This window comes from Arthrobacter sp. 18067 (assembly GCF_902706295.1).
Lineage (GTDB): Bacteria > Actinomycetota > Actinomycetes > Actinomycetales > Micrococcaceae > Arthrobacter.
Genome location: NZ_CACSJJ010000010.1, coordinates 111,195 through 166,407, shown reverse-complemented (window position 1 = coordinate 166,407; position 55,213 = coordinate 111,195). Strand labels below are relative to the sequence as shown.

The following is a 55,213-nucleotide window of genomic DNA, read 5'->3' as shown; positions in this document are numbered from 1 at the left end:
CTACGACGCCCCCAGCGCTCGCCTCCGCAAGTCGCTGGGACTGGGCAAGCAGAGCCGTGCAAGCGGTGAGCGCCGTCGTCGCAAGGCGCAGGCGACTATTCTTCACGGCATCAGTCCCTCTGTTCTGCCGAGGCCTGCTGATTGGCACGCGGGCCTGATAATGGCTGGATATTGGTGGCCGGTGATGAGGCCGGACTGGCGGCCGCCCGCGGACCTCCTGGACTTCCTGGCCGACGGCCCGCCGCCCGTTTTCGTTGGATTCGGAAGCAGCGCCCACATTGATCCCGGCTTCATTCTGGAGGCAACGCGCCGGGCAGGAACCAGGGCCGTTGTGCAGGGCGTCGAGGGTGTGCTGGGTGACGACGCAATCGGCGTCGGCAGCATTCCGCACGAGTGGCTGTTCCCGCGGATGGCTGCCGTGGTTCACCACGCTGGAGCGGGAACCGCTGCGGCCGGATTGCGCGCCGGTGTTCCCACGGTGGGCATCCCGGTCTACACGGACCAGCCGCTCTGGGCATCCCGTATCGCGTCGCTCGGGGCGGGCCCCTTGCCGATTCCTTACAAGAAGCTGACTCCGGAGCGCCTCGGCGACGCCATCGCGGAAGCTGCCAGCACGCCGTCGTACGCGCAGCGGGCAGCGGAAGTGGCGTCCTCCATCGCATTGGAGGACGGAACCGCACCCGTGGTTGAAGCCCTGCGAAATCTCCCATCCAAGTAGCAGCAGGGCGCGTTTTGGACACTCATAACGCGCTGAGCTGCGACTCAGTTGGGTGAATATCTGAAAGTACTGTTTCACTGTAAGTGAACCACCCTGTGATCGGCAGCACAATCCGTGTTGAATCGGATCATGGACTCTGCTGACACTCATACCCAGGGCGAGCAGCCCGAAACACCTTTTCACGATCTGGACCACTACCTCGCCATCCCGCGGGTTGGCGGACTGACCCTCAGCCCCGATGGCAAGCGGCTTGTCACCACCGTGACGACGCTGAACGGCAAGGGAACCGAGTTCGCCACTGCGCTGTGGGAACTCGATCCCGCCGGCCAAAAGCACGCACGCCGCATCACCCGCAGTTCCAAGGGCGAGGCCGGCGCGGTCTTCGCTGCCAATGGCGACCTCTACTTCACCTCGGCGCGCCCTGACCCGGACAGCCCCGACGCCGACCCCGTGAACGCGCTGTGGCTGCTGCCCGCCGACGGGGGAGAGGCCCGGGTGGTGCACTCCAGGGCCGGAGGCATCAGTTCCGTCATGGCTGCGAAGGATGCAGACGCGACGTTCATCAACGCCGAGGTCCTGGCGGGGTCCACGGACGAGGAAAATGACGAGGAACGCCGCAAGACCCGCAAGGACAACAAGGTCTCGGCCATCCTTCACGGCGGCTACCCGGTGCGCTACTGGGATGCCGACCTTGGGCCGGCCGAACCGCGGCTCTTTGCCGTAGAGCAAGGTGAGGAGAAGGAGCCCGGAAAGCCTTCCACGGTGGACGCCGCGGCACAGCTCAAGCTGCGCAACCTGACGCCCGGCGTCGGCGGTTCCCTGCGCGAAAACAAAACCGCGGTTAGCCCGGACGGCAAGACCATCTACACGAGCATGACGAAAGCGCTTGCGAAAGCCGACAGCCGGGAGGTGCTTGCCGCCGTCGACGTCGCCACCGGCGCAGTGAAGGTGCTTCTGGACCACGAAGGCATGAGCTACTTCCCGGGGCCTGTCAGCCCGGATAACCGCACGCTTGTGGTGGAGAGCGAAAGCGACACAACGCCTACGCAGGCTCCGCAGGTTAAGTTGCACCTGCTCAACGTGGCCGGCGGCGAGACCACGGACCTGGAGCCGCTCGCGCACCACTGGGACCGTTGGGCCAATGGGCTCGCATGGCTTCCGGACGGCAGCGCCATCCTGGCGAAAGCGGACGACGACGGCGCGTCGCCGGTTTTCCGGATCGACGTCAGTGACGGTGGCGTAACACGGGTAACGAAGGACGCCGCTGCCTATTCCGACGTCGTGGTTTCCCCTGACGGAATAACGGCGTATGCGCTGCGAAGCTCGTACGAGTACCCTGCCGAAGCCGTGCGGATCGACCTCGCCACGGGAGAGGTTGTTCGCTTGCAAGCGCCGGCGGAGAGACCCGAATACAAGGGCCGGCTGGAACGCGTGGAGACGGCGGCGGAGGACGGCTCGCGGGTGCCCGCATACCTCGCCCTCCCGGAAGGTGCCTCACCTGAAAGCCCGGCGCCGCTCCTTCTTTGGATCCATGGTGGTCCGTTGGGCTCGTGGAACGCGTGGACCTGGCGGTGGAACCCGTGGCTGCTGGTCGCCAAAGGCTACGCCGTGCTGCTGCCGGATCCTGCGCTCTCTACGGGCTATGGCCAGGAGTTTATCCAGCGCGGATGGGGCGAGTGGGGCAAGAAGCCGTACACGGACCTCATGGCTATCACGGATGCAGTGGTGGAACGGCCGGACATCGATGAGTCCCGGACCGCGGCCATGGGCGGGTCCTTCGGCGGCTACATGGCCAACTGGGTTGCCGGGCAAACCGACCGCTTCAAGGCAATCGTCACCCACGCCAGCTTGTGGGCGTTGGACCAGTTTGGTCCCACCACGGACGCGGCCCAGTACTGGCTGAAGGAAATGACTGTGGAGATGGCGATGGCGAACTCGCCGCACCTGAACGTGGGCAATATCAAGACGCCCATGCTGGTGATCCATGGGGACAAGGACTACCGGGTGCCGATCGGTGAAGGACTGCGCCTTTGGTACGAACTCCTCTCCTCATCGCAGCTGCCAGCTGATGAGAACGGCCAGAGCCCGCACCGCTTCCTGTATTTCCCGGACGAGAACCATTGGATCCTGCAACCGAAGCACGCGAAGGTTTGGTACGGCGTGGTTGAGCACTTCCTGGCCAAGCAAGTGCTGGGCGAGGATCTGCCGGTTCCTGAGGAGTTGGGGCTGTAACACCGTAGGGGCGGAGGCTGGGGAGAACTTGCTTCCTCGTTAGGATGGGGGAGTGAATTCGACCTTCAGCCTCCGCCCTGCCCGCACCAGCGATGTGGCGGCCATCAAGAGGCTCGTGGCGCCCTTGGCTGAGGAGCGGATCCTCATGGCCAAGGAGACTGTGGCGTATTACGAGAGTCTCCAGGAATTCCGGATCGCCGAGTCGGATGATGGCGAAGTCATTGGCTGCGGAGCCCTGCATGTGATGTGGGAGGACCTTGCGGAAGTCCGTACCCTGGCTGCCGCAGACTCTTGGCGTGGGCGGGGCGTAGGGCACGTCCTCGTGGAGAACCTGCTGGAGGAGGCGCGGGCGCTTGGAGTGAGCCGCGTCTTCTGCCTGACGTTCGAGGTGGATTTCTTCAAGCGTCACGGATTTGAGGTCATGGCGGACCAGTCGGCCGTGGACCCGCAGGTGTACTCCGAACTGCTGCGCTCGCATGACGAAGGTGTAGCGGAGTTCCTGGACCTTGCCCGAGTGAAGCCCAATACCTTAGGCAACACCCGTATGATCAAGCAGCTCTAACGCCCTCTCCGCATCTGATTTCCCACCCGGAAATGGCGTGTCGATTAACCCTGCCCGATTATGAGTGATTTAATACCTCTTCTCTTATATCCACTTGATGGATAAACTGGACAAGGCTTGCTGGGGAAGCTTCCACCACATCGGTCAATTGAGAGAAGATCATGCAGTCCCACGCGTCCTTTTCAGATGTTTCAGAACTCCAACTCAGCGTGCGCGGTCCAGTGTTCACGCCTGCCGATCCCGGCTTCGCCGCCGAAGTAGCGGCCTTCAATTTGTCCACACAGCACCAGCCGGATCTTGCCTTCGGCGCCCTCGACGCAGAGGACGTTTCGGCGGCCGTTCGCTGGGCAGCGGAACGCGGTTTGCCCGTGTCCGTCCAATCCACCGGTCACGGTGCCACCAATGCCATTGAAGGCGGCCTGCTGATCAGCACCCGCCGCATGCTCGAGCTCAGTATCGATCCCTTGGAGAAGACAGCCCGCGTGGGTGCGGGCGTCCGCTGGAAGGCCGTGGTGGAACTCGCCGGGACCTTTGGCTTGATGGGGCTTTGCGGTTCAACCACGGATGTTGGCGTGGTGGGGTACACGCTAGGCGGCGGATTGCCCATCCTGGGCCGTAAATACGGCTTCGCCTCGGATCACGTCATTGCCTTCGAGCTGGTCACGGCGGACGGCACCCAGCGTCGGGTGACCAAGGACGAGAGCCCGGAGCTCTTCCATCTCCTTCGTGGCGGTAAGGGCAATCTTGGCATCGTCACCGCTATGGAATTCCACCTCTTCCCTGCGGGCGATCTCTATGCCGGTGGAGTCTACTTCGACGGCGGCCATGCCCCTGAAGTCCTGCAGGCATTCAGGGAATGGGTACCATCCTTGCCCGTGGAGGCGTCGGCGTCCATGGCCTTCCTCCGCCTCCCCGACATGGAGATGATTCCGGAACCCTTGCGCGGAAAGTTTGTCATTCATCTCCGTTACGCCTTCCAAGGAGACCTGGCTGCCGCCGCGGAAGTCCTTGAGCCGATGCGCCACTGCGCTCCTTTCATGATGGACGCCACGGGGCCCTTGGACGCCACCCAATTCGACACGATCCACCAGGACCCGGATCAGCCGGTTCCGGTGCGGGAACACGGGTTCCTGCTGGATCGGCTGGACGACCAAGCCGCAGACACCTTGTTGCGGCACTTTGGCCCCGGCGTCGAAAGTCCCGTGTTGATGGCAGAACTCCGTCTCCTGGGTGGGGCGCTGGCCAAGAGCGCAGAGGGGGAGGACATCGTGGGTGGGCGCGACGCAGCGTTCAGCTTCTTCATGGGTGCGATCGCCGTTCCGCCGGTCCTCGACATACTGCCGTCAGTCTTCAGTGCTGTCCATGAAGACCTTCGTCCCGCTGCGAATGCGGGGACGTTTGTGAACCTGCACGGACACTTTGTGGATGCCGAGGATAGGGAGCGGCCTTGGCTGCCCAGCGCGCGGGAGCGGCTCCGCAAGGCAAAGGCTGAGCTGGATCCCAAGAACATGTTCAGCTTTGGGCACGTAGTGGGGCTTCCGGTGATCGACCAGACCGTGCTGCTTGAAGATGTAGTGACTGCCGGCGGCGACGCCGTCCTGAACAGCTAAGCGGTGCGGACAATGAACAGCCGCGTCACGTTCCCCGACTTCTCAGCTTTTCAGATCGACATTCCGCACGGATCGTGGCCGCACGAAGCCTCGTGGACGGGCGACCGCCATTCAGACCCCGACCTGTACTCGGCCTTCTGGCCCGAATTCCAGGCCAGGCAGGAATCCGAGGCGGTGACCGCGCCGCCGGCCGGGGAGTAGAACCGTGACCGGGAAATAGATCAGGACGGAAGGGGTAGCTCTTGGGAGCTGCCCCTTCCGCTATTTAAGCCCTGCGACCGCCTCGGGGCCTACCGTGGCCCGGGCCGCCGGTAGTAGGGTCAGAGCACCAGCCACAGCACGCCCAGGAGCATCCAATGAAAAAGCTCATCAATGATCCACGCGCCGTGGTGGACGAGTCCGTTGAAGGTTTCGGCATGGCACATGCCGACATCGTGGACGTCCATCCGGAGCCCAAGTTCGTCGTCCGGAAAGGTGCGCCGGTAGCGGGCAAGGTTGCCCTGGTATCCGGTGGAGGCAGCGGCCACGAGCCACTGCATGCAGGTTTCGTTGGGCTCGGAATGCTCGACGCCGCTGTCCCCGGCGCAGTCTTTACCTCGCCCACACCCGACCAGATCATCCCGGCGACCGTCGCGGTGGACTCAGGCGCCGGCGTCGTGCATATCGTCAAGAACTACACCGGCGACGTCCTGAACTTCGAAACCGCTGCCGAAATGGCGCAGGCCGAAGGCGTGCACGTGCGTTCGGTCCTGGTGAACGACGACGTCGCGGTGGAAGATTCGCTGTACACGGCTGGCAGGCGAGGGGTTGGCGGAACTGTCATGGTCGAGAAGATCGCCGGCGCCTCCGCCCAGCGCGGCGACGACCTTGATACGGTCACCGCGATTGCCGAGCGAGTGGTGGCAAACGTTCGGACCATGGGTGTTGCGCTCTCCGGTTGCACCGTCCCGCACGCCGGGACGCCAAGTTTTGAGCTCGCGGACGATGAGATCGAGATCGGCATTGGCATTCACGGTGAGCCAGGCCGGCACAGGATCGCCATGGAGAGTGCCGACGCCATTACGGACCGGCTGCTGGAACCCGTCCTGGAGGACCTCGCCCTGGCATCCGGGGAAAAGGTTCTGCTGTTCGTCAATGGCATGGGCGGTACGCCCCAAAGCGAGCTGTACATCGTCTACCGGCGCGCGGTGCAGGTCCTGGCCGAGCGTGGGGTCACCGTGGAGCGGTCCCTGGTAGGCAACTACGTCACGTCCCTGGAGATGCAGGGATGCTCCGTGTCGGTGCTGCGCCTTGACGACGAACTCACCAGGCTTTGGGACGCCCCCGTTCATACCGCCGCGCTGCGGTGGGGTGCCTGAGCATGGGGTTGGACGTTAACTGGGCCCTGGACTGGTTGAAGCTCTCCGCCAAAGCCATGTCGGAGCACCGCATGGAGCTGATTGAACTGGACCGGGCCATTGGCGATTCGGACCATGGCGAAAACATGGACCGCGGATTCCAAGCCGTCCTCCAAAAAGTCGAGGAGACCCCGCCGGAGACACCTGGAGCGGCCCTCAAGGCCGCGGCGATGACTCTCATGTCCAAAGTTGGCGGAGCAGCCGGACCGCTCTACGGCACGGCGTACTTGAGGGCAGCCACCTCGCTGGGGGAAGCCGCCGATATCGATGCCGAGGCGCTGGCGGAGGCCCTGGCGGCCGCCCGCGACGGCGTAGTGGCCCGGGGCAAGGCCGAGCTTGGCGATAAGACCATGATCGATGCGTGGACGCCCGCAGTTGAAGCGGCCCGGACGGCGGCGGCAGGAGGCTCTGACCCGCTGGGTGTGTTGGAAGCGGCCGCAGAAGCCGCGGAGACCGGCGCCATTGCTACGGATCCCCTGGTGGCACGCAAAGGCCGGGCCAGCTATCTGGGGGAGCGCAGTGCAGGTCATCGCGACCCGGGTGCTGCTTCGACGGCACTGCTTCTTCGCGCCGCCGCCGCTGCGGCTGGTTCCAGCGATACAGGAACCGACGCCGTATGACTGTTGGGATTGTGGTGGTCTCGCACAGCAGCAAGATCGCCGAGGGCGCAGTGGAACTCGCCGCCCAGATGGCGCCCGACGTCGACCTCGTCGCCGCCGGGGGCACGGACGACGACCGCATTGGGACCAGCCTGGAGAAGGTGCTGGCCGCCGTCGAGCAGTCCCTGGTTGATTCGGGCGGCGATGGCGTGGTGGTGCTGACGGACTTGGGCTCCGCAGTGATGACGGCCGAGTCAGCCATGGAGTTCGCCAGTGAACCCGACTCCGTGCTGCTGGCCGATGCGCCCCTTGTAGAGGGACTCGTGGCCGCGGCCGTCGCTGCCCAAGGAGGTGCCGGCGTCGAGGACGTGCGCAAGGCGGCAGAGGCCGTGGGCTTCCGGGCTGCTGAGCCGATTGGGGCCGCTGACGCGGGTAAGCCCGACGCGAGGGGCGAGTTCGAGCTCATCAACCCCCTCGGCATGCACGCCCGGCCGGCCGCAAAGATCGCCGGTGGACTGTCCGGGCTGGACGCCGAGGTGACGGTCAACGGCGTCGACGGCATGTCCATTATGGCGCTCATGGCGCTCGCCGCGGGCAAGGGCTCCGCTCTCCGGGTTGAAGCTCGTGGCAAGGACGCGGTGAAGGCTGTTGACTACGTGGGACGGCTGGTGGCGGAAGGGTTCGGCGAGCTCTAGGCGCGCCGATTTTCTGCCAAATATTGCTAAGTATGCTGATTAGTGGTGTTGTAGAGGTACAAGGTTCCTACGACGAAAGAGGTGCGACCATGGGTGCAGACGACAAGATGGAGAATGCCGGCGAGAAGCTTGGCGGCAAGGCCAAAGAAGCTGCAGGCAAGCTGACGGACGACAAGGGCCTCGAAGCTGAAGGCAAGGGCGACCAGGTCAAAGCAGATCTCAAGGGCGCCGGCGAGAAGCTGAAGGACGCCTTCAAGAAGGACTAGGAATGTGGACAGGGCCGCTGCAATTGCAGTGGCCCTGTCTTGTTTTGCGGCGATTGTTGTGTGGGGCCCGTTTCGAGGCCCGCTCTTTGATGGAGGATCTTTCGTGAACATACTGGTAAAACTTTTCGGCCTGGCTGTAAGCCTCGGCGCAGGTGCCCTCGCCAACAAGACGCTGGAGGGCCTCTGGGAGAAAAAGACCGGCAAGCCCGCGCCAAAGGATGGGACCGATCTCAGCGACTCGCTCCCCGGCGTTCTGGTGTTCGCGGTTGTTTCCGCAGGCGTTGGCGCGATAGTTCACGTTCTCACCCAGCGGGGCACCAAGAGCGCCCTGGCCCGCATGAAGAAGACAGCTGACGAGGTTTAAGAAAATGGCCATAGCCAAGTTCCCCAGTGTCGTCATCGATTGTCCCGATCCGGCCGTGCTCGCCGCCTTCTACGGAGAGCTCTTCGGCTGGGAAGTCGAAGACAAAGGCGACTGGTTCGATATCAGGCCCAGCGACGGCAGCAATTGCATCTCCTTCCAGCAAGTCGAGGTGTATCAGGCCCCGGTGTGGCCCGGCCAGACGATCCCACAGCAAATGCACCTGGACATGGTGGTGGAGGACTTGGACAAGGGCGAGGAGGTTGCCCTCTCGCTGGGCGCCACGAAGGCGGACCATCAGCCCGGCGAAACCTTCAGGGTATTCCTGGACCCCGCCGGGCACCCGTTCTGCCTCTGCCTGTCGTAAGGGTCCGCAGATCCTAGCCCTGCTGCGCGGCCCACTCTTCTACCCGACGGTTGCTCTCCTCCTCCGAGAGGTCTTCGACGCGGGTCATGATGGACCAGCGAACGCCAAATGGATCGCGGATGCTCGCGTAGCGGTCACCTGAGACGAACGTGGTCAGCGGCTCCCGGATGGTCGCGCCGGCCTGCTCTGCCTTGTGGACAAGTCCGTCGGCATCGGAACAGTACAGGCCCATGGAGTAGCAGTCGTTTTCACCCTCCGGTGCCGGGACCAGGTGATATTCGGGGTTGGGCTCGCCCAGCTGGAGGTGGCCGTTGCCGAAGTCGAGCTCGGCGTGCACCACAACCCCGCCCATCTCGGTCTCGCCCACCACCCTGGCGCCAAACACATCCCGGTAGAACGTGATCGCTTCCTTGGCGTTGGGCACGGCGAGGAACGGTGTGAGACTGGTCAGTCCGTTCGGGATACCGTGCGTGGTGTGCTGGCCGTTGGCGGCGGTGGTCGCTTCGGTGCTTGTAGTATCTGTCATGGTTATGACGCTACGTGCCTGTTAGGGGCCGGCGCTTGGAGATTCGCGACGGATTTTCGCGAGTGGCAAGGTTCCTGGGAAGGCTCCAATGACGGATTCATTCAGAGGCATCCTCTATCCCGCGCGGCTGCCCACCTTCCACCGCTTCCCTGCGCCCGCTGCCGTGGCGGATCTTGTGCAGTGGTTCTGGATTCCCGAGTGGGACATTGAGCCCGGCCGCTCGTCCCGCCAGCACGTGATCGCCTACCCGACGTCCAATCTGGTGGTGGAGCCCGCTGATGTGGTCTTCTCGGGACCCGCAACCCGTGCCTCTTACCGGGACCTGACGGGCAAGGGCTGGGCCGTAGGCGCTTTGCTGCGACCGGCAGCTGTCCCGCTGTTTACGAATGCCCCCGGCACTCTTCGGGACGCAGAGGTGGCGATGGAGTTGGGGGAACTGCACGCGTCCGTCTCCGCTGCCATGAATTCGCCCCGCGGCGAAGCAACGCACGACGGCGGTACCCACCGCGAGCGGGCAGTGGAAGCCTTCGCTGACTGGCTGGCTTCCTTGGATGTTGTGCTGTCCGAGGAGGCTTTGCTCGCCAACCGGATGATGGACATCATCGCGTCCGAGCCGGAGGTGGTCCTGCTCGAGGACGCGGCTTCCCGTCTTGCGGTGTCCCCGCGAACACTGCAACGGATCGCGAAGAAGTACGTCGGGTTGAGTCCCTCCGCCCTGATCCGGCGCCGAAGACTGCAGGATGCTGCCGAGCGCGCCCGGTCCGAGCCGACAGCGGACCTTGCCGCGATCGCCGTCGAACTTGGCTACGCGGACCATGCGCACCTGACGAACGACTTCCGGAAGTACCTGGGCTTCACGCCGAGTACGTATCGGAGGTCAGCTGCGGAGTCTTGAGTGCCGAAGGCTCGGCTGCCGGGTCGGTGTCCTCCGGCGTCGAGTCCTCCCCGCGGAAGGCTGCCAGCATCGCCTCGCGGTCGAATTGGCCCTCCCATTTGGACACCACGAACGTGGCGACGCAGTTGCCGAGCAGGTTGACCACAACCCGCATGGAGTCCATCAACCGGTCCGCTCCCAGCAGGAGTGCAACCCCGGCCACCGGGAAGATCCCAAGTGCTCCGGCCGTCGCGGAGAGGGCAAGGAAGGCTGAGCCGGGGACGCCGGCCATGCCCTTGGACGTCAACATCAGGATGCCCAGTGCGGCCAGTTGCTGCCCCAGATCCAGGTTGTGGCCAAAGGCCTGGGCGAGGAAAAGGAGTGAGATGGAAAGGTAGAGTGCGGCGCCGTCGAGATTGAAGGAGTATCCGGTGGGCACCACAAGGCCCGTAGTAGCCCGCGAGCAGCCCGCATTGGTCAGCTTGGTCATGATCCGGGGGAGCACGGATTCAGTGGAGGCCGTGCCCAGGGCAAGCATGAATTCTTCGCGGGAGTACTTGATGAACTGCCACAGGGGTACGCGCGGGTAGACCCAGGCCACCACAAAGAGCAGTCCGATGAAGACCAACGCTGAGCCGTAGCACGCAGCCACCAGCAGGGCGTAGGTGCTCAGGGAGCTGAGTCCGTACTGGCCGATGATGAAGGCCATGGCACCGAAGGCGCCAACCGGGGCAACGCGCATCACCCAGGACATGATCTTGAAAAAGAGTTCCAGCGTCGTCTCCATGAGGTCGATGACTGGCTTGCACTTCTCGCGGCCCACCACCACGATGGCCGCACCAAAGAAGACGGCGAAGCACAGGACCTGCAGCAGGGTGTTGGACGCGAATGCCCCCACGACGCTGGTGGGGATGATGCCCAACAGGAACTGTCCCGCGTCCTTGGGCGGGGCGGCGGTGGTCTTGGCGTTCACTGCATCCTCGGACAAGGATGCCGGGTCGATGTTCAGGCCGGCGCCCGGCTGCACAATGTTGGCAACTACCAGCCCGAAGGCCAGCGCGAAGAGTGTGGCAGCGGTGAAGTAGATCAGTGCCTTGACGCCCACCCGGCCGACCGACTTCACGTCCCCCACGGCGGAGATTCCTGTGACAATGACCAGGAAAATCAGCGGTGCGATGATCATTTTGATGAGCTGGATGAAGCCATCGCCGAGTGGACGAAGCGCGGAGCCGACGCTTGGCCATAAGTAGCCTATGGCGATGCCCAGCACCACGGCCACCAGGATTTGGAAGAACAAGGACTTGTACAGCGGCTTCTTAACTGCTGGGTTCACGGCGACTGTGGGTGCGGGGATTTTCAAGAGGGCGCCTATCTGTGCGAGGGCCACGGCAGGGTCGCGGCTGGAATCACACATGACGCTATGAGGGCCTTGTTTCCGAATTGCTAATTCTGTGGACTCCTTGTGTTTAATATCGGAATCAAGTTTTCAGGATGCGGAAACTCTAGGCCTGGCTCAGTCCGTCCGCATCAAGCACCAAACCCGCCGAAATCACCCGGCCGCATTGTTCGCCGTAGGGATAGTCGCCCTTCGGCGTAAACGTCAGCGTGCGCACGGGCAAGGCTATGCCGGCTGGGGAGGTGCCGCTTACGGTTGCCTCGATGGCTGATTCGGAGATCGAGGGCATTTCCAGGAAGCCCTGCAGGGTCCCATCAGGTGACGATGTAGCCGAGCACACGCCCTCCGGAGAGCACCCCTGATCCACGGCGACCGAACCCGGATGCAGCACCAGCTCTTTGTCCGTGCATTCGCCGTCCAGGCAGGACTTGAGTCGAAGGGAGCCAACGTCCTTGGCATAGCTCGCCGACACTGTCAGGGACACGCCGGCAACATGCCCAATGGCCGGGCAGGCCGCACCCGGATAGCACCCCGGAAGCAACGCCGCTGTGCCGGCAAGGGTCAACGCCAATCCGATTCTGCCCATGTTTCAGGGTAGGACTGCCCGGGTGTGGTGTCTCCGGCAAAGCGAAATCGGAACTTCCATCGTTATGGGCCGGAGAACTCCGTTGCCGAACCGATACCGCTCCAGCCGAGCGCTAGGCCGGAAGCCGCAACCCCCCGTCGTGCATTTCTGCCAAGCCGTCCACCAACAGGCCATCCAGTGCGCGCTCAAGCTGCTCCGGCGCCGAGTTGAGCCGGTGCAGAGCGGCGAGCGGGATCCCGATGCCCGACGGCGCGAATCCGAGGTCCGCCGGTGCTTGCTCGAACATCTCGCGTGGCACGGGGGTGGCGGCTTCGCGAAGGACTGCCATTACGGCGCCACGGACCTGGCGGTCGGTGCCATGCCAGGACTGGCCCTTGGGCGTGTACGACGGCGGCGGCTCACCGGCGGCGAGCCAGGCGCAGCTTGCGCGGACGGGACAGTCAGCGCACTTGGGATTCCGCGCCGTGCAAACCATGGCGCCGAGTTCCATGACGGACGCGTTCCAGCGCACGGACAGTTGCTGGTCTTCGGGGAGGAGCGCGTCGGCCAAGCGCATTTCGCCTGCGGTCAGCGCCGGCGCAGGAAGTGCGTTCCCGGAAATAAGGCGTGCGTGGACACGCCGGATGTTGGTGTCCACCACAGTCTCGCGGCGGCCGAAAGCAAAAGCGGCGACGGCGGCAGCTGTGTAACTGCCGACGCCCGGGAGCCCCAGAAGCTCGGCATAGTTGTCAGGAACGCTGCCGCCGTGCTGCTCGCGGATGGCGACGGCGGCGGCATGCAGCCGCAAAGCACGGCGTGGATAGCCGAGGCGGCCCCAATGACGGACGGCTTCGCCTGACGGCTCGTCGGCAAGGTGGGCAGGGGTGGGCCAGCGTTCCATCCAGTCGCGCCACACCGGGAGAACCCGCACCACGGGTGTCTGTTGGAGCATGACTTCGCTGACCAGGATGCCCCACGGTGTGCAGTCTGGCTCGCGCCACGGCAGGTCCCTGGCCGTTTCTGCGAACCAGTGGTCCAGGGCGTCGTGGAGCTTGGTCAATTGGCCGGACTCGGGAAGTGTCATACTGCCCTCAACTGTAGTGGATTACCGTTCGGCGCAGCCGCGCTCCAGCCTCATGGCCGACGTCACACAGCCCGGGATTGGGCCGCTGCGGCGTGTAGGTTAGGTACCCCGACGGCCGCGAGCCTAGCCTAGAACCATGGCCAACAAGGGTAAGCAGCAGTCGACCGCGCGCTCAACAGCGCCGGCGAAGGGTGCTGCCCGTGGCTCATCCCGCGCCGGAACCTCGGAAAAAAGTACCCCGGGTCCCAGGCGCCGACCGAGCCCTGCCGTGTACCGCCGTCGTCGGCAGGTTGTTTTTGGTGCCCTGCTGCTGGTGATCGTCTTGATCGTGGTCGCTGTGGTGGCCATTACTGGTGCGATGACCGGGAACTCCGAACCCCAGGCAGTCAGCACGCCGGACGCGTCCCAGGCACAAACGCAGGGCAGCGCTCCGTCAGGGACGCCGTCGCCCTCCGCCTCTCCTACACCGGTATGCGACTTCAACCTCATGACCGTCGCCGCCAAAACCGACAAGCCTGCCTACGGCGCCGAGGACAAGCCGCTGCTCACCATGACCATTACCAACGGCGGAACAGCCCCGTGTGAAGTCAACGTGGGTACGTCCCAAATGGAGTATCTGGTGATGAGCGGCTCAGACCGTATCTTCTCGTCCAAGGACTGCCAGACCGGCGGCGAGGACCTTATCAAGACCATCCAGCCCGGCAAGAGCGAGACCGCAAACTTCCCGTGGCAGCGCAACCGGACACTGGAAGGCTGTGGCGCGATCACTGCCAAGCCCGGTGGCGGCGGGGCTTATTACACGTTCGAGGCCCGACTTGGAAACAAGGCCAGCCCGAAGGCCGTGTTCCAACTGAACTAGTTCGCGCCGGTACGCCGGCCAGAACCCCGGACGGACGCCACCATACGGCGTCCTCCCAGAACCATGCGTTTGACCCGGTAGAAGAGTTCCGGTGACATGGCCACCAGTCCTTGCTTCGCGGATCGCCCGGCCGCGTCCCGGAGCCGGCCAAGCAGTGGCGGGCTGCCCAGGCTTTCGATGACCTGAACGTGGGTGGCGAACTCCCATTTGTAGGTTTCGGCGCCCTGGAGGAAGTCGAAAGCCCTATGGCCCGCCTCATAGCTGTGCCGCAGCATGCGCAACAGCATCTCCTTGCCAATTCCATGCTTAGCGAAGGCAGGGCTGTAGGCAGGAATGAGCGCCAGGTAGTCGTCCAGCCAAACGAAACCTGAGTGGAAAGCAACGTACTCGTCCCCCACTTTCAGCGTGGACAGGACCAGGTGCCCTTCTTCAAACAAGCCCCGGAGCATGGCTACGGCTTCGGCGCTCTCAAGTGCCTCGTGCCCGCCCCTGTACTGCTGGATTTTCCATTTGATGCAGGTGTTGAAGGCTTCAATGTCGCGATTGTCGAAGACGAACTCCGGCTCGCCAAACTGCTCAACCAGTTTACGGAGCCGCTGGCGCTGGGTTCTCAGAAGGCTCTTGCTGCGCTTCCGGATGAGGGCCAAATAGGCATCCCACGTTTCAAACGTCTCCCAAAGAACCAAGGGTGCCGGATCAAGGGGCATCTCCGGAACAACCGACGTAGGGTCTTCATCCGGCAGTGCGATCACGGACGTCACTACCTTGGGGACATACCCCACGGTTCCGTCCGGCACGGTTTCCCTGTCGGGGTTTGGCAGTGGTTTCACGTAGTCATAAAAGGGTCCGCTGTGGACAACCCTTTTCCCGTTGATTTCTGCGAGCCGGACTTGCGCCGTGCTTCCCGGGATTCCGTACGTTTTGAGTTCAGTGCTCTTTGCTCGGTAGAAGTCGCGGGCAAGAGCCGTCAGAAAGGCGTCGGAAGCGTAAAAGTCCATGCTGGTGTTTCCCCTGAAAATGCCCGGAAGGGCATGACGATATAGCCCAAATGGTGTGGGCAGACCTGTTTTCTGGGGGATAAAGCAACTGAGCCGGCTGAGTCCGACCACAGACAGTCTAGAGGAAGCGGTCCAACAGGCTGGCCTCCGCCATGCGGCTCAATCCTTCGCGGACCGTGCGGGCGCGCTGATCGCCGATGCCGTCCACTGTCATGAGGTCATCGATGGTGGCTGCCATCAGGTTCTGGAGACCGCCGAAGTAGTCCACCAATCGATCGGCAACTGCCTTGGGCACGGACTTCAAACCTGAAAGCAGCCGGTAACCGCGCGGCTGGACCACTGCGTCCAACTGCTCAACCCCACCGGCGAAACCGATGATGTGGGCGATGCGGCTGAGGTCGATAAGTTCCGTCGGGCCCAGGTTGAGAAGGGCCTGGACGGCTTCCTCGATCTCCTCAGGGGTGGCATCCGGGTCCGAGTAGTCACGGATAATGACGTCACTGCCCGGCCCGCGGCCCATGGTGAGCTCCTCCACCTGGAGGGACAGGAGCCGGCCGTCTTCGCCGAGTTCCAGGACGTACTGGGCAATTTCCTCGGAGATGCGCCGGACCATTTCCTGGCGCTGGAGAGTGACTGCCACGTCCCGGACGGTAACGAGGGCTTCGATTTCGAGGGCTGAGAGGGAACTGGTGACCTGGTCCAGCCTGGCGCTGTACCGTTCCAGCGTGGCCAAGGCCTGGTTGGCGCGGGCGAGGACCTTTTCCGAACCCTCCAGCACGTGGCGCAACCCGTTCACGTAGAGCGCGATGATTTGCATGGACTGGCTGACGGAGATCACGGGAACGCCGGTCTGGATGGCCACGCGCTCAGCCGTGCGGTGCCTGGTGCCGGATTCCTGGGTTTCGATGCTTGAATCCGGGACCAACTGGACTGCGGCGCGCACAATGTTGCTGGCGTCCTTGTCACAGATGATGGCGCCGTCCATCTTGGCCAGCTCACGCAGGCGTGTGGGCGAGAAGTCGATGCCGATATCGAATCCGCCCGAACAGATGGAGTCGATGGTGCGGTCGTAGCCCAACACGATCAGAGCGCCGGTCCGTCCACGGAGGATGCGTTCCAGGCCATCACGCAACGGAGTTCCGGGTGCGACTCTGGCCAGGGTCGCCTTAAGCGACTCTTCCGGGCTCCGGGCCATAGGGTTTCCCTTCGAAGGTGCAAGCCACGGCTCACAGACAAGCTGAATCCGGCGTCAGTAGGCACTCACAAAAAATGCCCCAATGACGACAAGCACCATGATAGGGCTTCCGGGCACCGTTAACCGCACCAGCAAGCCGCAAAGTGGGTCATTTCGTTATCTTCGGCGATGCCCGGAAAGTGGTTTGGCGGCCAATCGCCGGGACCCCCATTTCCGCTGATCAGCCGCCTGCCGCCTAGATCCGGCCTCGCCCCAGTCCGGTCAGCAAAGCTCCTCCCGCCTCGCGCCAAAATCCGTGGCCTCCCGATCCAGCCGCGTCATTCTCCAGGTATTTAATCCAATCGCGGTACTCGGTAATGTCCCGTCCTTCTGCCGCCGCCACAGCGTCACAGGCAAAGCCCACGGCTTTGCTGCCATCGTCCAGCGTGATGGAACCCAGCAGCATGGGTTCCGGCAGTTCCGCAAGAAATGAACCAAGCCCGGCCTCTGAAAGCAGCCACCTCTCGGCCACGAGCCCGGCGCCCCGGGCTGATCGCACCACACCGGGCTTGGGCGGTGTGGTCTTTAATGCCACCAACCGATACTGCGGGTCCGTGGTCACCCCGCCGTCCCAGAAAGCGCCGCGGCGTTCCAGCTCAGCCGCCAGTGGCTGCCCCTTCCGGTGCGCCCCTACCACGACGAGGGGAACGACGGCGGCTCCCGCAGCAACCGGCCACGGAACCTTGCGGCCGGGCGACGTCGCGGGTGCGGCTCCGACTGCGAACAACTCCGGATTCTCCGGGGTCAGTTCAATACGCCGCGCGATGTCCGCGGCCACCCCGTCTTCGAAGGTCCGGGCAACCACGGTCAGACCGAACTGGGCGGTGCTGTTTGTTTCGTCCGCGCCGCCTTTTTCGGTGACGGTACCCGCTGGCACCGCAACGGCACTGAGATCGAAGAGGTTGCAGAAATTGGTATAGGTACCCATCCGGGAATTGACCCCCACGGGATCGGCTGCGACCTCTGCCAGCGTCGGATGGAACGGTGCCGTGGGAACTATCAGCGCATCGAAGCCGTCCAACCGCCCCATGGCTTGGTGCTTGAGATGCTCCAACGCCGCCGTGTCCGCCACATACTGGTGCGCAGGGACCTCGCCCGCAGCCCTGATGATGCCGGCCACCGTTGCGTCGAGCGTTGCGGACGCCCCGCCGGACGTCACCGAGTCAATGAAGCTGCCGACGGCGGCGTAGCGTTCGGCCACCAATCCGCCGTCGTACAGCAGCCGTGCGGCCTCCAGGAAGACGTCCAGTTCGATGGCTTCGGCCACTACTCCCGTGGACCGCAACCGCTCGATCTGTGCATGGAACGCTGACGCCCACGCTTCCGGGAGTGCCGGCAGAGCGGCAGGATAGGCCACCCGCGGCGTGGACGGCGCCGCAACCTTGGCGTCCGCGGGCCAGGCGCGGCCCTGCCCGGCCATGATCCCCATGGCGAGCTCCGCAGTGGCGAGGTCGCGGGCGAAGATCGTTGCTGTATCCCAGGAACGGCAGGCAGGAACCACGCCTTCGGTGGACACCACACCCCGGGTGGGTTTGATCCCCACGATCCCCTGCAGCGCGGCCGGAACCCGGCCCGAACCCGCGGTATCCGTCCCAATGGCCACGTCCACCAATCCGAGGGCAACGGCCACCGCAGAACCTGAACTAGAGCCGCCGGAGATCCTCTCGGGACGCCTCGAATCACGGACGGCACCATAGGGGCTGCGCGTTCCGACCAAGCCAGTGGCGAACTGGTCCAGATTGGTGGCCCCCAGCACCAGAGCGCCCGCAGCGCGGAGCCTCGCAACCGGTACCGCATCCCGGGCGGGTACATCCCCAAAGCCGGGGCACGCCGCCGTCGTGGTTAAACCGGCAACATCCACGTTGTTCTTCACGGCGAGCAGGAGGCCAGCAAGCGGCAGGTTCTCACCGGCCGCCACGGCGGCGTCAATCCGGTCCGCTTCTGCGAGCAGTTCGTCCCGCCCCCGCAGGTGGATCCAGATTTCAGGACGGTCGACGGCGTCAATCGCCTGGAGCGCTGCCTGGACGCGTTTCGCTGTGACTCCGGTGGGGCTGTTCATGACGCGCTTCCTTCAAAGACGAGGGCGGGTTCCCGGACGTCCACAGGCTCCAGGACCACCAGTGCTTCGCCTGCCACCACTTGGGTGCCGGCCATGGGCAGGACCCGTTGGACCACGCCATCTACCGGAGCCTGGATGACCGTCTCCATCTTCATCGCTTCAAGGGAGACCAGCGGCTGGCCGGCCACCACGAGGTCCCCCGGTTCCACGTCCACTTTCCAGACGCTGGCCGCGAACGGTGACGTCACCAAAGTGCCGCCGTCGGGCACTACGACGTCGTCGGCCGGTGGGGCCAGTGAAACGGCTTGTTCGGCACGGTCGAACTCGCCGGCCTCCTCCCAAGCCAGGCGCTCCACGGCGAAAGCGGCCGATTGGGTCTCGCGGAACTCTGCAATGGACACGCTGTTGCGGTCCAGGAATTCCTCATGCTCCGCCAGCGAGAACGTGCCGTCCTGGATCTCTACGCCGCGGCCACGGCCCGCAGCCATGTCTGCGCGTAGGTCCAGGAGCTCCTCGGGGCTGACGGGGTACCAGGAAATGCGGTCGAAGAACCGGAGCAGCCACGGGGAGCCCGGTTCAAACGGCGCCGAATCCGCGTACCGCGACCAAACCTGGGTGGTGCGGCCCACGAACTGGTAGCCGCCGGGACCTTCCATGCCGTAAATGCACATGTAGGCCCCACCGATGCCTACGGCGTTCTCAGGTGTCCACGTGCGGGCAGGGTTGTACTTGGTGGTGACCAGCCGGTGCCGCGGATCCAATGGAGTTGCCACCGGTGCTCCCAGGTACACGTCGCCCAGGCCCAGGACGAGGTACTCGGCGTTGAAGACGGTATCGAAGACGTCGTTGACGGAGTCCAGGCCGTTGATGCGGCGGATGAACTCGATGTTCCACGGGCACCACGGGGCGTCGTCGCGGACACCGGCCATGTAGCGCTCGATTGCCTCACGGGTGGCAGGGTCGTCCCAGGACAAGGGGAGACGGACGCTGCGGCTGGGCACCACCAGCTCCGAGCTCGCTGGGAGTGATGCGTCCACCTCGCGCACCAGGCCCAAGAGCTTTGAGGTGGGAAGGACGGAAGGATCGGCCTTGATCTGCAGGGAGCGGATGCCCGGCGTCAGATCCACGATGCCCGGGATGGTGAGTAGTTCGAGTTCCTGGTGCAGGGCGTGGACACGGGCCCGGAGGCCAAGGTCCAACACCATGTCGCCGTACTCCACCAACAGGTTGTCATCACCGGAGCGTCGGTAGGTGACCGCAGGCCGTCCGTCGCCTTCGGGCAGCCGGCCCAGCACACCGTCGTCGCCATCTCCGCGAAGTAGGCCGGCGGTGCCTGAAGCCGAACCGGAAGCCGCGCCGGCGCCCGTGTTGAAACCGGCGCTACCTGGCAGAATCAGCTGCCTCGCAGCGCCAAGTTCGTTAGCGGAAGGCGCCTCAACCGAGCGGATGGGCACAAAGCGGACCTTATCGCCCGGACGGAGTTGGCCCAGCTTCCAGCGCTCGCCGGTCACCACCGTGACGGGGCAGACGAAACCGCCAAGGCTGGGACCATCAGGGCCCAGGAGGATGGGAGTGTCGCCGGTGAAGTCCAGGGCACCCACCGAATAGGCGGTGTCGTGGATGTTGGAGGGGTGTAGTCCGGCCTCGCCGCCGTCCTTGCGTGCCCAGCGCGGCTTGGGGCCGATCAGGCGGACACCGGTTCGGGCGGAGTTGAAGTGGACCTCGTATTCGGCGGCATAGAGCTCTTCAATGTCTTCGCGTTGGAAGAATTCCGGTGCGCCATGCGGCCCTTCCACTACCTTCAGCTCCCATTCCGTGGTGAGTGCCGGGCGGCTCTCTGCCGGAACCGCGCCGGGGACGGTCTCAGGCAGGTGACCGGTGACGGTGCGGAGCACATCGCTGGCCCGCAGCACGCGGCCGCCGTGGCCGCCGAACTGGCCCAACGTGAAGGTGGACGCACTGCCGAGGTACTGGGGAACGTCAAGCCCGCCTTCGAACAGGATGTAACCCCTGAGCCCTGATCCGTCAGCCGATCCGACATCCAGAAGGCCGTTGTCAGGGACAGTGATGGGCTCCCACATGCTGGCCGGGTTGCCGTTGACGGTCACAGTGACGTCCGCGCCGGTGACGCACACCGTGGTGGCGTGGGTGAAACGGAGCGCCGGTCCGGCCATGGTGAATTCCAGGCCGGGTGCGCCCTCAGGATTGCCCAGCGCGGTGTTGCCCAGCCGGAACGACAAATCATCCATGGGTCCACTCGGCGGCACTCCGATCTGCCACAGCCCCGTCCTGCCCGGCCAATCCTGCACACTGGTCTGGAGGCCCGGCCGTTCAATGGTGATCCGCGGTTCAGGATCACCCACGGTGTTCAGGGTTCCGGTGGAATGCTGTGCGGTACGGACCACGTCCATCCCGGCCACGGCGCGCAGCATGCCCAGGTTGGTCTTGATGCCATCAATGCGGGTTTCCGCCAACGCGGCAGCCAGGGCGTCGAAGGCGGCGTCGCGGGTTGTGCCGGACGTGATGACCTTGCCCAGCAGGGGATCGTAACTGGTGGAGACTTCGCTGCCGGTCTCCACCCAGGCGTCAATGCGTACGACGTCGGAGGCCGGGTACTGCGCGTTGGTGACCGTTCCGGCGCTGGGCTGGAAGTTGCGGGCCGGGTCTTCTGCATAGATGCGGGCTTCCACAGCGTGTCCTGAGACGGGCACATTGTCCGGCACGCCATTAAGCACGGGCTCTTGCTGGGCGAGGTTCAGCATCCACTCCACCAGGTCCACGCCGGTGATGGCCTCGGTGACTGGGTGCTCTACTTGCAGCCGTGCATTGACTTCCAGGAAGGATGCTTCCTGGCGGATGGGGTCGTAGACGAACTCCACCGTTCCGGCCGAGCGGTAGCCCACGGAGGCGCACAGCGCGCGGGAGCTTCGGTGCAGTTCCTCCCTTAACGCATCAGGCAGATCCGGTGCGGGGGCTTCTTCAAGCACTTTCTGGTGGCGGCGTTGCAGCGAGCAGTCACGGTCGCCGAGGCTCACCACGCGGCCCTCACCGTCGCCGAACACCTGGACTTCCACGTGGCGGGCGTGTTCGATGTAGCGTTCGGCAAAGACGCCTGCCGTTCCAAAGCTGGAGCTGGCCAGGCGGGCCACCCGGGAGTAGTTGTCGCGGAGTTCGGCTTCGTCGCGGCAGACGGCCATGCCGATGCCGCCGCCACCGCCGGTTGCCTTGAGCATGAGCGGGAAACCGATGGTGTGCGATGCTGCCACGGCTTCGTCCAGGTCCTCCAGGAGGCCAGATCCCGCGATCATGGGAACGCCGGCGCGTTGCGCGGCATCGCGGGCGGTGTGCTTGGTCCCGAAAATCCGGAGCTGGTCCGGGGTGGGGCCTACAAAAACCAGGCCGGCCGCCTCAACAGCTTCCGCGAAGGCCGCGTCCTCGGACAGGAATCCGTAGCCGGGATGAATGGCGCCGGCCCCGGTGGCAGCCGCGGCCTTGAGGATGGCGTCAACCTTGAGATAGGACTCTTTGGCGGGTGCAGGTCCCAGCAGGACAGCCTCGTCAGCGAGCTTCACGTGCTTGGCGCCGCGGTCAGCTTCGGAGAAGACGGCCACCGTGCGTAGCCCGGCCTTGCGGGCGGACTCGATGATCCGGCAGGCGATCTCGCCGCGGTTGGCAATGAGAAGGGTGTCGAAGCGGTTCATGCGCGGGCCTCCGGACGTGTGACGATCATGCGCACCGGCGTGGGGTTGAAGCCGTTGCAGGGGTTGTTGATTTGGGGGCAATTGGACACCAGTACCAACGTGTCCACTTCGGCGCGGAGTGCCACCCGCTTTCCGGGCGCGGACAGCCCGTCCACGATGCCCAGCGCGCCGTCAGGATCCACCGGCACGTTCATGAACCAGTTGATGTTGGACACCAAGTCCTTCTTTCCGAGGTCCCACTTGGCGCCTTCAATGAGGAAATTCTCAACGCAGGCGTGCTGTTCGTGGGTGTGCTGGCCGTAGCGGAGCGTGTTGGACTCTTGGGAGCAGGCGCCGCCGATGGTGTCGTGGGCGCCAACTTCGTCCGCCACCACTGTCATGAGTTCCTGGCCGCTGTCGGCGCGGAGGATCGAGCCAGTGGTGAGGAAGATGCTGCCCTGTGTTGCGATGGTCACGGCGGCCGAGTACCGGGTACTGGTGTCTTTGGCCGCGTAGAGAATGCAGTCCACGGCCTGGTTGCCGTCGAGGTCCACAATGGTGAGGACGTCTCCGGCTTCAACCACGGCCGACCACGGGCCGCGGGCTTCCACCAGTTCGTCCAGTTCGACGCGGCCAGGGACCAGTGCGGGGCTGATTTCTGTGATGGCGTTCATGCGGAGGTCCTTGCGTTGTAGTCGAGTTCTGTGTTGTGGAGGGCCAGGCGCCCCTCTGGGCCCAGGTCTACGTTGAGGCTTCCGTCCACCAGGGCTTGGAGGTCCTGCGGAGCCCTCCACGCGACGATGTCCACGGCGCTTCCCGTGAACTCAGCACGCGGGTCCAACGGGTGGGCGGTATTGGCCAGTACCAACACTGCGTCCATGTGGAGGAGAAGTTCGACGGCGGCCCCGGCACCGGCGCTGCCGGCGAACGTGATGCTGCCGTCCACGTCCACGGTGACGCCCTTGAAGAACGACAACGACGGAGGGAGTTCTTTCTGGCTGATGCCATGCTTCATGCCGCCCAGCGTCAACAGTTCACGGCCTGCCGGTGACGGGCTGTGCGCTGATCCGGCACCGTACTTTGCGGTGTTTCCGGCCAGATGGGTGGTGCCGGTGAGGGCATCGTGGTTGCCCGACGAGTCGGCCACCACGGTGGCCATCAGCCGCCCGGCGTCGGACAGCACGGGGTGGCCGGTGGTCAAGTACGCCTGCCACGGGACCTTGACCGTGTCCGCGACGTTGAGCCGCTCGTGCTGGGCGCCGCTCCGGATGAGGACAGCGTGAACACAGGCATCGCCGTCGAGGTCTGTGATCCTGATGCGCGTCCCGCGGGCCAGTTCCAGATGGGTGTAGCGGCCAAAGGCCAGTGTCTCGGCCCAGGTCAACGTGGTCTTTGCCTCCGCAGGGAGGCTCTCCGTCAACCGGGCCGGAGCGGAAGCGGCCGGGACATGGATCATGGTCTCCGCTGCCCGGCCGTGTTGGGCCCGGGCGTGCAGCTTGGCGCCCGCCGTGGTGGCGGTTCCGTTTTCAGTAGTCCGTGTTTCGAGAGTCTGTGTCATGGCATTCATTTCTGTGCGTGAGCGGGATGGTCGTGCGGCGGGTCAGCGGGCAGGGTTGGTGGGGTCCGATGCCTCTGCCGCTTTGTTCTGCCGTACCCGGAGGTTCCGCCGGACCCAGATGCCCAGGAGCAGGACGGCGCCAACCATGATGGGGGCGGAAAAGAGCAGGATTCCGTGTTCCCCGGAGGGGTCGTACACCTCGGGGCGGGGCCATGACAGGTTGATGACCATCAGGGCGCCGTACAGGACGGCCAGGACGTTGACAGGCAGACCCCAACGGCCCAAGGAGAACAGTCCCGCCGGCATGGTCTGGCCCACCCGGCCCCAGTCACCCCGGAAGCGGCTGAGCAACTGCGGGACCGTGACCATCAGGTACGCCAGGTACACCATCACGATGCACACACTGCAGAGGGTGGTGAAGAGAGCGGAGTTGCCGATGTTGATGGCGAGGATCCCCACAGCCAGGGCGCCGATCGCGATGGAGGGCCACATGGGGGTTCCGCGTTTGGGGTGGACCTTCGCCAGCCGGGCGGAGGCCGGAAGCTTGCCGTCACGGGCCATGGAGAACACCAGCCGTGAACCGGCCGTCTGGATGGCCAGGGTGCAGACAAAGATGGCGATTGCCACGTCCACCAGCAGCACCTTGCCCCAGAACGTGCCCAACACGGCCGTCAGCACGTAGGGGAGTCCCTCGGTGGCGAGCCTGCCGTCGTCGAGGCTTGGCGCGGCCATCAGTGCCGCGATAATCATGAGTCCGCCGCCAATGCCTGAAATGATCAGCGCCGAGAGAATGGTGCGCGGTGCGGTCTTGCGGGGATTCTTGGTTTCCTCTGAGAGTTCACCGGCTGAGTTGAAGCCGACCATCACGTACGCGGCCATCAGGCCGGAGACCAGGAAGGCACCCACGGCACCAAGGTCCGAGGTAGTGACCACACTGACGTCCGCTACCACCTCCGGGCCGCGCTGCGCCGCTGAGAACAGGGCAAGGATTACTGCGGCGACGCCTACAATCTCGCAAGTGACGCCGATGGAGTTCACATGGGACATGAGCCTCACGCCGAGGCAGTTGATCACAGTGGTGATCACCAGGAGTATGGCGCCAAGGATCACTGCGTTGGCCGCGCCCGTGGGGGATGCCAGTGAGGGGTCGCCGCCCACCACCTGGAATCCGTCCCATAACTGTGGGAGGACCACCTGGAGGGCGATGGCTGCCGCCGCAGCTGTGATCACCTGGGCGATTGCCATGAACCAGCCGGCGAACCAGCCCACCACTTCGCCACCCATGCGCCGCGACCATTGATAGACGGCGCCGGACAACGGGTATCTGGCGGCGAGTTCAGCGAAGTTCAGGGCTACCAGGAGCTGGCCCACCAGCACCACGGGCCAGGTCCAGAAAAAGGCCGGGCCGGCAAAGGAGTAGCCGAAAGCGAAGAGCTGAAAGATGGTGGTCAGGATGGAGACGAACGAAAAACCTGCGGCGAACGATGCGTAGCGGCCCAGCTTGCGGTGCAGGGTGGGCTGGTAGCCGAGGGCTGTCAGGTCTGCGTCGTCAGTGCGGCTGGCCGTCGTCGAAAGGGTGGAAGTCATCGGGTTCTCCGTGTCTGGAACGGGATAGGGGACCAGCCCGGAAAGGTTTTGACTACCCGCCGGAATATCGGTCACTTGATAGTTTTCCAGCGCGGTGTCCCCGCGACGTTTCGCCGATGTAAAGCCTTGGTTACCGTGCGTTTCGGGGAAGTAAAGGAAATCTCACCGTCGGCTCAGCAGGCCGTGAACGGCTCTTTTGGCGGTGCTGCGATGCAAGAATGAAAGGGTGAGTACAGTCGGACCGGGACGCCCCCGCAAGCAGCAAGCGCTACGCCGGGGAGCCACAGCCCGCGACGAAATCCTGGACGCGGCGGCCGAGCTCTTTACCGGCCAAGGATTCGCCAACACGTCCACGCGGGCCATCGCTGACGCTGTCGGAATCCGGCAGTCATCGCTGTATCACCACTTCTCCACCAAGGACGAGATCTTGGGCGAGCTTCTTGGCGGGACGGTGTCCACCAGCCTGGCCTTCGCCCGTGCGGTGCACGGCCACCCGGGGGAAGCCGGGCGTGGCCCGGTTGCCGCCGCAGCGCGGCTGCATGCGGTGGTGCTGTTCGACGGTTCGCAGCTCTGCAGTTCCCGCTGGAACCTCGGCGTGCTGTACCACCTTCCGGAGGCCAGGGCGGAGATCTTCCAGCCGTTCATGGAAGCCCGGAAGGAACTTCGGACCATTTACGGAGACTTGGGGCGGGAACTGACGGCGGTGGCCGATTCGGACGTCAACCTCGGAGAAACGGCCTTCCGGCTGGTGGAATCCTTGATCAACCTCCGCGCGGACGGACTGATCTCGTCAGACTCGGCGGCCACCACGGCCGACACCGTGATGTTCCTCGCGGGACTCAGGCACGAACTTCCGGCGGTGAGGGTTACCGGTGGTGAACTCATCAGGCGGTTTGGAGAGCCGACGCCCGCCGCGAAGAGCGCCTAGTAGTCCACCTGCCGCTTCAGCTTGTTCCCAAGCCACAGCATCGCCAGGCTCACCACGAGGAAGCCCACGGAGATGGCGAGTCCAAAGATGATCACGCCGCCCCAGCCGCCGGCTCGTGAGGGGTCGATGAACCAGTACGGATACCAGTTCACGAACGCTCCGCGGATCAGGCTGTAGACGAGGTAGCCGATGGGATAGAGCAGCCAGTACCAAATGTGCCTGGGTTGCAGGGTGGCCAGCGGGGGCTGGAAGAGCCAGTCCGCCACCATCACTACGGGGATCAGGTAGTGCACCACGAAATTGACCCACGGCAGCAGCGAACCGAGGTCCTCGCCCGCCAACAGTGCTCCAAAAACAAGGCCCACCACGGCCATGGCGATGGTGGCTGAGCCACGGGTGACATCGTCAATTTCGCTGGGGCGCTTGCGGATCAGGACCCTGTACCCGCTGATGAGGAGCACCAACGCGGCAAAGATATTGGACAGATTGGTGAAGTAGCTGAAGAAGTTCCAGAGGTCATAGCCCATGCCCAGATGAACTGTCAGCTGTGTCCCCACCGCCACCAAGGTCAAAAGGCCAAAGAAAAAGCGTCCCCCAATAAGCACAGTTCTCTTGGTCATGACCCAATCCTTGCCGAAACCGCAGCTCAGAGCCGCTCGACACCCCGGAAGGGTTAAGTGATCAGAAGTTCGAGGGCCTCCGCCAAGTGACCTACCTCGCGCACCGAGAAGCCGTCGGGGATGACCCCGGCGCCCGCCGGGCTGGCCGGAACGATCGCGTGGGTGAAGCCGAGGCGGTGTGCTTCCTGGATGCGCTGGTTGATCCCGGGAACAGGACGGACCTCGCCGGCCAAGCCAACCTCGCCAAAGGCAATCAGGCGCTGGGGGAGGGCCTTCCGGGACTTAGCGGAGGCAACCGCGAGGGCCACAGCCAAGTCAGTGGCGGGCTCCGTGAGCTTCACGCCGCCGACCGTTGCCACGTAGGAGTCGTCCTTGTGCAGCATGCAGCCTGCCCGCTGCTGAAGAACCGCGAGCAGCATGGCCACCCTGGAGCTTTCCAGCCCGCTGGTGGCCCGGCGTGGTTGCGAATTGGCGCTCTCGGCAAGAAGCGATTGAACCTCTGCCAGCAGCGGCCGGCGACCCTCCATGGTCACCGTGATGCACGTTCCGGAAACGGGCTCACGCGTCCGCGAAACGAACAGTCCGCTGGGGTCCGCCAGGCCTTCGATGCCGGCCTCATTCAGATCGAAGCAACCGACGTCGTCCGTCGCACCGTAGCGGTTCTTCACCGCCCTCAGCAGGCGCAGGCGGGAGTGACGCTCACCTTCGAACTGGCACACGACATCCACCAGGTGTTCCAGCAGCCGCGGCCCGGCGATGGTGCCTTCCTTGGTCACGTGGCCCACCAGGAGCGTGGTCATGTTGCGGCGCTTGGCTGCGGCAATGATGGAGGCAGCTACCTCGCGCACCTGGGATACGCCGCCGGCACTGCCTTCGACATCCGCGCTGCTCAGCGTTTGCACGGAGTCCACAATCAACAGCTTGGGTTCCAACTTCTCCACCTGGCCAAGCGCCTGCCCAAGATCAGTTTCGGCAGAAAGATAAAGAGTATGGGCGACGGCGTCGATGCGCTCGGCGCGCAGCTTCACCTGTGCCGCGGATTCTTCGCCGGTGATGTACAGAACATCCTGACCCGTGCGCGCGAACTTCGCCGCGACATCCAGCAACAGCGTGGACTTCCCGACGCCGGGTTCCCCCGCGAGCAGGATGACGGCGCCGGGGACGAGCCCTCCTCCCAGGACGCGGTCGAGTTCGTCCACGCCCGTGGGCAGGAACGCCGCAGTGGTCCCATCCACCTCGGCGATACGGCGGGCCGGCTCCAAAACGGTAGCGGCCGCCGTCGTACGCGCGACAGTGGCGCCGTACTCCTCAACGGTTCCCCAGGCCTGGCACTCACCACACCTGCCCACCCACTTGATGGCGGTCCAGCCGCATTCGGCGCACTTGTAGGCGGGTGTCTTGGATGCGCGCGAGGTCTTGGAAGCCATAGGTTCAAGGTTAGTCGCGGGCACTGACAGGATTGGCCTACGCGGCCCGCCCGTGCCGCGCCGCATCCACGAATACCGCTACTCCCGTCACGCCAAGTGCCACCCCGAGCGAAGCAACCACGTCCGTCAGCCAGTGGTACCCAAGGTAGACCCGGCTGTAGGCGACCAGCAGCGTCAGCAACGCGGCGCCCGCGAAGGCGAGCACCGCCGTCGTTCGCGTGCTCGAACGCGAGACGATCAGGTAGGTGAGGACCAACGCGAAGATGCCGGCGCCGAGCGTGTGGCCGGACGGGAAGGACAGGGCGTCGTCCGGGCCAAGGAGGAAATCGGAGGACGGCGGCCGGGAGCGGCCCACATCCTGCTTGATGAGGGTGGAAAGAACAACGGCGAGCAACATAGCGCCCATGAGCACGGCCGGCCGCCATAGTTCCCGCTTCCAGACCGTCCAGGTGACGGCCACCGCCACGCCAATGGCCGTCATCCACGCGGGTGAGGTCACCGTAGTCAACGCCGTGAGGACAGCCGTGAGCACCGGGCTGCGTGAATCGACCATGAAACTGTGGACCGTGCCATCCATGGTGGCCATCCCGGTCTCGGACAACACTGCGGCGAACATGAACCAGAAGATGGCGTCGCCGGCCACCAGCAAACCGCCTGCCCAGAGGGACAGGGGCCGCTGCCGTTGCCGGAGCGCCGGCGCAGCCCGGAATCGTGTGGATAAGGCAGGGGTCATCGGCCCATTCTGCCAAACAGGTCTGAGGCTTCTCTGGAAGGAACGGCGGGCTACAGCGCCGGCAGCACCGCCCGCGCTTCCTCCGGCTCCATTCCGCTGGCCTCCAACAGGTCCACCATGAGCGGCCGGAACAGCATCACCACGGTCTCGCCCTCCAGCCTTTGGACGTCCAGCATCTTGGGGTGCAGGCGGGCGGCGATGTCCGAGAGGTCGTTCCGGGCGCGGCGCAGGTGTACCCGGCGGGTCCCTTCGCTCTGCTCGGACAATCCAATGGTCATCTCGTCGATCGCCGCAGCCGTTTCCTGCAGGACTTCGGAGATGCTGTCGATCGCTTCATCGGACAACGCGGCATGGTTGATCGCGCTGGTGAGCCGCCGGGCGAACACCCGGCTGTTACGCAGGGCGAGGTCGATGTATTCCAAGGAGTGTTCCAGGCCGGCGAGTTCGTCGCGATGCCTGCGATGCGCGGGGGCCAGCGTTGCCACCTCACCGGACGCCCGCAGCGTCTGCCGCATCCGGTCCACCAGGGGCTGGCAGTTCCGGCCACGGATCAGCGCGTGCCAGGCGAGGGTGGAGTCGCTTTCGATCAGCGCCTTGCCACACTCACGCAGAACTTCGGCAAGCTCGTAAAGGATCTTCTGGACGTCCTTGCGGGGCTCGCGGCGCGGATCCTTCGGCACCAGGATGGTCACCAGCAGGGCGAACACACCGCCAACCACGGCATCCAGGCTTCGCGTGAAGGGCCCGCCGGCCGGGGCCGGCAGCAGCACCACCAGCAACGACTGCAGCCCCAGTTGGGTGGTGAAAATAGTGCCGCTGTCCAGGAACCTGGCCAGCAGGATGGAGAAAAGAAGTACGACGGCGGCCTGCCAGATCCCAGCGCCCAGCCAGTGAAGCAGCAAATCACCAACAACGATGCCCAGTGTGCAGCCAAGGCCCACCTCTATCACCCGGCGCAGCCGCGGGTCACGGGAGAACCCGAGGGCAATCAGGGACGACGTAGCTGCAAACAGCGGTCCTTGGTGGCCCAGGACATACTCGGCGAAAGCGTAGGCGCCTACGGCGCACACTGTCATCTGGATGGCCGGTGTCAACGAATTCCGGCTGCGGACCAAACCGGTCCGGACTCTGGCGCGCAGGAACCTCTTGCTTGCAGAAAATCCCTTCGCGGCAGCCATGTCGTCCAGTCTATTTGCCCGGCAATGGTTCCGACGAAGGCACGGACGGCAACCGGGGCACCGCTCAAGGTGGCGCGCGCCACATAACCCAATGGTCCGCCGTCGTTCACTTTCCGTTCACCTTCCACCGCAGGTCCCGTTACCTGCGCTCCTTACCTTCAGTAAAGGAACAAAAGGTCCTCAGCTCGCGCACGCCGAAATCTCCGTTCGGCCCGCATCGAAGAATCCCTGGAAGGGGCACATCCAAGTGAAGGCAACTCACTTCGGCCGCAACGCGGCAATCGCGGTCATCGCAGCCGGCGCTCTCGCGCTCACTGCTTGCGGTTCAGACAACGCAACGAACACGCCTGCTGGTACCCAGTCGGCCGCATCCGGCACCAAGGTCACCGGCACGCTGACCGGTATCGGCGCCTCCTCCACCGGCGCAGCCATGGACGCTTGGAAGGCCGGTTTCTCCACCGCCAACTCCGGCGCCACGGTCCAGTACTCCCCGGACGGTTCCGGCGCAGGCCGCAAGGCCATCATCGACGGCTCGGCACAGTTCGCCGGTTCTGACGCCTACCTGAAGGACGAAGAGCTCGAGAGCTCCAAAGCCAAGTGCGGCCCCGACGGCGCCATCAACATCCCGGTGTACATCTCCCCGATCGCCGTGGCCTTCAACATCCCGGACGTCAAGGAATTGAAGCTCGACGCCGCAACTGTCGCCAAGATCTTCCGCGGCGAAATCGCCAACTGGAACGACCCCGCAATCGCCGCCCTCAACGAAGGCGTCACCCTCCCGGATCTCAAGGTCACCCCGGTGAACCGTTCTGACGACTCCGGCACCACCACCAACTTCACCGACTACCTCGCAGCTGCTGCTCCCGAGGTCTGGACGGACAAGGCTGCCGGCATCTGGCCCGCCACCCTGGCCGGCGAAAACGCCAAGGGCACCTCCGGCGTCGTCAAGACCGTCACCGACACCCCCGGTGCCGTGACCTACGCTGATGACTCCGCTGTCTCCGGCAAGCTGGGCACCGCCTCCATCAAGGTCGGCGAAGAGTTCGTCAAGATCTCCGCTGATGCCGCCGCCAAGGCAGTCGAAGCCGGCAAGCCCGTTGACGGCCGCGCCGCCAACGACGTCGCCATCAAGCTGGACCGCAAGACCACCGCGTCGGGCGCCTACCCTGTAGTCCTCGTTTCGTACCACGTAGTTTGCACCACCTACGAAACTGCTGCTGTTGCTGACCTGGTGAAGGCCTTCGAAAGCTACGTCGTCTCCGACGAAGGACAGAAGACCGCAGCCGACGCCGCAAAGTCCGCGCCGCTCTCCAAGACCCTGCAGGACAAGGCCACAGCCGCTATCGAAACCATCAAGGCCAAGTCCTAAGGTTTCCCGGCGGGTTTGCTTGAACCCGGCTGAACATTGAAGTTCCCTGTCCCGCGCGGTGTGGCCCCGGGCCCGAGTGGCCGCAGTGCCACTCGCGCGGGGCAGGGAACTTAGCCATGTAAGACCAGTTCACTGAGACTGAAGGATCGTGAAGTGACCACCAACTCCCTGACAACCTCCCAAGGCGCAGGACGCGCCGGGGACAAGGTTTTCTCCGGGGCCGCCATGGCCGCAGGGTGCCTGATTCTCGCGGTCCTCTTCGGAGTCGCGTTGTTCCTTGTGGTGCAGGCTATCCCTGCGCTCACCGCCCCTGCCGAAGACATCCAGGGCGGAAACGGCTTCTTCGCCTACATTGCCCCGATCGTGGTGGGCACCCTGATTGCCGCCGTGATCGCCCTCGTCATCGCCACCCCGGTGGCAATCGGCGTGGCCCTGTTCATCTCCCACTACGCCCCGCGCCGGCTCGCTTCCGGCCTCGGCTATGTGGTGGACCTGCTCGCCGCCATTCCCTCCGTGGTCTACGGCGCCTGGGGTGCGGCCTTCCTGGCCAAGGAAATCTCCCCGGCCTACGACTGGCTGGCCACCTACCTCGGCTGGATCCCGATCTTCGAAGGACCGGCATCCGCGACCGGCAAGACCATCCTGACCGCAGGCATCGTCCTTTCCGTCATGGTCCTGCCCATCATTACCTCCCTGTCCCGCGAAATCTTCCTGCAGACCCCCAAGCTGCACGAGGAAGCAGCGCTCGCACTTGGAGCTACCCGCTGGGAAATGATCGAGATGGCCGTGCTGCCGTTTGGCCGCCCGGGCATCATCAGCGCCATCATGCTGGGCCTTGGCCGAGCACTCGGCGAGACCATGGCCGTTGCACTGGTGCTCTCTTCCGGTGTCCTGACCGCCAGCCTCATCCAGTCCGGCAACCAGACCATCGCTGCCGAAATTGCCCTGAACTTCCCCGAAGCCAGCGGTATCAAGGTCAACACGTTGATCGCTGCCGGCCTGGTGCTGTTCGTCATCACCCTGGGCGTGAACATGATCGCCCGCTGGATCATCACCCGGCACAAAGAATTCTCGGGAGCCAACTAAATGACCGCCACAGTAGTCCGCAAGCGCTCCGCGCTCACCAAGGGCCAGCTGCCAAAGTTCGCGCCCTACATTGTCCTGGCCGTCGCACTGATCGTCGGCGCGGCAATCCTGGCGCTCATCGGCTTCAACGCCTTTGGCTGGGGCCTTGTCTCGGCCATCCTGTTTGCAGTGGGCCTGGTCTCCTGGAGCGGCGCAGTTGAAGGCGCGCGGAAAGCCAAGGACAAGCTCGCCACCTGCCTGGTGGTGGGTTCGTTCCTGATTGCACTCCTGCCCCTGATCTCGGTCATCTTTACCGTGCTGGTCAACGGCATCCCCGGCCTGATTACCCCCGGCTTCCTGGGCACGTCCATGAACGGCGTTACGGGAGCCTTCGACAACAAGGCCGTGGAGGAAGGCGCCCCGGTCCTCGGCGGCATCTACCACGCGCTGATGGGCACCCTCCAGATCACGCTCCTCGCCACGGTCATCTCCGTGCCGGTTGGCCTGCTCACGTCGATTTACCTGGTGGAATACGGCAACGACCGTCCGCTGGCCCGCGCCATCACGTTCTTCGTGGATGTCATGACCGGCATCCCGTCCATCGTGGCCGGCCTCTTCGCGGCAGCGTTCTTCTTCGCCATCGTGGGCCCCGGCACCAAGACCGGTGCGGTTGCCGCCGTCGCGCTTTCCGTCCTGATGATCCCGGTGGTGGTCCGTTCCAGCGAGGAAATGCTGAAAATCGTCCCGAACGAGCTTCGCGAGGCCTCCTACGCGCTGGGTGTCCGTAAGTGGCGCACCATCACCAAGGTGGTCATCCCGACGGCGATCTCCGGCATCGCGTCCGGCGTCACGTTGGCGATCGCCCGCGTTATCGGTGAAACCGCGCCGATCCTGGTGACCGCAGGTTTCGCCACCACCATCAACAACAACGTATTCGGTGGCTGGATGGCCTCGCTGCCGACGTTCATTTACACGCAGATCCTCAACCCGACGTCGCCGTCCAACCCTGAGCCCTCGGACCAGAGGGCATGGGGCGCCGCGCTGGTGCTGATCATCCTGGTGATGCTCCTGAACCTCGGAGCCCGCCTCATCGCCCGTCTGTTCGCGCCCAAAACGGGACGCTGACCGGGCCGGCCGCCGCTTTTGCACGGCCCACCCTTCACACTTCCACACCCCCAAGGAACAAAGGAACACCATGTCCAAGCGCATCGACGTCAAAGACCTCAATGTCTACTACGGCAACTTCCTGGCCGTCGAGGACGTCAACATCAACATCCAGGCCAAGTCCGTCACGGCCTTCATCGGTCCGTCCGGCTGCGGCAAGTCCACCTTCCTCCGCACGCTGAACCGCATGCACGAGGTCCTCCCCGGCGCACGCGTCGAGGGCGAGGTCCTCCTGGACGGAAACAACTTCTATGGCCCCGGCGTTGACCCGGTCACCGTCCGCACCCAGGTGGGCATGGTCTTCCAGCGCCCCAACCCGTTCCCCACCATGTCCATCCGCGACAACGTGCTGGCCGGTGTAAAGCTGAACAACAAGAAGATCTCCAAGGGGGCAGCCGATGCACTCGTGGAGAAGTCCCTGGTGGGCGCCAACCTGTGGAACGAAGTCAAGGACCGCCTGGACAAGCCCGGCTCCGGCCTTTCCGGTGGTCAGCAGCAGCGCCTCTGCATCGCCCGCGCCATTGCCGTTGAGCCCCAGGTGATCCTCATGGACGAGCCGTGCTCCGCCCTGGACCCCATCTCCACGCTGGCCGTCGAGGACCTCATCAACGAGCTCAAGGACCAGTACACCGTGGTGATCGTGACCCACAACATGCAGCAGGCCGCGCGTGTATCGGACAAGACCGCGTTCTTCAACATCGCAGGCACCGGCAAGCCGGGCAAGCTCATCGAGTTCGCCGACACCACCAGCATCTTCAACAACCCTGGCCAGAAGGCGACGGAAGACTACGTCTCCGGTCGCTTCGGATAAGGGTTCCGCAGGTTCCGGCTTCTATGGGGGGAGTCGGCAGATAACGACGGCGGCCGTCGCCTTGGGGGTACGGCCGCCGTCGTTTTTTTCTTACCCAACTGAGTAACAGCAAACGTCGCAATGAGCGCTCATTGCGACGTTTGCTGTTACTCAGTTGGGCGTGGCTGCGAAGGTTAGAGGTCCGCGAGGGGCGAGAACGCCAGCTCCAGGATGAACGCCGCTGCGGCTGTGACCAGCGGAGTCACCACCCAGAACAGCAGGATCCTCCGGACCAGTCGCCGGTTGACTGTGTGGAATCGCTGGTTCACGCCCGAACCCAGCACCGAGGCGGTCAACGTATGCGTGGTGGAGAGCGGCAGATGAAAACCGATGGCGCCGACAAAGAGCATCACGGACGTCAGCGTTTGCGCCACGAAGCCGCGCAGCGGATCCACCCGGATGAGCTTGTGGCCAAGGGTGTGGGAGATCCGCCAGCCGCCAAACATGGTGCCCGCAGTAAGCATGACGGCCGTGAGCAGCAGGATCCACAGGGGCACATCCTCGCCGCCGGACAGCCCCGCGGCCACTATGGCCAGCACAATGACGGCCGCTGTTCGCTGCCCATCCTGAAGGCCGTGCCCGAACGCCACGGCGGCAGTGGACACGGCCTGCGCACGGCGGAAGCGCCGGTTCACCACATTGGGCTGCGTGTATCGGGCTGCCCACGTTACGGGCCAGACCAGCAGGTACGCTGCTGCGAACGCGATAACCGGGGACAGAATCAATGGCAGTGCCACTTGGGTCAGGAGGACGTTGTCCATGCCACCCACCGCGTTGCCGCCCACCAGGACGCTCGCGGCGCCGGCGCCAATCAGGCCGCCGACCAGCGAGTTGGTGGAGGACAAGGGGATACCGCGCCACCACGCGTACACACCCCAAAGGATTGCTGCCGTGAGGGCGGAGGCGAGGATGGTCAGCCCGCTGGTGCCACTGGGCAGGGTGATCCACGACTGCGTGAAAGCCAGGACGAAGGTGCCGCTGAGCATGGCGCCGACAAAGTTGAAGAGGGCGGCAAGGAGGACCGCAATTGAAGGAGTGAGGGCGCGGGTCCGGGTGGAAAGCGCGACGGCGTTGGAGACGTCGCGGAAGCCGTTGAGGAACGCGAACCCGGAGGCCAGGCCGACTACCAGGACCAGGATGGCGATGGTCACGTCATGATTCCTTGACGATGATGCTGCCTACCTGGGTGGCGACCTTCCGCATGTCCTTGGTAACTTCCACCAGTTGGTTGGCGATGTCCCGGTGCCGCGCGTATTGCGTGGACTTCATATCCTTGAGCATCTCTGCCACCCAGATCCGGTGCGTCCGTTCTGCCCGCTTCGCGAGTCGGAGGATTTCGATCCAGTAGTCCTCAAGTTCGTCCAGGTCCTCGAGCTTCCGCATGGCGTCCACGGTCAGCTCTGCCTGCCGGCTGATGATCTCCAGCTGGTCTGCAGCCCGTTTGGGGAGGCGGTCCAGTTTGTAGAGGGCCACGAGGTCGCCGGCGGCGTCCAGCTTCTCCATTGCCTCGGTGAGGTGCCGGGACAGTGTGTACATGTCCTCGCGGGGGAGCGGATTCACGAAGCTCGTCCGCATGTGTGTCAGCAGCGCGAAGTGCAGGTCCAGGGATTTGGACTCATGCTCGTGAAGTTCTTCTGCGAGGCGCTCGTGCTCGCTTGCCGGGGCTCCGAGTATTTCGGAGAGCGTTCCGGTGGCGGCCACGATGACGCCGGCCATCTGCGCGAGCAGAACGAGCCCGGCAGGTTCCTGAGGGAAAAGGCGCAGCTTCATATCGCTTTCCGGGCTGGGGACGGATGGGCGGCGGGCGGCTTGACTTGACGCAGCCCATTTCGATCCCAACTTTACCGGTCTGGTGAGGGCGTCCGCTCAGTGGGTGGATTGCTGCGGGGAGTTGTCCCCATCGCTCCGGCTCCGGTGCCGTGGAACACTGGGTAAGCACCGAATTAATCCACTCAATGGGGGAACTATGCGACTCAACAATGTAGTCAAAATCACCAGCCTTGCGGCGGCCGGACTGCTCGCGCTCAGCGCCTGCGGCACCACTGCCGCGGGCTCGACGACGGGTGGTTCCGAACCGTCGTCGTCCTCCGCCGCCTCCTCCGAGGGGGCAGGTAAATCCTCCGGCGCTTACACCGTGGCCGCGTGGGCGCTACCCATCTCTGAGGCGGGCGACAAGCTCGGAACGCTCAAGGGCGACAGCTTCAGCGTGGACGTCTACCAGGTGGCCACGGATGTGGCGTCCAAGGACAGCATGTTCGTGGACAAGGAAACCAAGGAGAACCTGCTGAAGAAGGGCGCCCCCGTGGTCTACCTGAACTACGTGGTCACCAACACCTCATCAGCCGAGATTCCCCTGAGCCACTCGCTGATCACTCCCTCTGCCAAGTACACGGACTGGAAGTACCTCGGCGGGATGCCCTCGGACTCCAGCAGCGACGGCTACAAGAAGCACGGGCTCAGCAGCTCCGGCGTGAAGCTGAAGGAAAAGGACCCGTTTGTGCTGAAGCCCGGTGAGTCCTTCAATATCGCAGAGAACTTCGCCTACACCGCGGGCAAGGACACGGAGATCAAGGCCACGATGACGCCGCAGGACGCTGCCGGCGATTTGGATCATGACAAGAAGGAAACGGCCGAAACCACTGTCACGTTGAAGTAGGTCCTTGCAGCTTCGCCCGGGCCTGCCTTAGCGCCGACCCGGGCAAACTGCGTTCGGGCATAAAAATGGTGCCGAACCGGATACGCCTCTCGGCGGTAGGCCGCTCGAAGCGGCTATAAGTTGAAGCCCGGGGGTTTCGCGGTTCGACACCAGTTTTAGTTTTCACCGTCAGGCGGTCTAAGTCAACATTGACAGTCCGGGACCGACGTGGGTACGTTTCGCCTCTTAGTTGGGCTAGTCCAGCTCGCCCAGGCGCCACGCGTTGGCAGCGTGTTCAAGGTCCTCGGCGGTCTTCACCAGCTGGTGCGAGTTGCGGGTCAACTTGCTGGCGTGACCTTCGTTGCTGTGCTCAGCGCCGTCGGCCAGAGTGGCTTGGCCGAGCGCCACCACGCGGCAGAAAGCAGCGGAACGTTCCAGCGCGACGTCGAACTCGCCGTCGAAAGCGCCCGACAAAATGGCGTCAGCCATGGTCTTCATTTCGTCTGCTCCGGGCGGCTCAGCTGCGCCGGCAACCACGTTGGCCACCTGCGCTGTGTCGCGGCCGGCTCTGAAGTAGACGGAGATCCGCTCAGGGTTCTGGATGGTGGCGGCACGAAGGGCGTAGAGCCGCCAGAGTGCGCCGGGGAGGCTTCGGGCGGGGCTTTCTGCCCACATCTCGGCGATGGCTTCGAGGCCTTGTTCGTCGGCGAGTTTTACCAAGCGGCGGGTGACCTTGGGGTCGTCGCTGTCGCGGCCACGCCTTACCAAAGCCTGGGCAGCAAGGTGGGCGGCTTCGGAAACGCGCGCGGGGTCGGCGCCACCGGCGAACGGTTCGAAATCGATAGGCGCGAAGGGCTTGGGCTTGTGGTGCCTGTTTGCTCCGCCGTACGCAGGTGGTCCTGGCTGTTCGCTCATGAGTTCACCGTACTCCTGTGCTCTGGTGGGGTCGAGTAACGGTTGCCGGGGGTGCGCTGTTGCTGCTGGCGGACCTTCGCCACCTACTTTGCCGCCGTCCTAGGCCTGACACGCCGCTGCTGCCGCGCGTCGTCGTCCAACTTTCCGCCAAAGTAGGTGACGACGGCGCGCGCCGCCTTGAGTTCCTTGCTGACCTTGACCTTGGGGTACAGTATTCATGGCTGTTTCTACAGCTGGAGGGGCCTTTAGCTCAGTTGGTAGAGCATCGGACTTTTAATCCGTGGGTCGTGGGTTCGATCCCCACAGGGCCCACCCTCCAAGACAGGCCGGAGACTTTGAGTCTCCGGCCTGTTTTTGTTTCCCTGCCTTCTGAAGCCCGGCCCGAATCCCCGCCATCGAATCTCTGTCTCCGTCCTGAGGCAACGCTGAACCAACCAAGAAGCTATATCCCAGCTTGGCCATCTTGGCCTACCTCACTCCGCATATCGACCCGCAAACGAACTGGCCCCGCGCGCTGCGCACCAAGATTAAGCTCAAATTTCCGATAGTTCCGGATTTCTCTCCGGAAAAGGACATGGGGTTTCCTTCTGAATGGGATGGGCTGGAGCTATGGGACTACAAGCCGGTGAAGTAAGTTGGGTACTCGAAGCGTGGGTATTCGGCCGTCAGGGCTCCTTCCGGCGGGCGACAATGGCGGCGTGGGGCCGGGATCCGGGGTCGGTACGTGAGTGCGTGCTGACCACTGTGAGGCCGGCATTCAGGAGCCGGGCGGCCATTTCCCCCACAGGCCAAAAGTAGGCGGGAGTCACGGCGTGCGGGAACGCCTCAACGGCTTTGCCCTCGAAGAAGCCAAGTAGGAGGCTTCCGCCGGGCTCAATGCACCGGACGAACTCACTCAAGACGGCACCGATGTCGTCAGGGGGAGTGTGAATCACCGAGTACCAGGCGAGGATCCCCGCCAATGATTGGTCCGGAGTCTGAAGCCGCTCCAGTGATTCGACTCTGAAGGGGACCTCCGGGTGGCGCTGCTGGGCCGTTGCCACGAACTCCGACACCAGGTCCACGCCCTCAACCTCGATGCCGAGAGAATGCAGGAAGTTGGCCCATTGCCCGGGTCCGCAGCCGGCGTCGATGACGCGGCCGTGCAACCCTTGGGCCCACGAGCGGACGAGCTCCCGATCGGCCGCATGCGTGCTCTCCATTGACCCGAACAGTGAGGTGTATTCCTCGGAGCGCGCAGAGTAGGCCGCGCTCACTACTTCGGATGCCATGGAACCAGCCTAAAGGCCCACGGAACGCTGGCCGGTTGGAATCTCCCGCCGAACAAAGTCGAAGTCAGCGAACAAGCGTGGGCCTGGGCGAAGACAGCGGAAGAAATCTCTTGACTCGTACCCCGCAGCCAGTCAGCATGGTTTCTATAACGTTGTAAATCGCCAAGCAGAACGAGCAGACAAGGACCCAACCTTTGGGAAACCAAGAAGAGCCCACGGCCAAAATCACCATCGACCCCGCATTCGTCGTAGGCCCAGTCAGGAGGAAGACGTTCGGCGCTTTCGTAGAGCACTTGGGCCGCTGCGTGTACACGGGCATCTTCGAACCCGAACACCCGAAAGCCGACGACGACGGTTTCCGCACCGACGTTCTGGATCTCACCAAGGAGTTGGGTGTCTCCACGGTCAGGTATCCGGGCGGGAACTTCGTCTCGGGCTATCGCTGGGAAGACGGCGTTGGACCAAAGGAAGACCGTCCCACCCGCCTCGACCTCGCCTGGCACTCCACTGACCCGAACCTGGTAGGCGTGGACGAGTTCGCCAAGTGGTCGGTGAAGGCCGGCGTCGACCCCATGATGGCCGTGAACCTGGGCACCAGGGGCACGCAGGAAGCCCTGGACCTGCTGGAGTACTCCAACATCCAAGGTGGAACGGCCCTGTCTGAACAGCGCAAGGCGAATGGCGCCGTCGAGCCTCACAACATCACCATGTGGTGCCTCGGAAACGAGATGGACGGCTTCTGGCAGATCGGACACAAGAAGGCGGGTGAGTACGCGAGGGTCGCTGCCGAAACGGCAAGGGCCATGCGGATGATCAACCCGGACCTGGAACTCGTGGCCTGCGGAAGCTCGGCACCCACCATGCCCACGTTCGGTGAGTGGGAACGCGTGGTCCTCAACGAGACATTTGAGTTGGTGGACCTGATCTCGGCCCACCAGTACTTCGAGGACTTCGGGGACCTCCAGGAGCACCTGTCGGCAGGGCACCGGATGGAGGCCTTCATCAAGGACCTGGTGTCCCACATCGATCACGTGAAGTCGGCCAACAAGTCCGAAAAGCAGGTCAATATCTCATTCGATGAGTGGAACGTTTGGCACATGTCCCGTGATGAGTCCAAGGCGCCCACGGGTGACGACTGGCCGGTCGCGCCGGTGCTGCTCGAAGACCGCTACACGGTTGCCGACGCTGTGGTGGTGGGCGATCTGCTCATCACGCTGCTGCGCAACACGGACCGCGTCCATTCAGCGAGCCTCGCGCAACTGGTCAACGTGATCGCCCCCATCATGACCGAGCCTGGCGGACGTGCGTGGAAGCAGACCACGTTCCACCCGTTCGCGCTCACCTCGCAGCACGCCTCCGGCACCGTGCTCAACCTCGCCGTCGAGTCTCCGCAACTGGACAGCGAAAAGACGTCTGGGTTCAGCGCGCTGTCAGCTGTGGCGACCTATAACGCAGAAGCCAATGAGGCCGTGGTGTTCGCCGTGAACCGCTCGGCGACGGACGCGCTGACGCTGGATGCCGCCGTCGGAAGCCTCAACGCAAGCAAAGTCATTGAGTCCGTCACCTACTCCAACAAGGACCCGTACTGGCAGGCGACGGCAGACGATTCGACGTCGGTCCTGCCGTCCGAGAACGTCAGCGTGAAGCTCGACGGCGGTCGCCTCACCGCCGGGCTCCCTGCCGTGAGCTGGACCATGATCCGGTTGTCGCTTGAAGACTAGGCGATCTGCTGAGTACCGTCGTGGAACATGGGGTACGCAGAAATTGGTGTGACAGTGGCCGACAGAGTTGGCTCCGGGGCCAGTGTTCCGGGTGCCGGAGCCGGCTCGTCAACTGTCACGATGTCCATGGATTCCATGTCCAGCAGCCTGCGACTCCCGGTATCGTCTGTGAGCCAGAAAAGGTCGGTCCCCGAGACGGTTTTGACCACGGTGCCTCGGTGATAAAGGCGGCCGTTGTGCCAGGCCTCTACGTATTCGCCTGGGCTTAGCGGGTGCGGCTCTTCCTTGCTGCCCGGCATGGTGCCGAACGCCTGCGCCAGGCTGGCCTGCGTCTTCAGCGCCTGGAAAAGATCCCTGTTTGTAATGCTCATGTCTGCTCCCCTCAGCTCGCTTCGCTGTCCGATTGCCTTCAGCTGTGCGCCAATTGACTTCAGCTTTGCGCATGTATGTTGCGGGCGCGTTGCATGGGGATGAGCGGCGTGTGACGGCTGCAGGGAAGCGACGCCGTGATGGAATGTGGCCAGCCGTTCACATCTAATCCAAGGACCTCCAATGCCCAGCGCTGTGACCCTCATTCGCTCTGAACAACTCAGTTCGGCAGCCCAGTACGCCTATGCAGCCACTGCGCCCGCCGAAGCCCGGTTGATCTTCCTGGCAGGGTCATGCCCGCTGAACGAGGACGGAACCACAACAGGTATTGGGGACTACAAAGCCCAAGCGGAAAAGTCGGTCGAAAACATGGTGTTGGCCTTGGAAGCAGCCGGAGCGGGAATCGGGGACGTGGTTTCCACCCGCGTCCTTGTCGCATCGACGCAGCAGGCGGACCTGGTCGCGGCCTGGGACGTAGTGCGCGCTGCATTCGGCGACCACGACGTACCGAGCACCCTCATGGGCGTCACCGTCCTCGGCTACAACCATCAGTTGGTGGAGATCGAGGCTGTCGCCGCAGTCATCGACTGACTCCATGTCGGCCTGATCTGCAACGATGTATGCCAACAGGACAGAAGGAGCATATTGATGGCCGTCACCATGAACGACGTCGCACGGGTCGCCGGTGTCTCGTTGAAGACGGTCTCCAACGTGATCAACAACTACGAGTTCATCCGGCCCACCACCAAACAGCGCGTCCTGGATGCCATCGATGAGCTCGGCTACGAAACCAACCTGACGGCCCGCAGCCTCCGCTCGGGCAAGACCAGCATGCTCGGCCTGGTCCTGGCAGACCTATCCATTCCGTACTACGCCGAGTTGGCGTCGGACATCATGAAAGCGGCGTGGGCCCGGGGCTACCGCGTCCTGGTAGAACAGTCAGGAAACGAGCCGTACCACGAAAAGGCGGCGCTCCAAGGCCAGTTCCGCACGCTCACGGATGGTCTTCTTTTCATACCTCTCGCCTTGGACGCTGAACAGATAATCGACGCCGCGGGCAAGAAGCCGCTGGTCCTGCTCGGCGAATTCGTTCAGGACCCGCGGCTGGATATGGTCCTCATTCAGAACCACCGGGCCGCCGCCGCGGTCACCACGCACCTGCTGGCGGGCGGCCGCCGTCGTATAGCTGTTTTGGGCGCGCACGACGGCGACACCACCGGCAGTAACGGCCTGCGCCTTGAGGGATACAGGGCTGCGCTCGCTGACGCCGGCGTGGCCTACGATCCGGCCTTGGTGGTTGGGTGCGATTGGCGGCGCGACGGCGGTGCTGATGCCACCGCGAGGCTGCTGGATAGTGGTGTGGAATTTGATGCCGTTTTCGGACTCAACGACGCTCTCGCTTTGGGCGCGCTTCACGAACTCCTGGTCCGTGGCAAGAAGGTCCCCGAGGAGATCGCCGTTGCCGGTTTTGACGACATCGATGAGGCGCGGTTCGCGTCGCCGTCGCTGACCACCGTGGCGCCGGGACGTGCGGAAATTGCGGAGCGCGCCGTCGAACTTCTGATCAACAGGATTGAAAGCATGGACGCCTCGCCTCAAGTGCAGCAGCCGGAGGCGGCGTTTGAGGTGCGGGTCAGGCAGTCGGCGCCGTAGGCCGATAGCGTTCAGGCCATTAGGGTTTGAGGAATGAACGTGATCCCCTCTGAAGTTGTTACCCCTGCCGTCCTGATCGACGTCGAGGTCCTGGACCGGAACATCGAACGCATGGCAGCAAGCATGCTCAGCAGGGGACTTAAGCTTCGTCCGCACGTGAAGACGCACAAAACGTTGGAGATCGCCCGGAAGCAGCTGTCGGCCGGTGCTGTGGGGATCACCGTTGCCACCATCGGCGAAGCCGAGGTCTTCGCGGCGGACGGAGTGAAGGACATCTTCATCGCCTACCCGCTGTGGGTGGAAGCCCACCACGCTGACCGCCTGCGGGCCTTGGTGGCAAAGAGCCGCATAGCTGTGGGCGTGGATTCTGCTGAAAGTGCGACGGCGATGGGCCGCCAGCTCGGCGCGGATGCCGGGAGCATTGAGGTTCTGATCGAAGTCGACAGCGGGCATCACCGAAGCGGCGTTCTGCCGGACGAAGTGGTGGAGGTCGCTCAGGCAGCGGCTGCCGCCGGGTTGATGGTGTCCGGCGTTTTCACGTTCCCCGGCCACAGCTACAAACCCGGCATGCCCACGGGTGCGGCAAGCAACGAAAATGAGTCGCTCGGTCTGGCGGCCACGGCGCTGGCCTCGGCGGGCTTCGAAGTGACCACCATCAGCGGAGGTTCCACTCCTACAGCCCTGATTGACAGCGAAACGGTGGCCACGGAGCTCCGTCCAGGGGTGTACGTGTTCGGCGACGCCCAGCAACTGGAACTTGAACGGTGCACGTGGGACGACATCGCGTTGACCGTCGCGGCCACCGTGGTCAGCAGGCACGAAGCTGCAGGTGGCAACGTTCGCCGCGTTGTGGTGGACTCAGGCAGCAAGATCCTGGGCAGCGACCGGCCGGATTGGGCAACGGGATACGCACGGCTCCCCGAATACCCCGAAGCCAGGGTCACCGCGTTGTCCGAGCACCATGCCACGGTTGTTTGGCCGGACTCGTCGGAGCTGCCGCCGCTGGGCACCCGGCTCCGGGTGATCCCGAATCATGTGTGCCTGACCATGAACCTGGTGGATGAGGTCACTGTGGTCCGCGATGGCGCCGTGGTGGAGCAGTGGACCGTGGCAGCCCGCGGCCGGAACAACTAGCCCAACGCCGGAACGCTCTCAAACACCGTGTGGAACTCGCGGTTGTGATAAACCAGCGGAGCTGAGCTGGACGAATTGGACCGGATGTCCAGCACCGTTGCGGCCAGCAGGACAGAGCCACCCAGCGGTGCCCGATGGACGATTTCGCACCGAAGCGCCCACGGAGCCTCCCTGAGCAGGGGCTCGCCTGTGGGCAGCAGTTCCCAGTCCATGTCACCGGTGAACCGTGGGGCCGCGGGGTTGGCAAATGCACGGACGAGTTCCACCTGGTCCGCGCGCACCAGATGCACCACGACTGTATGCGCGGCGGCGATGTGGGACGCTGACCGGCCGCCGGTCACGGAGAACGCGAGCGTTGGCGGATCCACCGCGACCGATGCCACCGAGGATGCCGTGAGACCTACTGCTCCGTCTGGCCCGGCCGCCGTGATGATGGCAACTCCTGCCGGATGAGAGCGAAACGCCGCCTTGAAGAGCTCGCCGATTGGCTCGGATGGCAGGGGGCTGTGGTGGGTCATTCATACACCTTCGTGGGACTGGTTCGGGACAGTGCCGCTTGCGGGCGCGCACCTGAACGATGCTAGGACCTCAACTTAAGTTGAGGTCAATTCGGGGATATTCGACCCCCGGTTGAGACGGTTTGGAAACGTAGCCGAAACTTCCGCTCCCTACGCTGGTCACATCTGTCACGGACGTGCCCACGTACAAGGAGAATCGATGCATCTTTTGCCCCGCGAGCAGGAGAAACTCATGATCGTGGTGGCTGCCGACCTCGCTCGGCGCCGCCAAGGGCGCGGGCTGAAGTTGAACTACCCCGAAGCCGTGGCCATCATCAGCTATGAGCTCATCGAAGGCGCACGCGACGGCCGGACGGTCGCCCAACTGATGAGCTACGGGACCACCGTGCTCCGGCGCGAAGACGTGATGGAGGGCGTGCCGGAGATGATCCACGACGTCCAGATCGAAGCCACCTTCCCTGACGGCACCAAGCTCGTCACCGTCCACAACCCCATCCGATAGGAGCCCCATGATCCCCGGTGAATACAGGCTCCAGCCCGGTTCCATCGCGTGCAACGGCGGCCGTGAGGCGATCGCCGTCGAGGTTGTGAACCGCGGCGACCGTCCCGTGCAGATCGGCTCGCACTACCACTTTGCCGAGGCCAACCGCGCCCTGGAATTTGACCGCGAAGCCGCCTACGGCCGCCGTTTGGATATCCCGGCCGGAACCGCCGCCCGTTTTGAACCCGGTGACCGGAAGACCATCCAGTTGATCGAGATTGCTGGGGCGCGTGAAGTGTTCGGCCTCAGCAATGCCGTTAACGGAAAGCTCGACGGCGGCACTGGCCTAGCCGGGGAACCCCGCCCGGGCGTCGCAGCAGAGAGGGACCACCAGTGAGCTTCGAGATTCCCCGCAGGCAGTACGCCGAACTGTACGGCCCGACAACCGGCGACGCCATCCGCTTGGCCGACACAGAGCTGTTCCTCGAAATCGAGAAGGACTTGACGGTTTATGGCGAGGAAGTGGTGTTCGGCGGCGGCAAAGTCATCCGCGACGGCATGGGCCAGAACGGCCAACTCACCCGCTCGGAAAACATTCCGGACACTGTGATCACCAACGTGATCGTCCTGGACTACAGCGGCATCTACAAAGCCGACGTTGCCCTCAAGGACGGGCATATTTTCAAGATCGGCAAGGCCGGAAACCCCCAGATTGCTGACGGCGTGGACATCGTGATCGGCGCCGGCACAGAAATCATCGCCGGCGAGCGGAAAATCCTCACAGCCGGCGGCATCGACACCCACATCCACTTCATCTCCCCCGAACAGGTCCCCGCGGCGCTCTGCAATGGCATCACCACGATGGTTGGCGGCGGCACCGGTCCGGCCGAAGGAACCAAAGCCACCACCATCACTCCCGGCGCCTGGCACATCTCGCGGATGCTCCAGGCCGCCGAAGGGCTCCCGGTCAACATCGGCCTGTTCGGCAAGGGCCACGCGTCCGCCGTCGAGCCTCTCGCTGAGCAGATCCGTGCCGGTGCTGTCGGGCTCAAAGTCCATGAGGACTGGGGTTCAACAACCTCGTCCATCGACATGTCCTTGCGGGTTGCCGACGAATACGACGTCCAAGTCGCGATTCATACCGACACCCTGAACGAGTGCGGATTCGTCGAAGACACCATCCGTGCCATCGATGGCCGCGTCATCCACACCTTCCACACCGAAGGCGCAGGCGGTGGGCACGCTCCGGACATCATCAAGATCGCCGGGCTGCCGAACGTGCTCCCCGCCTCCACCAACCCCACGCTGCCGTACACACGGAACACCATCGAAGAGCACCTGGACATGCTCATGGTCTGCCACCACCTCAACCCGGACATCCCCGAAGACGTGGCCTTTGCCGACTCCCGCATCCGTGCCGAAACAATCGCCGCCGAAGACGTCCTGCACGACCTCGGAATCTTCGCGATCACCTCCTCCGACTCCCAAGCCATGGGGCGTGTCGGTGAAGTAGTGACAAGGACCTGGCAGGTAGCCGACGCCATGAAACGCCAGCGAGGCGTGCTGAAGGACCCGTCCGGGACAGTCCATGGATCCGCCGAATCCGACAACTTCCGGCTCAAACGCTACGTGGCCAAATACACCATCAACGCGGCCATCGCCCAAGGCATGGCAGACGTCATCGGCTCCGTGGAAGAAGGCAAATTCGCCGACCTCGTCCTCTGGGATCCGGCCTTCTTCGGGGTGAAACCCGAGCTCGTCATCAAAGGCGGCCAGATAGCCTACGCACTCATGGGCGACGCCAACGCCTCCATCCCCACGCCCCAACCCCGCACCATGCGCCCCATGTTCGCCACGTACGGCAAAGCCCTCCAACAGACGTCCATTACCTTCCTGTCCAAGGCCGCCATCGACGCCGGAGTGCCCGCCGAGCTAGGGCTCGAACGCATCATCAAACCCGTCAGCGGCATCCGCAACCTCACCAAAGCGGACCTCAAATACAACGGCGAAACCCCGGACATCGCCGTCGACCCCGAAACGTACAAAGTGACAGTCGACGGCGTCGAAGTCACCTCCGAACCTTCCGACGTGCTGCCCATGGCGCAGCGCTATTTCCTCTTCTAGGAGCCTCATGATCATCGAAAAAATCCTGGGCAACCTGCACGAACAACCCAGCTCCTACGCCGGCCACCACAAAGAAAAAGTGGTGCTACCCAGCGCCCTGCTGGTCAAACGCATCCAACGCGTCACCACCGACCACGGCAAAGAACTCGGCATCCGCCTCCCCACCGGAACCGGCGACCTCCGCGACGGCGACATCCTCGCCATCAGCGACAGCAACGTCATCGTCATCTCCGTGCTGCCCACCGATGTCCTGGTCATAGGGCCGCGAAGCATCCACGAAATGGGGGTCGTAGCGCATTCGCTTGGCAACCGGCATCTGCAGGCGCAATTCTTCGACGCTGCGTCCGAGTACGGAGCCGAAGTCATGGTTTGTCAGTATGACCACACAGTCGAGGACTATCTGAAGAGCGTCGGCGTCCCCTACGACAGGCAAGAGCGGGTCATGCCGGTGCCCTTCCGCCATGCTGAGCATTCGCACTAAAGCTGTGCGCCGCGTCAGGTTGGGTGCGCACGCTTGCGCTCCGCTGGGAAGGGGGCCGTGCCCGCTTCGCGATGCCCGCCACGCCGCGGCCCCCTTCCCAGCTCCGCTCAAGCGCGCCGTCCTCACCTCCGGCGGTTGGCTGTGAGTGCGACATATCAGCTGGCTCTTCAGCAGTTGACCGACTCTGCGTTGCCTACGGGGGCGTTTGCTCATTCTTTGGGGTTTGAGACGTACATCGAGCGTGAGCTTGTTTGTGATGAGAGGTCGTTTGGGGTTTGGCTTTCCGCTTTTGTGGGGCAGCAGCTGACTTATTCCGATGGGTTGGCTATGCGCTTCCTTTATGAGGGGGTGGATGTTGGCTTGTTGGATTCTGTTCTTTCCGCGCAGTTATTGGCTCGGGAAGTGCGGGAGGCTTCGCTCAAAATGGGTGGGCGGCTGCTGGAGATTGGCGGGGAAGTGTTCCCGTCGGGGGAGTTGGCCGACTATCAGGAACTGGTTCGCGAGGGGTTAGCTGGGGGGCATCAGCCCCTGGCGTTTGGGGTGATCGCGCGGTCTTTGGGGGTTCCCGTTGTACCGGCGCTTTCCGCCTATTTGTTTGCCACAGTGACTTCCCTGACCCAGAACGCCGTGCGCGCCATCCCGTTGGGGCAGAACGCAGGGCAGCGCGTACTTCGCCAAGCGCACGACGCCGTTGCTACCGCCGTCGACGATGTAGCACAGCTGTGCTGGGACGACTTTGGGGCCGTCAGCCCCGGTCTCGAAATTTCACAAATGCGGCACGAACGGCAACGCGCCCGCATGTTCATGAGCTAGCTACTGTAAAGGACAGAAAACATGCCAGAACCCATCAAGATCGGCGTCGGCGGACCCGTCGGAGCCGGCAAAACCCAGCTCGTGGAACGCATCACCCGGCACATGAGCGGCGAGATCTCCATGGCCGCCATCACCAACGACATCTACACCATCGAAGACGCCAAAATCCTGGCCGCCAACGGCATCCTCCCAGAAGATCGCATCATCGGCGTCGAAACCGGCGGCTGCCCCCACACCGCCATCCGCGAAGACACCTCCATGAACACCGCGGCCATCGAAGAACTCAAGACGCGTCACCCCGACCTGCAGGTCATCTTCGTCGAATCCGGCGGCGACAACCTCTCCGCCACTTTCAGCCCCGAACTCGTCGACTTCTCCATCTACATCATCGACGTCGCCCAGGGCGAGAAGATCCCCCGCAAGGCGGGCCAAGGGATGATCAAATCCGACCTCTTCATCATCAACAAAACCGACCTGGCGCCCCACGTCGGAGCGGACCTGGCCATCATGGAGCGGGACTCCAAGGAATTCCGCGGCAACAAGCCCTTCTGCTTCACGAATCTGAAGACTGACGACGGGTTGGACGCCGTCCTCAACTGGATCCGGCGCGACGTCCTGATGCTCGACTTGGCATCATGAACGCGGCTGTTAGCGACGCGTCTGTGAGCGGAAGCCCGGCGGCTTCGCCGGGGATAAGGGGCCGTGCCCGTCCCCAGCCGCTCCCAACTCTCGCAAGCTCGAGTCGGGGCCCTCGCGGCAGTGGGCCCCCCACGAGGCCCACCACGCCGCGGCCCCTTACCCCCGGCTCCGCAGCCTCTGCGGTCGAGTCACCTCGCGGCAGTTGGCACGCCGCGATGCCAGCCACGCCTCCCCTGAAATTCGGAGCCGCTGCGGCCATCGCATCTCCTTGCGTGGGCGGCCTATGAGCACGCACGTTGTGGTCCCACACGTTGATTCCGGTGCTTGGGGGAACGGGGCGCCCCACGCTGGGTTGGCTTCCTTGGAGCGCCCGGTGCGGGGGCGGTTGGAGTTGGGCGTCAGTGTGCGGGGTGGGAGGTCCGTTGCTTCCAGGCAATTTCATGAGGGTGCCTTGAGGGTGTTGCGGCCGCATTACTTGGATGAGAGCGGGCAGGTTTGTTTCGTCATGGTCAATCCGGGCGGGGCGTATTTGGGGGCCGATCTGTTCCTCATTGATGTGGAGGTTGAGGCGGGGGCGGAGCTGTTGTTGACGACTCAGTCGGCTACCAAGATTTATCGGACTCCGGGGTCGTTTGCCGAGCAGCGGATGAGTGTCCGGCTGGGGGAGGGCTCGCGGTTGGAGCTGATGCCTGACCAGTTGATTGCGTACCGGGAAGCGAGCTATCGGCAGAATTCGCACATCAGTCTCCACCCGACGTCGAGCCTTGTCATGGCCGAGGTCATCACGCCGGGGTGGTCGCCGGACGGCGCAGCCTTCAAATACGAAGAGGTACGGCTGCGGAATGAGATCTGGATCGACAGTGGGAACGGACCTAAGTTGTTGGCTCTCGACAACCTGCTCGTTATCCCACCTGTCAACGACGTGACCGGGATGGGGTTCATGGAGGGCTTCAGCCATTTGGGGTCGTTGGTGGTGGTGGATCCACGGGTGGATCAGGGGCTTGCTGACGAGCTGCACGCGATAACCCGGGATTTTGACGCCTACACGGGTGTTTCTTTGACGGCGGCTATTGCCGGGACCGCGGGGCTTGTGCTGCGATCGTTGTCGAACAGCACTGAGGAACTCAACAAACTGCTGGGTACTTGCACCGGCGTTCTGCGGGAACGTTGGCACGGGCAGGGACCCTTGAACCTGAGGAAGTATTAATGACTGCGCTGACCGAGTTCGCCACCATGTATCGGGAGCGGGAGACGTTGTCCCTGCGGACCAGGCTGTTGTTCACGTTCGGCGCCGTCGCCGCTTTGCACGTTGCCGCCGTCGTGCTCTTGATTGCCGGTACGGCAGGTGCGGCGCAGCCGTTGGCGCTGGGGCTGGTGGTCACCGCGTATGTGGCCGGCATCAAGCACAGTTACGACTGGGACCACATCGCCGCGATCGACAATTCGACCCGCAAATTCGTAGCGCAGCGCAAGGATCCTGTCAGTGTGGGGTTTGCGTTCAGCCTTGGCCACAGTTCCGTGGTGATCCTGGCGGGCTTGCTGGTGGTGGCGGGAGCCACGGTGATCGGGCAGTTCATGGAGGACGGCACCACGGGTAACAAAGTGCTGGGCCTGATCGGCAGTGGGGTTTCCGGGCTGTTCCTGTTGGCGATGGGACTCTTCAACGGCTCCGCATTCGTCCGTGCCACGCAGGTCTACCGGAAAGTGCAGGCCGGTGGCGAGGTGCGGCAAGAGGACCTGGAGGCGAAGGGCCTCGTTGCCCGGTTGCTGGCCAAGCCGCTGTCCAAAGTGGAGCGGCCGCGCAACATTTACGTGATCGGTTTCCTGTTTGGGCTTGGCTTCGACACCGCCACCACCATCGGGCTGCTGGTCATCACGACGACGGCGTCACTCGCTGGCGTGTCGCCGCTCGCCTTGATGGCCCTCCCTCTCGCGTTCACCGCTGCCATGACCCTGTGCGATTCGATCAACGGCGTGGCCATGATGAAGATGTATAAGTCAGCCATCCACAATCCGAGGCGCAAGCTCGGTTTCAACGCCGTGATCACCGGCATCTCAGCCGTATCGGCGCTCTTCATCGCCGTGATCACGCTGGGTGGGTTCGTGAATGCGGCGTTTGAACTCGAGGACCCGCTCACCACATGGCTCGGCAGCATCGACCTCGGTGACGCAGGCCTGATCCTGGTGGGCTTGTTCGTGCTTGTCTGGGCTGTGTCCGCGGTGCGTGGTCGGCATGTGCGGTCAGCGCAACCCATCTAAGTCGCAGTTGAGCGCGTTTAGAAGCCTCAAAACGCGCTCAATTGCGACCTAGTCGGGCTAGGAAGCCGCCACCGCGTTGAAGAGCTCGTTCGTGTCCACGCCGAGGTCCGGAGTGTCCAGCACGTTCGTCAGGAAGACGACGCAGCGGTCCTGTTCCGGGAACATCCACCACTCAGTGCCGGACCAGCCGGGGTGGCCATAGATCCCCTTTGCCAGCAATTCGGATTCGTTGGCAGGCAGCTGAAAGCCCAAGCCTGTGTGGCGCAGGGGAGCGGGCCGGGTGGTGATGTGGGAAACCGTGGTGGTGCGGGGCCGGCGCATGGCCGCCAATGTTGTCGGCTTGACGGCTTTCCCGGAGTCGCGCAACAGTTCCGAACCCAGGTTGAGGAGGTCCGTAGCCGTGCCAAAGAGACCTGCGCCGGGATGCCTCTTTCGATACATGCCCTGAACGTCGAGGCCGGCCGCATCGGTGCCGTGGACGGTGTGCGGGTTGCAGGCTGAATCAAATGTGAGAGAACCAGCGCCAGTGTCAGCAGCAAGGGACAAAAGCTGCTCCTCGAACGGCCGCCCGTCGGCCCACTCGGCCATTGCCGCCGCACCCTCGAAGGCTATGTTGCAGTACTGGACCAGCGATCCCGCGTAGAAGGCCTGGCCCGCAGAGGTGAGATCCTCGCTGAGGGGAGCGCCGCCGTCGAGCGCTGGATCCGTAATACCCGAACGGTGGCTGAGCAGGTGTTCAAGGGTCACAGTGTCGGTGCGGGCGGCGCCAAAGGCCGGCAGCGCCGCTCTCAGCGAAGCGCCCAGGGACAGTTTCCCCAGCTCGACCTGCCGCATGACGGTCAACGCGCTGATCGGTTTGGTCACTGAGAACAACGCAAAGTGGTCATCGGACGTGGCTTGCCTGCCGCCGTCGGCCCCGAACGCCACAACGTCCTCGATGCCTTGGCTGGAGGCAATCCCCAGCACCGCAACCGGTACGCGCCCGAGGTCGACCTGCTTGCGGGCCCAGTCTGCGGAGGGTCCTGAGTGCACCATTGTTGTTCCACGCTCTCTTGTCCGGGGTCTGCTTCGAATCTATCGTGGTGCATCTCAAAGAGAATGTGCCGCACCCTGTAACCGATGGCCTTGAGCCGGAAACTATACAAGTATCCTGCAGTTCAGGGCTCAACATTTTCAGGGGGAAATCGTGCTTTCCGAGCGCGAATTGGCGTTCATCGCCATTCACAAAGACAGCTATCCATCCGTTTTCAGGTTCGTGCGCCGACGCGTGGAATCGGCGGAGATGGCCGAAGAGATCGCCGCCGACGTTTTCCGCGTCATCTGGCAAAAGTGGTCCGACGATGTCCGCCCGGATCTCGCCTACCTACTGACCGTTGCCCGCAACCTCGTGGGCAATGCCTACCGGAGCCGCGACCGGCAGCATGCCCTGCAGGAAAAACTTAGGACGACGGCGGTGGAGCGTTACGGCGATGACTCCGAGAACGTCGCGGTACAGGATGCGATGGCCCGCCTGCGTGTCCAGGACCGGGACATCCTGCAGCTGGCCTATTGGGATGGGCTGGGCACGGCCGAGATGGCGGGTGTCCTGCAGTGCAGTGAATCCGCCGCGAAAGTCCGTCTGCACCGCGCCCGTGCAGCCCTCCGGAAGCAACTGCCAGCAGGCATAGAGACGACTACAGAGAAGTTGGGGGTCTGAAGAAAATGGATCCGATCAAGAACCTGGTTTCCGCGACCGACCCACTGGCGAACGAGCCTGCTGAGGCCAACGCCGAAGAAGCCTTGGCCCGCATGCTCACTGGGCCGCGGGTTTTCAGTGACAACAATCCGGCAGCCGCCGTGGTCTCCCTGGAGGACCGAAGGCGCCGCAAAGCCCGGATCGCTGGTGGACTGCTGCTCGGTGCTGCGGCGGTGACTGCGGGCGTCCTTGTGGCGGCCAACTTCGGGCCGCTGACGACTGCTCCAGCGCCGGCAGTGTCTGTCACGCCGACAGAAGCGAACCCGTCACCCAGCGTGTCCCTCACGCCGACGCCGACCGCGACGCCGTCGGCCACTCCGGAGGCGACTCCGACGACCGCCCCCACCCAGGCGCCGACTCCCACCATCCCCGCGGCGGCCACCACCGCACCCGTGGTACCACCGGTTCAGGTGCCGACGAGTCAGACATTCACCTTCCCGGACGGCCACCTTTCCTTCACGTACCCGGTCGGTTGGAGCGTCAAAACGGAACCGGGGCCATACGCGACGGAGGCGGACAAGGCTGCGTCCACCATCGCCAAGGTCTTGGACAGCTCTGGCACTGAGGTCGCCGTGATATTCAACGGCAATTATGGCGATGGTACCGGGGGGTTGGTGGACCGAACCATCCTCGACAGGGCAGTGGTTCCCGGTGTTCGCGCCACTTCAGGTGAGCTGGTGGAGTTCGGTTTCTCCTCGTACCAGTCGCAGTACGTTCCGTACGAAGGTCCCCCCTACGAGGGAATGCCCTCACCACAAACGGGACCGGTCGACGGTCCTCCGACGTACATCATGGATGCGCGGCTCTCGTCGGAACTCAAGGCCGGTATCAGCTCCTCCGGCACCAACCAGGTCCGGGTTCCCAACGGCATCATGAGCGCCTACGTTCAGTTTGATGCCACCAAGAACCCAGCCTTCGCTACCCCTGAAGCCGCCAAGGCCTGGATGGGCACCACGCAGTACGCCCAACTGAAGAGCTTGCTCCTGAGCCTCAGCTACAAGTAGTCCACATAGGTGACAGTAAACGGCGCACTGACGGTTCAGAGCGACGTTTGCTGTCACCTACTTGGGTTAGCGGGGAAATACCACTGTGCTGATGCATGGCGCTGCGCGAAAATGTTATGCATCCGTCCATAACAAAGCCGTTGTGACTTGCATAGGGTTGAAGAGATCTGCTTCACACCACGCAGCGCCCCGATCTACTCCCAAGGATGAGTTTCAACGATGAAGAGCATCGCCCTCCTGCGCGAACGAGCCACCCGCGTCATGCCGACCGGTTCCCACTGCCCGGCGTCGGGCCTGTGGAGCCCGGACTCCGATCCGGACGCCGTTCAGGTGTTCCCGGAAGGCCACCTGCTGCCTGCCCACAACGGAGTCGCTACTGTCTGGCGGCGCCGCACTGCTGCCGAAGTTTCAGCGTGACCAGCTCCATCCTGAACCGGCCCGCCGACTACCGGCACGTCCCGGCCGCGGAGTGGTCCGAGCTTAGCTCCGGGGATCCCGTGTGGATCTACGACGTCGCGTGGGGCGCCGGCACGGGCCGCGTTGACGACGTTTCCAAGCACCAGGAACTGCTGTGGGTGGTCCTGGAACCGACGGGCCGCAAGCTGATCTGTGGCACGGACGACGTCCAGGTCTGGTCCGTCTAAAAAGACTCGCCGAGATGGCAAATGATGACAATGTCTGAGCGGATGATTGTCATTAAATGCCGTCTCGGCGGCATTTAACCGGCGGGAACCAGCACGCTGGGTGAGCCCGTCCCTACCCGGCTGACGGGTCCGTCCGGCAGCCCGGTTGCGGGGTCGAGTTTGAAGCTCACGACGTCGTTGGACCGCTCATGCGCGACGTACAGCCAGTCTTCGCGGACCAGGTGGTGGCGAGGCCAGTCGCCGCCGCAAGGAACGT

At 63.9% G+C, this 55,213-nt stretch carries 58 protein-coding genes and 1 tRNA gene (2 of these 59 only partly in view); 36 read left to right on the top strand and 23 right to left on the bottom strand.

The window, feature by feature from the left end:
• From GVL04_RS12050 to GVL04_RS12000, 11 genes are all read left to right on the top strand, one after another.
• Window positions 1–718: the 3' portion of a glycosyltransferase gene (locus GVL04_RS12050; RefSeq protein WP_159704510.1), read on the top strand. Its footprint begins 500 nt before the window's first position; 718 of the gene's 1,218 nt are visible here — the last part of the coding sequence; the start codon falls outside the window, past its left edge; it ends in the stop codon at window positions 716–718.
• 129 nt (window positions 719–847) lie between these two features.
• Window positions 848–2,950, top strand: coding sequence for a S9 family peptidase (locus GVL04_RS12045; protein ID WP_200846828.1), 2,103 nt, complete (start codon window positions 848–850; stop codon window positions 2,948–2,950).
• Window positions 2,951–3,002: 52 nt separating this feature from the next.
• Window positions 3,003–3,512 carry an amino-acid N-acetyltransferase gene (locus GVL04_RS12040; RefSeq protein ID WP_159704504.1) on the top strand — a complete coding sequence of 170 codons (510 nt, stop codon included), beginning with the start codon at window positions 3,003–3,005 and terminating at the stop codon, window positions 3,510–3,512.
• Window positions 3,513–3,673: 161 nt separating this feature from the next.
• Window positions 3,674–5,122: an FAD-binding oxidoreductase gene (locus GVL04_RS12035; RefSeq protein WP_159704501.1), complete on the top strand. Its 1,449-nt coding sequence runs from the start codon at window positions 3,674–3,676 to the stop codon at window positions 5,120–5,122.
• A gap of 12 nt (window positions 5,123–5,134) precedes the next feature.
• Window positions 5,135–5,323, top strand: coding sequence for a hypothetical protein (locus GVL04_RS12030; RefSeq protein ID WP_159704498.1), 189 nt, complete (start codon window positions 5,135–5,137; stop codon window positions 5,321–5,323).
• 155 nt (window positions 5,324–5,478) lie between these two features.
• Window positions 5,479–6,480 (top strand): dihydroxyacetone kinase subunit DhaK, encoded by a 1,002-nt coding sequence (gene dhaK / locus GVL04_RS12025; RefSeq protein ID WP_159704495.1) that lies wholly within the window; start codon window positions 5,479–5,481, stop codon window positions 6,478–6,480.
• Between the two features lie 2 nt (window positions 6,481–6,482).
• On the top strand, window positions 6,483–7,139 hold the full coding sequence (gene dhaL / locus GVL04_RS12020) for a dihydroxyacetone kinase subunit DhaL (RefSeq protein ID WP_159704492.1): 657 nt from the start codon (window positions 6,483–6,485) through the stop codon (window positions 7,137–7,139).
• Window positions 7,136–7,813 carry a dihydroxyacetone kinase phosphoryl donor subunit DhaM gene (dhaM, locus tag GVL04_RS12015; protein WP_159704489.1) on the top strand — a complete coding sequence of 226 codons (678 nt, stop codon included), beginning with the start codon at window positions 7,136–7,138 and terminating at the stop codon, window positions 7,811–7,813. Before dhaL ends, dhaM begins: the two co-directional genes overlap by 4 nt.
• An 89-nt stretch (window positions 7,814–7,902) precedes the next feature.
• Entirely contained in the window at window positions 7,903–8,079 is a 177-nt protein-coding gene (locus GVL04_RS12010; RefSeq protein ID WP_144653226.1) for a CsbD family protein, read from the top strand.
• Window positions 8,080–8,182: 103 nt separating this feature from the next.
• On the top strand, window positions 8,183–8,443 hold the full coding sequence (locus tag GVL04_RS12005) for a DUF4235 domain-containing protein (protein WP_159704486.1): 261 nt from the start codon (window positions 8,183–8,185) through the stop codon (window positions 8,441–8,443).
• Window positions 8,444–8,447: 4 nt separating this feature from the next.
• Complete coding sequence (locus GVL04_RS12000; RefSeq protein ID WP_159704483.1) at window positions 8,448–8,807, top strand: VOC family protein; 360 nt, start codon at window positions 8,448–8,450, stop codon at window positions 8,805–8,807.
• Window positions 8,808–8,820: 13 nt separating this feature from the next.
• On the opposite strand, the gene GVL04_RS11995 is transcribed toward GVL04_RS12000, so the two are convergent.
• Entirely contained in the window at window positions 8,821–9,333 is a 513-nt protein-coding gene (locus GVL04_RS11995; RefSeq protein ID WP_159704480.1) for a glyoxalase/bleomycin resistance/extradiol dioxygenase family protein, read from the bottom strand.
• 88 nt (window positions 9,334–9,421) lie between these two features.
• Here GVL04_RS11995 and GVL04_RS11990 point away from each other — a divergent pair, with 88 nt between their 5' ends.
• Window positions 9,422–10,228 (top strand): helix-turn-helix domain-containing protein, encoded by an 807-nt coding sequence (locus GVL04_RS11990; protein ID WP_159704477.1) that lies wholly within the window; start codon window positions 9,422–9,424, stop codon window positions 10,226–10,228.
• On the opposite strand, the gene GVL04_RS11985 is transcribed toward GVL04_RS11990, so the two are convergent.
• The 3 genes from GVL04_RS11985 to GVL04_RS11975 form a co-directional block, all read right to left on the bottom strand.
• Window positions 10,188–11,621 (bottom strand): cation:dicarboxylate symporter family transporter, encoded by a 1,434-nt coding sequence (locus tag GVL04_RS11985; protein ID WP_235036259.1) that lies wholly within the window; start codon window positions 11,619–11,621, stop codon window positions 10,188–10,190. The genes GVL04_RS11990 and GVL04_RS11985 overlap by 41 nt on opposite strands.
• Before the next feature lie 88 nt (window positions 11,622–11,709).
• Entirely contained in the window at window positions 11,710–12,189 is a 480-nt protein-coding gene (locus GVL04_RS11980; protein ID WP_159704474.1) for a hypothetical protein, read from the bottom strand.
• 112 nt (window positions 12,190–12,301) lie between these two features.
• Complete coding sequence (locus GVL04_RS11975) at window positions 12,302–13,252, bottom strand: A/G-specific adenine glycosylase (RefSeq protein WP_159704471.1); 951 nt, start codon at window positions 13,250–13,252, stop codon at window positions 12,302–12,304.
• 136 nt (window positions 13,253–13,388) lie between these two features.
• Between GVL04_RS11975 and GVL04_RS11970 the strand changes: the two genes are divergently transcribed.
• Entirely contained in the window at window positions 13,389–14,111 is a 723-nt protein-coding gene (locus GVL04_RS11970; RefSeq protein WP_159704468.1) for a hypothetical protein, read from the top strand.
• On the opposite strand, the gene GVL04_RS11965 is transcribed toward GVL04_RS11970, so the two are convergent.
• The 7 genes from GVL04_RS11965 to GVL04_RS11935 form a co-directional block, all read right to left on the bottom strand.
• Window positions 14,108–15,109, bottom strand: coding sequence for a GNAT family N-acetyltransferase (locus GVL04_RS11965; RefSeq protein ID WP_159704465.1), 1,002 nt, complete (start codon window positions 15,107–15,109; stop codon window positions 14,108–14,110). The genes GVL04_RS11970 and GVL04_RS11965 overlap by 4 nt on opposite strands.
• Before the next feature lie 118 nt (window positions 15,110–15,227).
• Window positions 15,228–16,304 carry a DNA integrity scanning diadenylate cyclase DisA gene (disA, locus tag GVL04_RS11960; protein WP_024819020.1) on the bottom strand — a complete coding sequence of 359 codons (1,077 nt, stop codon included), beginning with the start codon at window positions 16,302–16,304 and terminating at the stop codon, window positions 15,228–15,230.
• 235 nt (window positions 16,305–16,539) lie between these two features.
• Window positions 16,540–18,402, bottom strand: a complete 1,863-nt coding sequence (gene atzF / locus GVL04_RS11955; protein WP_159704462.1) for an allophanate hydrolase — start codon at window positions 18,400–18,402, stop codon at window positions 16,540–16,542.
• On the bottom strand, window positions 18,399–22,103 hold the full coding sequence (gene uca / locus GVL04_RS11950) for an urea carboxylase (protein ID WP_159704459.1): 3,705 nt from the start codon (window positions 22,101–22,103) through the stop codon (window positions 18,399–18,401). The genes atzF and uca overlap by 4 nt, the downstream gene beginning before the upstream one ends.
• Window positions 22,100–22,756 carry an urea amidolyase associated protein UAAP2 gene (locus tag GVL04_RS11945; protein ID WP_159704456.1) on the bottom strand — a complete coding sequence of 219 codons (657 nt, stop codon included), beginning with the start codon at window positions 22,754–22,756 and terminating at the stop codon, window positions 22,100–22,102. Before GVL04_RS11945 ends, uca begins: the two co-directional genes overlap by 4 nt.
• Window positions 22,753–23,640, bottom strand: a complete 888-nt coding sequence (locus tag GVL04_RS11940; RefSeq protein WP_235036258.1) for an urea amidolyase associated protein UAAP1 — start codon at window positions 23,638–23,640, stop codon at window positions 22,753–22,755. The genes GVL04_RS11945 and GVL04_RS11940 overlap by 4 nt, the downstream gene beginning before the upstream one ends.
• Before the next feature lie 42 nt (window positions 23,641–23,682).
• Complete coding sequence (locus GVL04_RS11935) at window positions 23,683–25,227, bottom strand: amino acid permease (protein ID WP_159704450.1); 1,545 nt, start codon at window positions 25,225–25,227, stop codon at window positions 23,683–23,685.
• 226 nt (window positions 25,228–25,453) lie between these two features.
• On the opposite strand from GVL04_RS11935, the gene GVL04_RS11930 reads away from it, so the two are divergent.
• Window positions 25,454–26,155, top strand: coding sequence for a TetR/AcrR family transcriptional regulator (locus GVL04_RS11930; RefSeq protein WP_159704447.1), 702 nt, complete (start codon window positions 25,454–25,456; stop codon window positions 26,153–26,155).
• Here GVL04_RS11930 and GVL04_RS11925 read toward each other — a convergent pair.
• The 4 genes from GVL04_RS11925 to GVL04_RS11910 are packed head-to-tail and all read right to left on the bottom strand — an operon-like array spanning window position 26,152 to window position 30,113.
• Window positions 26,152–26,775 carry a Pr6Pr family membrane protein gene (locus GVL04_RS11925; RefSeq protein ID WP_159704444.1) on the bottom strand — a complete coding sequence of 208 codons (624 nt, stop codon included), beginning with the start codon at window positions 26,773–26,775 and terminating at the stop codon, window positions 26,152–26,154. The two genes, GVL04_RS11930 and GVL04_RS11925, sit on opposite strands and share 4 nt — an antisense overlap.
• Before the next feature lie 53 nt (window positions 26,776–26,828).
• Entirely contained in the window at window positions 26,829–28,202 is a 1,374-nt protein-coding gene (radA, locus tag GVL04_RS11920) for a DNA repair protein RadA (protein ID WP_159704441.1), read from the bottom strand.
• Window positions 28,203–28,239: 37 nt separating this feature from the next.
• Window positions 28,240–28,935, bottom strand: a complete 696-nt coding sequence (locus GVL04_RS11915; protein ID WP_159704438.1) for a phosphatase PAP2 family protein — start codon at window positions 28,933–28,935, stop codon at window positions 28,240–28,242.
• Between the two features lie 50 nt (window positions 28,936–28,985).
• Window positions 28,986–30,113 (bottom strand): aromatic acid exporter family protein, encoded by a 1,128-nt coding sequence (locus GVL04_RS11910; protein WP_159704435.1) that lies wholly within the window; start codon window positions 30,111–30,113, stop codon window positions 28,986–28,988.
• A gap of 247 nt (window positions 30,114–30,360) precedes the next feature.
• Here GVL04_RS11910 and pstS point away from each other — a divergent pair, with 247 nt between their 5' ends.
• The 4 genes from pstS (at window position 30,361) to pstB (ending at window position 34,522) form a co-directional block, all read left to right on the top strand.
• Window positions 30,361–31,482 carry a phosphate ABC transporter substrate-binding protein PstS gene (gene pstS / locus GVL04_RS11905; RefSeq protein ID WP_159704432.1) on the top strand — a complete coding sequence of 374 codons (1,122 nt, stop codon included), beginning with the start codon at window positions 30,361–30,363 and terminating at the stop codon, window positions 31,480–31,482.
• Window positions 31,483–31,635: 153 nt separating this feature from the next.
• Window positions 31,636–32,568 (top strand): phosphate ABC transporter permease subunit PstC, encoded by a 933-nt coding sequence (pstC, locus tag GVL04_RS11900; RefSeq protein WP_159704429.1) that lies wholly within the window; start codon window positions 31,636–31,638, stop codon window positions 32,566–32,568.
• Window positions 32,569–33,672, top strand: a complete 1,104-nt coding sequence (gene pstA, locus GVL04_RS11895) for a phosphate ABC transporter permease PstA (protein WP_159704426.1) — start codon at window positions 32,569–32,571, stop codon at window positions 33,670–33,672. It begins immediately after the preceding gene.
• A 70-nt stretch (window positions 33,673–33,742) separates the two neighbouring features.
• Window positions 33,743–34,522: a phosphate ABC transporter ATP-binding protein PstB gene (gene pstB, locus GVL04_RS11890; protein WP_159704423.1), complete on the top strand. Its 780-nt coding sequence runs from the start codon at window positions 33,743–33,745 to the stop codon at window positions 34,520–34,522.
• A gap of 173 nt (window positions 34,523–34,695) precedes the next feature.
• Here the strand turns inward: pstB and GVL04_RS11885 are convergent, their stop codons facing one another.
• Together GVL04_RS11885 and GVL04_RS11880 are read right to left on the bottom strand one after the other, a co-directional pair.
• Window positions 34,696–35,712, bottom strand: a complete 1,017-nt coding sequence (locus GVL04_RS11885; protein WP_159704420.1) for an inorganic phosphate transporter — start codon at window positions 35,710–35,712, stop codon at window positions 34,696–34,698.
• A gap of 1 nt (window position 35,713) precedes the next feature.
• Window positions 35,714–36,331 carry a DUF47 domain-containing protein gene (locus GVL04_RS11880; RefSeq protein WP_159704417.1) on the bottom strand — a complete coding sequence of 206 codons (618 nt, stop codon included), beginning with the start codon at window positions 36,329–36,331 and terminating at the stop codon, window positions 35,714–35,716.
• A gap of 196 nt (window positions 36,332–36,527) precedes the next feature.
• On the opposite strand from GVL04_RS11880, the gene GVL04_RS11875 reads away from it, so the two are divergent.
• Window positions 36,528–37,217, top strand: coding sequence for a hypothetical protein (locus GVL04_RS11875; RefSeq protein WP_159704414.1), 690 nt, complete (start codon window positions 36,528–36,530; stop codon window positions 37,215–37,217).
• A gap of 234 nt (window positions 37,218–37,451) precedes the next feature.
• Here GVL04_RS11875 and GVL04_RS11870 read toward each other — a convergent pair whose 3' ends face one another.
• On the bottom strand, window positions 37,452–38,111 hold the full coding sequence (locus GVL04_RS11870; RefSeq protein ID WP_090823979.1) for a hypothetical protein: 660 nt from the start codon (window positions 38,109–38,111) through the stop codon (window positions 37,452–37,454).
• Between the two features lie 239 nt (window positions 38,112–38,350).
• On the opposite strand from GVL04_RS11870, the gene GVL04_RS11865 reads away from it, so the two are divergent.
• Window positions 38,351–38,423, top strand: a tRNA-Lys gene (locus tag GVL04_RS11865).
• A gap of 353 nt (window positions 38,424–38,776) precedes the next feature.
• On the opposite strand, the gene GVL04_RS11860 is transcribed toward GVL04_RS11865, so the two are convergent.
• Window positions 38,777–39,382, bottom strand: coding sequence for a bifunctional 2-polyprenyl-6-hydroxyphenol methylase/3-demethylubiquinol 3-O-methyltransferase UbiG (locus GVL04_RS11860; RefSeq protein WP_159704411.1), 606 nt, complete (start codon window positions 39,380–39,382; stop codon window positions 38,777–38,779).
• 194 nt (window positions 39,383–39,576) lie between these two features.
• Between GVL04_RS11860 and GVL04_RS11855 the strand changes: the two genes are divergently transcribed.
• A complete protein-coding gene (locus GVL04_RS11855; protein WP_159704408.1) occupies window positions 39,577–41,103 on the top strand; it encodes an alpha-N-arabinofuranosidase in 1,527 nt (508 codons plus the stop codon).
• Here the strand turns inward: GVL04_RS11855 and GVL04_RS11850 are convergent.
• Window positions 41,100–41,474: a hypothetical protein gene (locus tag GVL04_RS11850; protein WP_159704405.1), complete on the bottom strand. Its 375-nt coding sequence runs from the start codon at window positions 41,472–41,474 to the stop codon at window positions 41,100–41,102. The two genes, GVL04_RS11855 and GVL04_RS11850, sit on opposite strands and share 4 nt — an antisense overlap.
• Window positions 41,475–41,655: 181 nt before the next feature.
• Here GVL04_RS11850 and GVL04_RS11845 point away from each other — a divergent pair, with 181 nt between their 5' ends.
• From GVL04_RS11845 to GVL04_RS11835, 3 genes are read left to right on the top strand one after another with little or no spacing between them, the layout of a single operon-like run.
• Entirely contained in the window at window positions 41,656–42,063 is a 408-nt protein-coding gene (locus GVL04_RS11845; RefSeq protein ID WP_159704402.1) for a RidA family protein, read from the top strand.
• A 57-nt stretch (window positions 42,064–42,120) separates the two neighbouring features.
• On the top strand, window positions 42,121–43,125 hold the full coding sequence (locus tag GVL04_RS11840) for a LacI family DNA-binding transcriptional regulator (RefSeq protein ID WP_159704399.1): 1,005 nt from the start codon (window positions 42,121–42,123) through the stop codon (window positions 43,123–43,125).
• Window positions 43,126–43,158: 33 nt separating this feature from the next.
• A complete protein-coding gene (locus tag GVL04_RS11835; protein WP_159704396.1) occupies window positions 43,159–44,259 on the top strand; it encodes a D-TA family PLP-dependent enzyme in 1,101 nt (366 codons plus the stop codon).
• Here GVL04_RS11835 and GVL04_RS11830 read toward each other — a convergent pair.
• Window positions 44,256–44,777 (bottom strand): flavin reductase family protein, encoded by a 522-nt coding sequence (locus GVL04_RS11830; RefSeq protein WP_159704393.1) that lies wholly within the window; start codon window positions 44,775–44,777, stop codon window positions 44,256–44,258. The genes GVL04_RS11835 and GVL04_RS11830 overlap by 4 nt on opposite strands.
• Before the next feature lie 199 nt (window positions 44,778–44,976).
• Here GVL04_RS11830 and GVL04_RS11825 point away from each other — a divergent pair, with 199 nt between their 5' ends.
• The 8 genes from GVL04_RS11825 to GVL04_RS11790 all read left to right on the top strand — a co-directional run bounded on the left by GVL04_RS11825 (window position 44,977) and on the right by GVL04_RS11790 (window position 51,574).
• Entirely contained in the window at window positions 44,977–45,279 is a 303-nt protein-coding gene (locus tag GVL04_RS11825; RefSeq protein WP_091464608.1) for an urease subunit gamma, read from the top strand.
• Window positions 45,280–45,286: 7 nt separating this feature from the next.
• Entirely contained in the window at window positions 45,287–45,655 is a 369-nt protein-coding gene (locus tag GVL04_RS11820; RefSeq protein WP_159704390.1) for an urease subunit beta, read from the top strand.
• On the top strand, window positions 45,652–47,382 hold the full coding sequence (ureC, locus tag GVL04_RS11815) for an urease subunit alpha (RefSeq protein ID WP_159704371.1): 1,731 nt from the start codon (window positions 45,652–45,654) through the stop codon (window positions 47,380–47,382). Before GVL04_RS11820 ends, ureC begins: the two co-directional genes overlap by 4 nt.
• A 7-nt stretch (window positions 47,383–47,389) precedes the next feature.
• Window positions 47,390–47,863 (top strand): urease accessory protein UreE, encoded by a 474-nt coding sequence (gene ureE / locus GVL04_RS11810; RefSeq protein ID WP_159704368.1) that lies wholly within the window; start codon window positions 47,390–47,392, stop codon window positions 47,861–47,863.
• A 141-nt stretch (window positions 47,864–48,004) separates the two neighbouring features.
• Window positions 48,005–48,676, top strand: coding sequence for an urease accessory protein UreF (locus GVL04_RS11805; protein WP_159704561.1), 672 nt, complete (start codon window positions 48,005–48,007; stop codon window positions 48,674–48,676).
• A gap of 21 nt (window positions 48,677–48,697) precedes the next feature.
• On the top strand, window positions 48,698–49,315 hold the full coding sequence (gene ureG / locus GVL04_RS11800) for an urease accessory protein UreG (RefSeq protein ID WP_159704365.1): 618 nt from the start codon (window positions 48,698–48,700) through the stop codon (window positions 49,313–49,315).
• A 352-nt stretch (window positions 49,316–49,667) separates the two neighbouring features.
• Window positions 49,668–50,522 carry an urease accessory protein UreD gene (locus GVL04_RS11795; protein WP_327785617.1) on the top strand — a complete coding sequence of 285 codons (855 nt, stop codon included), beginning with the start codon at window positions 49,668–49,670 and terminating at the stop codon, window positions 50,520–50,522.
• Window positions 50,522–51,574: a HoxN/HupN/NixA family nickel/cobalt transporter gene (locus tag GVL04_RS11790; RefSeq protein WP_159704359.1), complete on the top strand. Its 1,053-nt coding sequence runs from the start codon at window positions 50,522–50,524 to the stop codon at window positions 51,572–51,574. The genes GVL04_RS11795 and GVL04_RS11790 overlap by 1 nt, the downstream gene beginning before the upstream one ends.
• A gap of 57 nt (window positions 51,575–51,631) precedes the next feature.
• On the opposite strand, the gene GVL04_RS11785 is transcribed toward GVL04_RS11790, so the two are convergent.
• Window positions 51,632–52,609 carry a serine hydrolase gene (locus tag GVL04_RS11785; RefSeq protein WP_159704356.1) on the bottom strand — a complete coding sequence of 326 codons (978 nt, stop codon included), beginning with the start codon at window positions 52,607–52,609 and terminating at the stop codon, window positions 51,632–51,634.
• A gap of 151 nt (window positions 52,610–52,760) precedes the next feature.
• On the opposite strand from GVL04_RS11785, the gene GVL04_RS11780 reads away from it, so the two are divergent.
• The 4 genes from GVL04_RS11780 (at window position 52,761) to GVL04_RS11765 (ending at window position 54,957) form a co-directional block, all read left to right on the top strand.
• Window positions 52,761–53,270: an RNA polymerase sigma factor gene (locus tag GVL04_RS11780; protein ID WP_159704353.1), complete on the top strand. Its 510-nt coding sequence runs from the start codon at window positions 52,761–52,763 to the stop codon at window positions 53,268–53,270.
• A 5-nt stretch (window positions 53,271–53,275) separates the two neighbouring features.
• A complete protein-coding gene (locus GVL04_RS11775) occupies window positions 53,276–54,313 on the top strand; it encodes a hypothetical protein (protein ID WP_159704350.1) in 1,038 nt (345 codons plus the stop codon).
• A gap of 219 nt (window positions 54,314–54,532) precedes the next feature.
• On the top strand, window positions 54,533–54,730 hold the full coding sequence (locus GVL04_RS11770) for a hypothetical protein (protein ID WP_090823937.1): 198 nt from the start codon (window positions 54,533–54,535) through the stop codon (window positions 54,728–54,730).
• The gene (locus tag GVL04_RS11765) at window positions 54,727–54,957 is read left to right on the top strand and encodes a hypothetical protein (RefSeq protein ID WP_159704347.1); all 231 of its coding nucleotides are present in this window, start codon (window positions 54,727–54,729) and stop codon (window positions 54,955–54,957) included. Before GVL04_RS11770 ends, GVL04_RS11765 begins: the two co-directional genes overlap by 4 nt.
• Window positions 54,958–55,031: 74 nt before the next feature.
• Here the strand turns inward: GVL04_RS11765 and GVL04_RS11760 are convergent, their stop codons facing one another.
• A protein-coding gene (locus GVL04_RS11760; protein WP_200846827.1) for a beta-propeller fold lactonase family protein crosses the window boundary here: on the bottom strand, window positions 55,032–55,213 show its 3' end. 868 nt of this gene lie beyond the right edge of the window; the window shows 182 of its 1,050 coding nt (coding positions 869–1,050); its start codon lies off the right edge, out of view — the gene reads right to left on this strand; it ends in the stop codon at window positions 55,032–55,034.

Excerpts from the sequence above, each read along its gene's own strand:
- GVL04_RS11850 (WP_159704405.1), bottom strand. The coding sequence starts at position 41,474 with ATGAGCATTACAAACAGGGATCTTTTCCAGGCGCTGAAGACGCAGGCC.
- GVL04_RS11790 (WP_159704359.1), top strand. The coding sequence starts at position 50,522 with ATGACTGCGCTGACCGAGTTCGCCACCATGTATCGGGAGCGGGAGACG.
- pstB (WP_159704423.1), top strand. The coding sequence starts at position 33,743 with ATGTCCAAGCGCATCGACGTCAAAGACCTCAATGTCTACTACGGCAAC.
- GVL04_RS11825 (WP_091464608.1), top strand. The coding sequence starts at position 44,977 with ATGCATCTTTTGCCCCGCGAGCAGGAGAAACTCATGATCGTGGTGGCT.
- GVL04_RS11910 (WP_159704435.1), bottom strand. The coding sequence starts at position 30,113 with ATGGCTGCCGCGAAGGGATTTTCTGCAAGCAAGAGGTTCCTGCGCGCC.
- GVL04_RS12035 (WP_159704501.1), top strand. The coding sequence starts at position 3,674 with ATGCAGTCCCACGCGTCCTTTTCAGATGTTTCAGAACTCCAACTCAGC.
- ureE (WP_159704368.1), top strand. The coding sequence starts at position 47,390 with ATGATCATCGAAAAAATCCTGGGCAACCTGCACGAACAACCCAGCTCC.
- atzF (WP_159704462.1), bottom strand. The coding sequence starts at position 18,402 with ATGAACAGCCCCACCGGAGTCACAGCGAAACGCGTCCAGGCAGCGCTC.
- uca (WP_159704459.1), bottom strand. The coding sequence starts at position 22,103 with ATGAACCGCTTCGACACCCTTCTCATTGCCAACCGCGGCGAGATCGCC.
- GVL04_RS11980 (WP_159704474.1), bottom strand. The coding sequence starts at position 12,189 with ATGGGCAGAATCGGATTGGCGTTGACCCTTGCCGGCACAGCGGCGTTG.
- GVL04_RS11915 (WP_159704438.1), bottom strand. The coding sequence starts at position 28,935 with ATGACCCCTGCCTTATCCACACGATTCCGGGCTGCGCCGGCGCTCCGG.
- GVL04_RS11830 (WP_159704393.1), bottom strand. The coding sequence starts at position 44,777 with ATGACCCACCACAGCCCCCTGCCATCCGAGCCAATCGGCGAGCTCTTC.
- GVL04_RS11975 (WP_159704471.1), bottom strand. The coding sequence starts at position 13,252 with ATGACACTTCCCGAGTCCGGCCAATTGACCAAGCTCCACGACGCCCTG.
- GVL04_RS12045 (WP_200846828.1), top strand. The coding sequence starts at position 848 with ATGGACTCTGCTGACACTCATACCCAGGGCGAGCAGCCCGAAACACCT.
- GVL04_RS12000 (WP_159704483.1), top strand. The coding sequence starts at position 8,448 with ATGGCCATAGCCAAGTTCCCCAGTGTCGTCATCGATTGTCCCGATCCG.
- GVL04_RS11820 (WP_159704390.1), top strand. The coding sequence starts at position 45,287 with ATGATCCCCGGTGAATACAGGCTCCAGCCCGGTTCCATCGCGTGCAAC.
- GVL04_RS11870 (WP_090823979.1), bottom strand. The coding sequence starts at position 38,111 with ATGAGCGAACAGCCAGGACCACCTGCGTACGGCGGAGCAAACAGGCAC.
- pstA (WP_159704426.1), top strand. The coding sequence starts at position 32,569 with ATGACCGCCACAGTAGTCCGCAAGCGCTCCGCGCTCACCAAGGGCCAG.
- GVL04_RS11940 (WP_235036258.1), bottom strand. The coding sequence starts at position 23,640 with ATGACACAGACTCTCGAAACACGGACTACTGAAAACGGAACCGCCACC.
- GVL04_RS11835 (WP_159704396.1), top strand. The coding sequence starts at position 43,159 with ATGAACGTGATCCCCTCTGAAGTTGTTACCCCTGCCGTCCTGATCGAC.
- GVL04_RS11875 (WP_159704414.1), top strand. The coding sequence starts at position 36,528 with ATGCGACTCAACAATGTAGTCAAAATCACCAGCCTTGCGGCGGCCGGA.
- GVL04_RS11775 (WP_159704350.1), top strand. The coding sequence starts at position 53,276 with ATGGATCCGATCAAGAACCTGGTTTCCGCGACCGACCCACTGGCGAAC.
- GVL04_RS12010 (WP_144653226.1), top strand. The coding sequence starts at position 7,903 with ATGGGTGCAGACGACAAGATGGAGAATGCCGGCGAGAAGCTTGGCGGC.
- radA (WP_159704441.1), bottom strand. The coding sequence starts at position 28,202 with ATGGCTTCCAAGACCTCGCGCGCATCCAAGACACCCGCCTACAAGTGC.
- GVL04_RS11965 (WP_159704465.1), bottom strand. The coding sequence starts at position 15,109 with ATGGACTTTTACGCTTCCGACGCCTTTCTGACGGCTCTTGCCCGCGAC.
- GVL04_RS11860 (WP_159704411.1), bottom strand. The coding sequence starts at position 39,382 with ATGGCATCCGAAGTAGTGAGCGCGGCCTACTCTGCGCGCTCCGAGGAA.
- dhaL (WP_159704492.1), top strand. The coding sequence starts at position 6,483 with ATGGGGTTGGACGTTAACTGGGCCCTGGACTGGTTGAAGCTCTCCGCC.
- GVL04_RS11935 (WP_159704450.1), bottom strand. The coding sequence starts at position 25,227 with ATGACTTCCACCCTTTCGACGACGGCCAGCCGCACTGACGACGCAGAC.
- GVL04_RS11925 (WP_159704444.1), bottom strand. The coding sequence starts at position 26,775 with ATGACCAAGAGAACTGTGCTTATTGGGGGACGCTTTTTCTTTGGCCTT.
- GVL04_RS11970 (WP_159704468.1), top strand. The coding sequence starts at position 13,389 with ATGGCCAACAAGGGTAAGCAGCAGTCGACCGCGCGCTCAACAGCGCCG.
- GVL04_RS11985 (WP_235036259.1), bottom strand. The coding sequence starts at position 11,621 with ATGTGTGATTCCAGCCGCGACCCTGCCGTGGCCCTCGCACAGATAGGC.
- GVL04_RS11990 (WP_159704477.1), top strand. The coding sequence starts at position 9,422 with ATGACGGATTCATTCAGAGGCATCCTCTATCCCGCGCGGCTGCCCACC.
- GVL04_RS12030 (WP_159704498.1), top strand. The coding sequence starts at position 5,135 with ATGAACAGCCGCGTCACGTTCCCCGACTTCTCAGCTTTTCAGATCGAC.
- GVL04_RS11945 (WP_159704456.1), bottom strand. The coding sequence starts at position 22,756 with ATGAACGCCATCACAGAAATCAGCCCCGCACTGGTCCCTGGCCGCGTC.
- GVL04_RS11840 (WP_159704399.1), top strand. The coding sequence starts at position 42,121 with ATGGCCGTCACCATGAACGACGTCGCACGGGTCGCCGGTGTCTCGTTG.
- dhaK (WP_159704495.1), top strand. The coding sequence starts at position 5,479 with ATGAAAAAGCTCATCAATGATCCACGCGCCGTGGTGGACGAGTCCGTT.
- GVL04_RS11785 (WP_159704356.1), bottom strand. The coding sequence starts at position 52,609 with ATGGTGCACTCAGGACCCTCCGCAGACTGGGCCCGCAAGCAGGTCGAC.
- GVL04_RS11880 (WP_159704417.1), bottom strand. The coding sequence starts at position 36,331 with ATGAAGCTGCGCCTTTTCCCTCAGGAACCTGCCGGGCTCGTTCTGCTC.
- GVL04_RS11770 (WP_090823937.1), top strand. The coding sequence starts at position 54,533 with ATGAAGAGCATCGCCCTCCTGCGCGAACGAGCCACCCGCGTCATGCCG.
- GVL04_RS11995 (WP_159704480.1), bottom strand. The coding sequence starts at position 9,333 with ATGACAGATACTACAAGCACCGAAGCGACCACCGCCGCCAACGGCCAG.
- ureG (WP_159704365.1), top strand. The coding sequence starts at position 48,698 with ATGCCAGAACCCATCAAGATCGGCGTCGGCGGACCCGTCGGAGCCGGC.
- dhaM (WP_159704489.1), top strand. The coding sequence starts at position 7,136 with ATGACTGTTGGGATTGTGGTGGTCTCGCACAGCAGCAAGATCGCCGAG.
- disA (WP_024819020.1), bottom strand. The coding sequence starts at position 16,304 with ATGGCCCGGAGCCCGGAAGAGTCGCTTAAGGCGACCCTGGCCAGAGTC.
- GVL04_RS11845 (WP_159704402.1), top strand. The coding sequence starts at position 41,656 with ATGCCCAGCGCTGTGACCCTCATTCGCTCTGAACAACTCAGTTCGGCA.